This is a genomic window from Paraburkholderia bonniea (genome assembly GCF_009455625.1).
In the GTDB taxonomy this organism is placed as follows: Bacteria; Pseudomonadota; Gammaproteobacteria; order Burkholderiales; family Burkholderiaceae; genus Paraburkholderia; species Paraburkholderia bonniea.
Genome location: NZ_QPEQ01000001.1, coordinates 2,987,408 through 3,044,641, shown reverse-complemented (window position 1 = coordinate 3,044,641; position 57,234 = coordinate 2,987,408). Strand labels below are relative to the sequence as shown.

At 58.5% G+C, this 57,234-nt stretch carries 54 protein-coding genes (2 of these 54 only partly in view); 38 read left to right on the top strand and 16 right to left on the bottom strand.

Going from position 1 to position 57,234, the window contains the following annotated elements; translation table 11 throughout:
• A protein-coding gene (gene adhP, locus GH656_RS13425) for an alcohol dehydrogenase AdhP (RefSeq protein WP_153076396.1) crosses the window boundary here: on the top strand, positions 1-137 show its 3' end. The gene continues 892 nt to the left of window position 1, outside the view; 137 of the gene's 1,029 nt are visible here — the last part of the coding sequence; the start codon falls outside the window, past its left edge; the stop codon is at positions 135-137.
• A 428-nt stretch (positions 138-565) separates the two neighbouring features.
• Complete coding sequence (locus GH656_RS13420; RefSeq protein WP_217352254.1) at positions 566-2,065, top strand: DUF1996 domain-containing protein; 1,500 nt, start codon at positions 566-568, stop codon at positions 2,063-2,065.
• A gap of 93 nt (positions 2,066-2,158) precedes the next feature.
• Here GH656_RS13420 and GH656_RS13415 read toward each other — a convergent pair whose 3' ends face one another.
• The 3 genes from GH656_RS13415 to GH656_RS13405 all read right to left on the bottom strand — a co-directional run bounded on the left by GH656_RS13415 (position 2,159) and on the right by GH656_RS13405 (position 6,483).
• On the bottom strand, positions 2,159-3,574 hold the full coding sequence (locus tag GH656_RS13415; RefSeq protein ID WP_153076395.1) for a PepSY-associated TM helix domain-containing protein: 1,416 nt from the start codon (positions 3,572-3,574) through the stop codon (positions 2,159-2,161).
• A gap of 60 nt (positions 3,575-3,634) precedes the next feature.
• Entirely contained in the window at positions 3,635-5,995 is a 2,361-nt protein-coding gene (locus GH656_RS13410) for a TonB-dependent receptor (RefSeq protein ID WP_153076394.1), read from the bottom strand.
• Positions 5,996-6,078: 83 nt separating this feature from the next.
• A complete protein-coding gene (locus GH656_RS13405) occupies positions 6,079-6,483 on the bottom strand; it encodes a DUF2946 domain-containing protein (RefSeq protein ID WP_153076393.1) in 405 nt (134 codons plus the stop codon).
• 429 nt (positions 6,484-6,912) lie between these two features.
• Between GH656_RS13405 and GH656_RS13400 the strand changes: the two genes are divergently transcribed.
• Complete coding sequence (locus GH656_RS13400; protein WP_153076392.1) at positions 6,913-8,580, top strand: Na/Pi cotransporter family protein; 1,668 nt, start codon at positions 6,913-6,915, stop codon at positions 8,578-8,580.
• Positions 8,581-8,747: 167 nt separating this feature from the next.
• On the opposite strand, the gene GH656_RS13395 is transcribed toward GH656_RS13400, so the two are convergent.
• The gene (locus GH656_RS13395; RefSeq protein ID WP_174769754.1) at positions 8,748-9,335 is read right to left on the bottom strand and encodes a calcium-binding protein; all 588 of its coding nucleotides are present in this window, start codon (positions 9,333-9,335) and stop codon (positions 8,748-8,750) included.
• 149 nt (positions 9,336-9,484) lie between these two features.
• Positions 9,485-10,207, bottom strand: a complete 723-nt coding sequence (locus GH656_RS13390; protein WP_153076390.1) for a hypothetical protein — start codon at positions 10,205-10,207, stop codon at positions 9,485-9,487.
• A 3-nt stretch (positions 10,208-10,210) separates the two neighbouring features.
• Between GH656_RS13390 and GH656_RS13385 the strand changes: the two genes are divergently transcribed.
• Positions 10,211-10,372, top strand: coding sequence for a hypothetical protein (locus tag GH656_RS13385; RefSeq protein WP_153076389.1), 162 nt, complete (start codon positions 10,211-10,213; stop codon positions 10,370-10,372).
• 78 nt (positions 10,373-10,450) lie between these two features.
• Here GH656_RS13385 and GH656_RS13380 read toward each other — a convergent pair whose 3' ends face one another.
• Complete coding sequence (locus GH656_RS13380) at positions 10,451-11,014, bottom strand: hypothetical protein (RefSeq protein WP_153076388.1); 564 nt, start codon at positions 11,012-11,014, stop codon at positions 10,451-10,453.
• 758 nt (positions 11,015-11,772) lie between these two features.
• On the opposite strand from GH656_RS13380, the gene GH656_RS13375 reads away from it, so the two are divergent.
• From GH656_RS13375 to GH656_RS13360, 4 genes are all read left to right on the top strand, one after another.
• Positions 11,773-12,672 (top strand): glycerophosphoryl diester phosphodiesterase, encoded by a 900-nt coding sequence (locus tag GH656_RS13375; protein WP_153076387.1) that lies wholly within the window; start codon positions 11,773-11,775, stop codon positions 12,670-12,672.
• Positions 12,673-13,022: 350 nt separating this feature from the next.
• The gene (locus GH656_RS13370) at positions 13,023-14,306 is read left to right on the top strand and encodes a dicarboxylate/amino acid:cation symporter (protein WP_153076386.1); all 1,284 of its coding nucleotides are present in this window, start codon (positions 13,023-13,025) and stop codon (positions 14,304-14,306) included.
• Between the two features lie 151 nt (positions 14,307-14,457).
• On the top strand, positions 14,458-16,374 hold the full coding sequence (locus tag GH656_RS13365; protein WP_153076385.1) for a sensor histidine kinase: 1,917 nt from the start codon (positions 14,458-14,460) through the stop codon (positions 16,372-16,374).
• A 7-nt stretch (positions 16,375-16,381) separates the two neighbouring features.
• Positions 16,382-17,743 carry a sigma-54-dependent transcriptional regulator gene (locus GH656_RS13360; RefSeq protein WP_153076384.1) on the top strand — a complete coding sequence of 454 codons (1,362 nt, stop codon included), beginning with the start codon at positions 16,382-16,384 and terminating at the stop codon, positions 17,741-17,743.
• Positions 17,744-17,797: 54 nt separating this feature from the next.
• Here the strand turns inward: GH656_RS13360 and GH656_RS13355 are convergent, their stop codons facing one another.
• A complete protein-coding gene (locus GH656_RS13355) occupies positions 17,798-18,271 on the bottom strand; it encodes a peroxiredoxin family protein (protein ID WP_425495883.1) in 474 nt (157 codons plus the stop codon).
• Between the two features lie 385 nt (positions 18,272-18,656).
• Between GH656_RS13355 and GH656_RS13350 the strand changes: the two genes are divergently transcribed.
• Entirely contained in the window at positions 18,657-19,259 is a 603-nt protein-coding gene (locus GH656_RS13350; protein ID WP_246184269.1) for a hypothetical protein, read from the top strand.
• Between the two features lie 552 nt (positions 19,260-19,811).
• Here the strand turns inward: GH656_RS13350 and GH656_RS13345 are convergent.
• Positions 19,812-21,410 (bottom strand): YifB family Mg chelatase-like AAA ATPase, encoded by a 1,599-nt coding sequence (locus GH656_RS13345; RefSeq protein WP_153076382.1) that lies wholly within the window; start codon positions 21,408-21,410, stop codon positions 19,812-19,814.
• 95 nt (positions 21,411-21,505) lie between these two features.
• A complete protein-coding gene (locus GH656_RS13340) occupies positions 21,506-21,760 on the bottom strand; it encodes an accessory factor UbiK family protein (RefSeq protein WP_153076381.1) in 255 nt (84 codons plus the stop codon).
• A gap of 387 nt (positions 21,761-22,147) precedes the next feature.
• Here GH656_RS13340 and GH656_RS13335 point away from each other — a divergent pair, with 387 nt between their 5' ends.
• The 7 genes from GH656_RS13335 (at position 22,148) to ptsP (GH656_RS13305) (ending at position 29,572) form a co-directional block, all read left to right on the top strand.
• The gene (locus GH656_RS13335; RefSeq protein WP_153076380.1) at positions 22,148-22,486 is read left to right on the top strand and encodes a P-II family nitrogen regulator; all 339 of its coding nucleotides are present in this window, start codon (positions 22,148-22,150) and stop codon (positions 22,484-22,486) included.
• A 49-nt stretch (positions 22,487-22,535) separates the two neighbouring features.
• Entirely contained in the window at positions 22,536-23,945 is a 1,410-nt protein-coding gene (locus tag GH656_RS13330) for an ammonium transporter (protein ID WP_153076379.1), read from the top strand.
• 255 nt (positions 23,946-24,200) lie between these two features.
• The gene (gshA, locus tag GH656_RS13325) at positions 24,201-25,490 is read left to right on the top strand and encodes a glutamate--cysteine ligase (protein ID WP_153076378.1); all 1,290 of its coding nucleotides are present in this window, start codon (positions 24,201-24,203) and stop codon (positions 25,488-25,490) included.
• A 73-nt stretch (positions 25,491-25,563) separates the two neighbouring features.
• Positions 25,564-26,520: a glutathione synthase gene (gshB, locus tag GH656_RS13320; protein WP_153076377.1), complete on the top strand. Its 957-nt coding sequence runs from the start codon at positions 25,564-25,566 to the stop codon at positions 26,518-26,520.
• Positions 26,521-26,755: 235 nt separating this feature from the next.
• Positions 26,756-27,226 carry a PTS sugar transporter subunit IIA gene (locus GH656_RS13315; protein WP_153076376.1) on the top strand — a complete coding sequence of 157 codons (471 nt, stop codon included), beginning with the start codon at positions 26,756-26,758 and terminating at the stop codon, positions 27,224-27,226.
• A 70-nt stretch (positions 27,227-27,296) separates the two neighbouring features.
• Complete coding sequence (locus tag GH656_RS13310; protein WP_153076375.1) at positions 27,297-27,566, top strand: HPr family phosphocarrier protein; 270 nt, start codon at positions 27,297-27,299, stop codon at positions 27,564-27,566.
• Between the two features lie 257 nt (positions 27,567-27,823).
• On the top strand, positions 27,824-29,572 hold the full coding sequence (ptsP, locus tag GH656_RS13305) for a phosphoenolpyruvate--protein phosphotransferase (protein ID WP_153076374.1): 1,749 nt from the start codon (positions 27,824-27,826) through the stop codon (positions 29,570-29,572).
• Positions 29,573-29,665: 93 nt separating this feature from the next.
• On the opposite strand, the gene GH656_RS13300 is transcribed toward ptsP (GH656_RS13305), so the two are convergent.
• The 3 genes from GH656_RS13300 to gpmA all read right to left on the bottom strand — a co-directional run bounded on the left by GH656_RS13300 (position 29,666) and on the right by gpmA (position 33,313).
• Positions 29,666-30,457, bottom strand: a complete 792-nt coding sequence (locus GH656_RS13300; RefSeq protein WP_153076373.1) for a HesA/MoeB/ThiF family protein — start codon at positions 30,455-30,457, stop codon at positions 29,666-29,668.
• Between the two features lie 147 nt (positions 30,458-30,604).
• Positions 30,605-32,266, bottom strand: a complete 1,662-nt coding sequence (locus tag GH656_RS13295; RefSeq protein WP_246184268.1) for a S41 family peptidase — start codon at positions 32,264-32,266, stop codon at positions 30,605-30,607.
• A 300-nt stretch (positions 32,267-32,566) separates the two neighbouring features.
• Positions 32,567-33,313, bottom strand: coding sequence for a 2,3-diphosphoglycerate-dependent phosphoglycerate mutase (gene gpmA / locus GH656_RS13290; protein WP_153076372.1), 747 nt, complete (start codon positions 33,311-33,313; stop codon positions 32,567-32,569).
• A gap of 137 nt (positions 33,314-33,450) precedes the next feature.
• On the opposite strand from gpmA, the gene GH656_RS13285 reads away from it, so the two are divergent.
• The 4 genes from GH656_RS13285 (at position 33,451) to GH656_RS13270 (ending at position 35,750) form a co-directional block, all read left to right on the top strand.
• Positions 33,451-33,870: a rhodanese-like domain-containing protein gene (locus GH656_RS13285; protein WP_153076371.1), complete on the top strand. Its 420-nt coding sequence runs from the start codon at positions 33,451-33,453 to the stop codon at positions 33,868-33,870.
• On the top strand, positions 33,867-34,127 hold the full coding sequence (gene grxC / locus GH656_RS13280; RefSeq protein WP_153076370.1) for a glutaredoxin 3: 261 nt from the start codon (positions 33,867-33,869) through the stop codon (positions 34,125-34,127). The genes GH656_RS13285 and grxC overlap by 4 nt, the downstream gene beginning before the upstream one ends.
• A gap of 141 nt (positions 34,128-34,268) precedes the next feature.
• Positions 34,269-34,742 (top strand): protein-export chaperone SecB, encoded by a 474-nt coding sequence (gene secB, locus GH656_RS13275; protein ID WP_153076369.1) that lies wholly within the window; start codon positions 34,269-34,271, stop codon positions 34,740-34,742.
• Between the two features lie 9 nt (positions 34,743-34,751).
• A complete protein-coding gene (locus tag GH656_RS13270; RefSeq protein ID WP_153076368.1) occupies positions 34,752-35,750 on the top strand; it encodes an NAD(P)H-dependent glycerol-3-phosphate dehydrogenase in 999 nt (332 codons plus the stop codon).
• 126 nt (positions 35,751-35,876) lie between these two features.
• Here GH656_RS13270 and trmL read toward each other — a convergent pair whose 3' ends face one another.
• Positions 35,877-36,347: a tRNA (uridine(34)/cytosine(34)/5-carboxymethylaminomethyluridine(34)-2'-O)-methyltransferase TrmL gene (gene trmL / locus GH656_RS13265; protein ID WP_153076367.1), complete on the bottom strand. Its 471-nt coding sequence runs from the start codon at positions 36,345-36,347 to the stop codon at positions 35,877-35,879.
• 25 nt (positions 36,348-36,372) lie between these two features.
• Positions 36,373-37,191 carry a ComF family protein gene (locus tag GH656_RS13260; RefSeq protein ID WP_246184267.1) on the bottom strand — a complete coding sequence of 273 codons (819 nt, stop codon included), beginning with the start codon at positions 37,189-37,191 and terminating at the stop codon, positions 36,373-36,375.
• A gap of 83 nt (positions 37,192-37,274) precedes the next feature.
• Here GH656_RS13260 and GH656_RS13255 point away from each other — a divergent pair, with 83 nt between their 5' ends.
• The 8 genes from GH656_RS13255 (at position 37,275) to GH656_RS13220 (ending at position 44,403) form a co-directional block, all read left to right on the top strand.
• On the top strand, positions 37,275-38,240 hold the full coding sequence (locus GH656_RS13255; protein WP_425495865.1) for a methyltransferase domain-containing protein: 966 nt from the start codon (positions 37,275-37,277) through the stop codon (positions 38,238-38,240).
• A 321-nt stretch (positions 38,241-38,561) separates the two neighbouring features.
• Positions 38,562-38,990, top strand: a complete 429-nt coding sequence (locus tag GH656_RS13250; RefSeq protein WP_425495864.1) for a DUF2244 domain-containing protein — start codon at positions 38,562-38,564, stop codon at positions 38,988-38,990.
• A 53-nt stretch (positions 38,991-39,043) separates the two neighbouring features.
• Positions 39,044-40,621 (top strand): cytochrome c oxidase subunit II, encoded by a 1,578-nt coding sequence (gene coxB / locus GH656_RS13245; RefSeq protein ID WP_153076365.1) that lies wholly within the window; start codon positions 39,044-39,046, stop codon positions 40,619-40,621.
• A 40-nt stretch (positions 40,622-40,661) separates the two neighbouring features.
• A complete protein-coding gene (ctaD, locus tag GH656_RS13240; RefSeq protein ID WP_153076364.1) occupies positions 40,662-42,272 on the top strand; it encodes a cytochrome c oxidase subunit I in 1,611 nt (536 codons plus the stop codon).
• A 121-nt stretch (positions 42,273-42,393) separates the two neighbouring features.
• Positions 42,394-42,534 carry a cytochrome oxidase small assembly protein gene (locus tag GH656_RS17910; protein WP_153076363.1) on the top strand — a complete coding sequence of 47 codons (141 nt, stop codon included), beginning with the start codon at positions 42,394-42,396 and terminating at the stop codon, positions 42,532-42,534.
• A 53-nt stretch (positions 42,535-42,587) separates the two neighbouring features.
• On the top strand, positions 42,588-43,199 hold the full coding sequence (locus tag GH656_RS13230; RefSeq protein WP_425495882.1) for a cytochrome c oxidase assembly protein: 612 nt from the start codon (positions 42,588-42,590) through the stop codon (positions 43,197-43,199).
• 26 nt (positions 43,200-43,225) lie between these two features.
• Complete coding sequence (locus GH656_RS13225; RefSeq protein ID WP_153076361.1) at positions 43,226-43,435, top strand: DUF2970 domain-containing protein; 210 nt, start codon at positions 43,226-43,228, stop codon at positions 43,433-43,435.
• 110 nt (positions 43,436-43,545) lie between these two features.
• Positions 43,546-44,403, top strand: a complete 858-nt coding sequence (locus tag GH656_RS13220; RefSeq protein WP_153076360.1) for a cytochrome c oxidase subunit 3 — start codon at positions 43,546-43,548, stop codon at positions 44,401-44,403.
• Between the two features lie 145 nt (positions 44,404-44,548).
• Here GH656_RS13220 and GH656_RS13215 read toward each other — a convergent pair whose 3' ends face one another.
• Positions 44,549-44,758: a twin transmembrane helix small protein gene (locus GH656_RS13215; RefSeq protein WP_153076359.1), complete on the bottom strand. Its 210-nt coding sequence runs from the start codon at positions 44,756-44,758 to the stop codon at positions 44,549-44,551.
• Positions 44,759-44,845: 87 nt separating this feature from the next.
• Here GH656_RS13215 and GH656_RS13210 point away from each other — a divergent pair, with 87 nt between their 5' ends.
• The 6 genes from GH656_RS13210 to GH656_RS13185 all read left to right on the top strand — a co-directional run bounded on the left by GH656_RS13210 (position 44,846) and on the right by GH656_RS13185 (position 50,066).
• Complete coding sequence (locus tag GH656_RS13210) at positions 44,846-45,562, top strand: SURF1 family protein (protein ID WP_153076358.1); 717 nt, start codon at positions 44,846-44,848, stop codon at positions 45,560-45,562.
• A 98-nt stretch (positions 45,563-45,660) separates the two neighbouring features.
• Entirely contained in the window at positions 45,661-46,287 is a 627-nt protein-coding gene (locus GH656_RS13205; RefSeq protein WP_217352273.1) for an SCO family protein, read from the top strand.
• A 29-nt stretch (positions 46,288-46,316) separates the two neighbouring features.
• Complete coding sequence (locus GH656_RS13200; RefSeq protein WP_153076356.1) at positions 46,317-47,408, top strand: COX15/CtaA family protein; 1,092 nt, start codon at positions 46,317-46,319, stop codon at positions 47,406-47,408.
• Between the two features lie 28 nt (positions 47,409-47,436).
• Positions 47,437-48,342: a heme o synthase gene (gene cyoE, locus GH656_RS13195; protein ID WP_153076355.1), complete on the top strand. Its 906-nt coding sequence runs from the start codon at positions 47,437-47,439 to the stop codon at positions 48,340-48,342.
• A gap of 4 nt (positions 48,343-48,346) precedes the next feature.
• Positions 48,347-48,964 carry an SCO family protein gene (locus tag GH656_RS13190; RefSeq protein ID WP_153076354.1) on the top strand — a complete coding sequence of 206 codons (618 nt, stop codon included), beginning with the start codon at positions 48,347-48,349 and terminating at the stop codon, positions 48,962-48,964.
• Positions 48,965-49,253: 289 nt separating this feature from the next.
• Positions 49,254-50,066 (top strand): MetQ/NlpA family ABC transporter substrate-binding protein, encoded by an 813-nt coding sequence (locus tag GH656_RS13185; RefSeq protein WP_153076353.1) that lies wholly within the window; start codon positions 49,254-49,256, stop codon positions 50,064-50,066.
• Positions 50,067-50,177: 111 nt separating this feature from the next.
• Here the strand turns inward: GH656_RS13185 and GH656_RS13180 are convergent, their stop codons facing one another.
• Positions 50,178-51,122: a bifunctional helix-turn-helix transcriptional regulator/GNAT family N-acetyltransferase gene (locus GH656_RS13180; protein ID WP_153076352.1), complete on the bottom strand. Its 945-nt coding sequence runs from the start codon at positions 51,120-51,122 to the stop codon at positions 50,178-50,180.
• A gap of 620 nt (positions 51,123-51,742) precedes the next feature.
• Between GH656_RS13180 and nagA the strand changes: the two genes are divergently transcribed.
• The 4 genes from nagA to nagE form a co-directional block, all read left to right on the top strand.
• Positions 51,743-52,849 (top strand): N-acetylglucosamine-6-phosphate deacetylase, encoded by a 1,107-nt coding sequence (gene nagA / locus GH656_RS13175; protein WP_153076351.1) that lies wholly within the window; start codon positions 51,743-51,745, stop codon positions 52,847-52,849.
• Positions 52,839-53,846, top strand: a complete 1,008-nt coding sequence (locus GH656_RS13170; RefSeq protein ID WP_153076678.1) for an SIS domain-containing protein — start codon at positions 52,839-52,841, stop codon at positions 53,844-53,846. Before nagA ends, GH656_RS13170 begins: the two co-directional genes overlap by 11 nt.
• Before the next feature lie 39 nt (positions 53,847-53,885).
• Positions 53,886-56,462, top strand: a complete 2,577-nt coding sequence (ptsP, locus tag GH656_RS13165; protein ID WP_174769753.1) for a phosphoenolpyruvate--protein phosphotransferase — start codon at positions 53,886-53,888, stop codon at positions 56,460-56,462.
• 90 nt (positions 56,463-56,552) lie between these two features.
• On the top strand, positions 56,553-57,234 hold the 5' end (the start) of the coding sequence (gene nagE / locus GH656_RS13160) for an N-acetylglucosamine-specific PTS transporter subunit IIBC (protein ID WP_153076349.1). It continues 1,094 nt past the right edge of the window; the window shows 682 of its 1,776 coding nt (coding positions 1-682); it begins with the start codon at positions 56,553-56,555; its stop codon lies beyond the right edge, outside the window.

Below are 57,234 nucleotides of genomic sequence, written 5' to 3'. Positions count from 1 at the left end.
AATCCATGGAGTTTGCCGAGCAAGGCAAGGTGGCCGCGACGGTTTCGACCGATCGTCTGGAAAACATCAATGAGGTGTTCAAGCGGATGCATGCCGGGCAGATCGAAGGCCGCGTGGTGCTCGATTTCGCCGCGTGAGTCGTTAGCTGGTGGGCCGCATGGCCAGTGGGTTGCTGGCGGAGTGGCTGTGTCATTGAAGGTGCAAGCGCTGGCGTGCCGTGGTCTGGCACGTTTCAGCGCTTTTTTTATGGCGGACTCGTCTTGGATAGCCGGAATTGCTTCTGTTTCACGCTATTTATTGCGTAATCAAGAAAGTAAATGCAAGGGGCATCTAATTTTTATGCTGAATGCTTAAGAGTATCTAAGAATATTCTTAAAAATAAAAATTCTAATAGGTTGGTGTAGGAATTTTCTTACTCCGCAACTAGAATCTCGCCGTTCAGCAATGCTGATGAAATTCATTCGATAAATACAACTGATGATTGCGGTTAATTAATTGGTTGCTTGATTGTTGGAATGGCGATGCTTGCTGAATAAAAATCTTTATGTGTATTACGGGGCTAATCATGAATTTATTGAATCAACATAAAAGGCTGGCGTTGATGTTGCTGGCCAGCGGGACGGTGTTTGCATTAAGCGCATGTGGTGATGGTGGAGTCGACAGTGCCGGAACGGCTGCGCCGGTGTCGCATGCCAGTGCGATGCGAGTGGCGGGGGATGACGTCCCTGAAGGTCTTGAGGGCCCTGACGGCGAGTTCAACATTGAATGCACGCTGTCGCATACCTTGCCGGACGATCCGGTCATGATGTTTGGCCAGCCAGGCAAGGCGATGGTGCATGACTTCTTCGGCAATATCCATGCCGATGCATTTACTACGGCCGACAAGCTTCTCGCCAATCCGCAAACGACTTGCACCTCCAGGGCAGACGGCTCGGCGTACTGGGCACCACAAATGCGCCGCAAGAGCACGGGCGAAATCATCAAGCCGTTCACGATGAAAACCTACTATCGCAATCAGGATTCCAGGCATCCGGTCACGCCCTTTCCAAAGGGGCTGCAGTTGCTGGCGGGAGATCACCACAGCACCAAGTCGAAGCCAGAAATCATGTACTACTGCAAATTCTCTGCAAATAGCGGCAAGTACTATTACAACCCCCCGGCTTCATGTCCGATTTTCGATGGAGAAAAGGCGCAATTCAATCTGGCCATCGAATTCCCGAATTGCTGGGATGGAAAGAATCTGGCGCCATCGCATCACGGCCCGCGTAATGCCGCGTATTCCGTAGATGGCGTTTGCCCGGCTAATTACCCAGTCAAGATTCCGCAGTTGCAGATGAATCTCGGCTATTTCCTGGAAGGCGGCGATAACAACGTCTCTGATCTGGAACTATCAATGAATCCGCAAATGGCGGGCGATGTTGCGGTGCCGGTATGGGGCAACCTTTACACCTCGCATGCTGATTTCTTTAACGGCTGGCGTGCTGACACGATGGACTACATGGTCAAGTACTGCTTCAACCGTGGTGCGGATTGCAACAAGGCGATCCCTGTGCTGAATGCGCCAGCAAGCGACGATGCCTATGTGAGGGGCGGCACTTACGCGAATAACAACTTCGGTGCTGAAAAGCAGATGCTGTCACAACGTGGCACGCCTGGCGTGCTGGATGAAACCAAAGTCGCGTATATGAAATTCGTGCTGCCGGACGAAGATGCGTTGAAGAGCGCGCCGTATAAGGACGTTACCGTGCACTACCGCGCGGTCGATAACGCGCCGGATGAGGACTTCGCGGTGTTCTTCTACGAAACCTCGGCGGACTGGAGCGAACAAACCTTGACGCAAAAAAATGCGCCGCAGTGTGGCGTTGGCCCAGCGGTGCGGGCGTGGATAGGGAAGTCAGGTGAGTTCAAGTACCGTGATTCGGATGAGCTGAACAAGATCGTCGAGGAAGCGCGCAAGCGTAGCGACAGAACCGTTTCGCTATGCATGATGACGAAGATTGGCAACAAGGAAATCAAGTTGGGCACCAAAGAATCGGGCTCGCCTGCAACACTGTTCTTCAAGTAACAAGTGGTGCCTCCCGTCACTGGGAGGCTCGGTGTGTAAGCCGCTTCTGTCATATCGGCAGAAGCGGTTTTTTTTTGGTGTGTCGGGTTTAAGTCAGGTGGCGGCAGCCTTGGTGCTGCGAAACAGGGTTCGGTCCACCAGCCACACCGCCAGCAGCGTGACGCCCATTAGCGGAAAGACAAGGCCAAGCAAGACCAGGCCTGTTTTCCAGCCGCGCAGCGGCGGTGCATCGCGTTCACGCGAAGGTGCGCCAAGGCTGATGCCGGAGGGTTTGCGCTTCCACCACATCACGGCCCCGGTGAGTGTCATGCCAGCGAGTCCTAATGAAATCACTGCGCACAGAATCTGGTTGGCCAGCCCGAAATACCGTCCCAGATGCAGCGATGTGCCGTAAGAGATGGCTTGTGCGATGACGCCATAGTCGCCGTAGCGGATGTCTTTCAGCACGGCCCCGCTGTACTGGTCCAGATAGATCGTGCGTTCGGTTTTCGGATCTGCGGGGAAATACGAGGCGGCGTAGACGCCGTCGGAGGTGGTCGGCAGCGCGATGCTGTAGCCACTGGTCACGCCGAGCGCGGCGATCAGTTTGATCGCGCGGGCCAGCGGCATCGGGTGCTGGGCCTGGCTGGCAGCGGAGTGGGGCACGGGTGCATTGCCTGCGGCCCACGGTGTGCTGGGCAACGGTAAGTCGTCTAGCACCATGGCGTTGGCGTGGCCAGCATGCTCAGCGTGTTCGTCGTGTTCAGCGTGCCCCTGAGGTTGCTTTGAGCGTAATCCCGGGTTACCTCGTGCACCGGCGGGTGCACCAAGGTTGGCACTAGTCGCCAGCGCCTTGAACTGTTTGCCCCACGACCCTGACCACGGCAGCCCGGTCAGCACGAACGCGAGCGCACCAAGCACGAGCCAGATGCCCATGACCGCATGCAGGTTCTTCCATAGCGGCCGGCCTTTGAGCGCAAAGCGTGGCCGCAGTGCCGCGCGCACGGAAGTGCCCGCACGTGGCCACCACAGCGCGATGCCGGTGCCGAGCATGACCAGCGTCCAGCAGGCAGCAAGCTCCATCAGCAACTCGCCGGGTTTGCCGAGCAACAGCTTGCGGTGCAGCATCCGGACGAGCTGCATCAGGCGTTGTTCGACGCTCAAGGTGCCTAGCACTGCGCCGCTATATGGATTCACGTACACGCTTTGACGGGTGCCATCGGCAACCCGAAAGATAAATTCAGTGCTGCGGTTGGGTGCGGTGTTGATTGCGGCGCTCACGGGTACGGCATCTGACGGGAGCGCTGTGCGAGCGCTGGCCAGCAGCGTGTCGGCGCTCAGCGGGGGTGTGTTTTGCGCTGTGACCAGCAATTGCTGCGGATACAGCAGCGGTTCGATTTGCGGCTGGAAGCAATACAGCGAGCCGGTGAGCGCCAGAATCAGCAAAAACGGCATCACGAAAAGCCCGGCATAAAAGTGCCAGCGCCACAGCGTGCGATAACCCGCAGCAGGGACGGTCGGGGTAGGCATGCAATTCTCCTGATAAAAATAATGAGGCATGGCGCACCGCCTGGTGCGCCATGCGGGCGCTTACATGTGCAGCTTCGCTTCGAGGTAGAACGTGCGCCCGGGATACGGGTGATAGACGAAGTAACGTGCGTCAAACAGGTTGTCGACACCGATGCCTATCTCGCTGTGCTTCGTCGGCTTGAACGTGAACTTCGCATCAGCGACGAAGTACGAACTGGTGCCGCCATACACGTTCGGATTGGTATCGATGTTGTCCAGCGTGTTGTATTGACGGCCGGAATAGCGTGCGGCGAGCGTGGCGGCAGCCCGTTCATCGAAGTGATACGTCGCGGCGAGATTCGCCCGCCATAGCGGGATGCGATAGAAGTACTTGCCTACGCTGGCTGGGTTTTGCGGATTAGCGATGATTTTTGACTGCGTATAGGCGACGCTCGCTAGCAGATCGAGCCCTGGCAGCCAGACGTTTTGCCCCTGATAGCTGCTTTCGAAGCCACGTGAACGAACTCGGCCGATGTTCTGGAAGTTCGTCACGTTTGGAATCACGCTGGTATCGGTCTGGCTGAAGATCGTGTTTTTGACGTCATCCTGGAACAGCGAGAAGCGAAACAGTCCGTTCCAGTGCGCCCATTCGGCAGTCAGCTCTTTAGACAGCGCATCTTCAGGCTTCAGGTTCGGGTTGTTATTGACGATGGCTGAACCATTGATTTGCCCCTGGAAAAGCTCACTCACCGTCGGAAAGCGCCAGGCCTGGCCCACCGAGGCACGCAAGGTCAGATCGTTGGTGACATCAAACGACAGCGATGCTTTCGGCGAAAAATGCTGCTCACTCGCTCCAGCGAAGCGCAGCGTGGTGCCAGGCATTGCCTGCAAGCCGTCATACGCTTGCCAGCTTTCATAGCGGCCACCGTAGACCATCTTCCAGCGCGGCAAAAAGCGCCACGCATCCTGGGCGTAGAGCGCCTGGGTTTGCGTCTTGCCCTGGAACGCATTGGCAAAGCTCGTGGCGGGGCCATCACGCCAATTCGACGTGGCGTAGCTCTGGTTGTTGAGAAAGTAGTTGTCGTAGTGATAGCCGACGCTTAACCAGTGACTTGTTAGTCCCGCTTGCGCTGAGTGCGGTGTGTACGTGCCGCGGAGGTCGAGGGTTTTCCAGCCCGTGCCATCGCCGAAGATCACCGAGCCCGGGCCATTGCCTGGGATACCAGAATTTGCTGTGCGCGCGACGCTATTGCTGATGTTGTAGTAAGACGCGACGGCCTCGCCGTTCCAGCCAGTCGCATTGCGGGTTTTCAGCGAGGCCCCGTAGAGCCAGTTCTCGTTTTGCCCAAGGCTTGGCGCAAACGTGGCAGCGGGAATCGCGTACGAATTGCCATCGAGATTCACCCGGCCACTGTAGACCGGATTGCCGTTAGCGTCGCGTAAGTACGTCGAGGTCTGGCTGTTGTAGGTCTGATGCCAGTACCCGAGCGTGAAGCCACCTTGCAGGGCTGGCGTGAAGTCGTACTGCAGTTTCAGCTTGAACTGGTCCTGAACGGTGTGCTGGATACCCTCGCCACGGATGCCCGTCACGATCGTCGGCTTGCCAGTCTGGTCGTTGTACCGGAACGTACCGGTGACGGGAATCTCGCCAGGTTTGGCCGGTGTGGCCGATTGCGCGAGCGTTGCATAACTCATCGGCTGGCCCGTGTTGTCTAGATGATTCACGCCTAGCCGGTACGAGAACTTGCCGATCCGGTCCCCGATTGATGCGCTCGTTTCCGTTCCGTTGAAGTTTTGATTCACGCCAAACAGGTCGAAATGCTGCGTGAATGTTTTGACGTCTGCTTCGGCTTCGAAGGCCTTCGGCATACGTGTGCGGATCAGCACGGTTGCGCCCAGTGAGTTGCCGGGATAGAGCGCGGAGAACGGGCCATAAATCACATCAACCTGTTCGATTTCGCTGGGTGACACCATCGACCAGCGCGGACCAAACGAGAAGCGGTTGCCAAGCAGATTGCTCAGTAGCAAGCCGTCGGCATAAACCAGCCCGCGTGCACTTTGCGCATTGCTGGTGCCGCGCACCGCGATGATTGCGTTCAGATCGCCGGTAAAGCGTTTGCGCACGGCGAGGTTAGGCAGGTACTTCAGCACGTCATCGGTGGTGGTGATGTTCCAGTTGTCGAATTGTTCGCGTGTGACGGTTTCGACTGAGCCAGGCTGATTCGCATCAATTACCGGGAGAGCGTCCGTCACGCTTTGATTCGACGTGGCGTTGACGGTGACAGTGGGGAGCGTCTTTTCGACGGGGAGAGCGTCCGCGTGGGCGAGCGAGGCGCTCAGCGAGAGTGGCACCAGGCTGAGTGCGAGATGACGAGTACGCGCGCGCTTACGCACGCTGGCGAGGCTGGCTGCGACGAGCCAGCGCCATGCAAAGTTGAACATGAGCGTTTCCTTGAAGCATTAGACGAACGGACGCACACACCCTGAACAGACGTGTTCAGCGTGATGGCCGGAAGCAGTTGCGATCAGGAAACGGCGGGCGGGTCGCGTGGGCGTCCAGACGGAAACGCGCCAAGCGGGGTGAAGTGGGTGGAGAGTACGGGGGGCGTGACGCTGGCAAGCACGAGCGCCGAAATGGGCGTGAACGGAGGGACGCCGGTGATGGCGACGTGATGCTTGAGCAGATGACAGTAACCGCAGGCGCCGAAGGCATCGTCATGACTCAGCGAAACCGGCGGATGCTCAGGCTGGCTGAACAGCGTAAGGCTTTGCGGCCGCGACACGGAACACAGCGCGGCAATAGGCTCACGCGCATGGGCCGAGACGATCAACTGGCTGACGACAGGCGCGAGCAAGGCGAGCCACATGGCGATCAGGCCAAGCCATGCGGTTATCCGGTTGCGTTGTCGAGGGGCCTGTCGTGGGACCATAAGGCGTCAGAAATCACGGGCAGAAAAAAGACGGGCGAGAGTCTAACACCACACACGCAGCGCTTCCAACCAACCCAGACAAGGCTAACCCGATGGGCAAGCTTGCTGTCATTGGCTCAATGACGAGATTTGAGCAATCAAAAGCGAGGCAATGGACGACGCGATGGATGCTGTCATTTAGCCTCTAATAAGCCGTCAATCAGCCTTGTGTAATGTGAAAAACTGAAAAGAAATAGAAAAGAATCCGTCGGATAAACGCATTCAGGCCGTCATATTGTTTTATCTCATGGCCCGCAGAGGCGTCTATATCAATCTGGAGACAAAAGCTGTGCAACACTACCGGCCAGTCGCGCCCAGGCCGGCATCAACCACGTTGATGTGATTTGGGTGAATCAGTTAGTTAATTACGGCATTTATACGTAGCGTTCCATGTTGATCCTGTTGAATCTTTTATCTGGTGTAGCGCTCCTTGTCTGGGGCTCACACATTGTTCGCACGGGCATCTTGCGCGTGCTCGGCGCAGATTTGCGCCGCACTCTCGGACGCAGTACCGATAGCCGTTTCAAGGCGTTTGGTGCGGGCATTATCGTGACCAGTCTGGTGCAAAGCAGTAATGCGACCGCCGTGATCGTCACGTCATTTGCCGCCCAGGGGTTGCTGCCGCTCGCTGCCGGGCTGGCGATCATGCTTGGCGCGGACGTCGGGACCGCGCTGATGGCACGCGTGCTGACACTCGATTTGTCGTGGCTCTCACCCATGCTGCTGCTGGTTGGCGTGCCGTTATTCCTGTCGCGCAAACAGACCCGTCTCGGCCAGATTGGCCGCACCGCGATCGGACTTGGTTTGATTCTGCTGGCGCTGAGCCTGATTGTCGAAGCCGTGCAGCCGATGGTGCAAGGCAATGGCGTGCGTGTGATGTTTGGCGCGCTGACAGGCGACACCATGCTCGATGCACTGGTTGGAGCCGGATTTGCGATGCTTTCGTATTCCAGCCTGGCCGCCGTGCTGCTGGCCGCCACGCTCGCATCATCCGGCGTGGTGTCGCTGAAGGTGGCGCTGTGCCTCGTGATTGGCGCGAACCTTGGCAGTGGTTTGCTCGCACTGTTTGGCACGCTGACGCAGAATGCGGCGGCGCGGCGTCTCGCACTCGGCAGCCTGAGTTTCAAGCTGGCAGGCGCATTGCTGATCTTGCCTTTCACCTCATGGCTGGCACGTGGCCTGCCACTATTAATTAGTAATCCGCGCGAAGCCGTCGTCGGATTCCATCTGCTGTACAACACACTGCGCTGCTGCGCCTGCCTGCCACTGATTGATCCGGTGGCGCGCATCTGTAACCGGCTGCTGCCAGATCGTGCAGAACCCAATGGCGAACTGCGGCCCCTGCATCTGGATGCCGCCGCATTGCCGACCCCCGCGCTGGCGCTAGCGAATGCGGCGCGCGAAGTGCTGCGGATTGGCGATATCGTGGGCGCGATGCTGGCGAACGTCGCGTATCTGATTCATCACAACGATCTGCAAAAAGCCCGCGACACCATTCGCATGGACGACGATATCGACCAGCTGTACGCCGCCGTGAAAACCTATCTGGCGCGGATTTCACGCGAGCAACTGGACGAAGCCGACAGCCGCCGCTGGACCGACATCATTGCGTTGACGATTAACCTGGAACATTCGGGCGACATCCTGGAGCGGATTGTCGGGAATATCGAAGAGAAGAAGATTGCGCACCAGCTCGCTTTTTCGGAAGAAGGGCTGGGCGAACTGGATGATTTGCAGGCGCGGCTTGTTAGCAATCTGCAGCTTGGGCTATCGGTATTTCTGAATAACGATTTGCGTAGCGCCGAACGGCTGCTGGCAGAGAAAGAACGTTTTCGTGATCTTGAGCGGGCTTATTCGTATGCGCACTTTGACCGGCTGGTGGGGCAAACGGTGCGCAGCATCGAAACCAGCGCACTGCATCTCGATGTGATTAGCGATATGAAGCGGTTGAATTCATTGTTCTGTTCGACCGCATATCCCGTGCTTGAAGCCGTGGGCGCGCTGCACGATACGCGCTTGCGCAAACGCACGCTGGAGACTTTGCACGCGAAGGACTGATTTGCGGTTGGCAGGGGGTGGGGTAATTGGGTTTGATTGAGAGGGCGGTGCCGGATTTTCTGTGGTCCGGCACCGCTTTTTGTTTTTTGTTTTTGGTTTTTGGTTTTTTCTTCTGCTTCTGTTTTTTGTTGCGCTGGTGGTGTCTGGCTATCTGGATGCTTTACCCGTTAAACATTCACCGCAATCAACGGCTGCGCGAAAAGCCCTGAATCACGGTTGGATTGTGATTGGGTGGTAGTGGCCGATGATTTCGCGTAACCACTAATCATCGCCTGATAAAAAGCCTCGTCCTGACGTTCAATCTCGGTCATGGCAGGCGAAATTACCGCTGGGTTTGCCAGCCTGTTGCCCGCAATCCCCGGCGACTTGCGCGAACTCCACGGCAGCGGTGCAGTGCCGTCGGCATAAAACGATTCTTCGCCTGCGCGCTTCCCGCCTGCCGCGTAGTACTTCTTCCACATGTGGCCAATCGGATCGTGCAGGTGCGCGTTCTCTCCTGCGGCCCAACCCATCAGGCTTCTGATTTGCGGCGTGCGTGCGGATTTCTCGGCGATTGTCTGTTTGTCCCAGATCGTGCCGTCCGCGAAGACGAACTGTTCGATGCCTTTGACGTACTCGTCGTTGTGCTGGACCAGTTGATCGATGATTCTGAGTTCGGTATGCGAGCCGTCAATCTTGATCACGATGTTGCTGGTGTATAGCTCGCGGCTGACGGTGAGGTCCTGCGGACGGATGTCGGCGTCGAAGCGCACCACGTCGATGTAGCGCTTGTCGAGGTCGTAGCCTTCTTCAATCGTGTTATGGCCTGAACGGCGGCCGTGGAGGTAGGTGTCGTTGCCTGCGCCGCCTGCGAGGGTGTTGGTGCCGGAGCCACCGTCGAGGATGTCGTCGCCGTTGAAGCCGATTAAGAGGTCGTCGCCTGGAGTGTGCCGTTGGCAAGTTTGGTGAAGTTGCTGAAGAGTTCGTGGCCGGTGTCGATGGCGCCGTTGCTGTCCCGGTCAAGCACGAGAAAGCCGTCGCCGGTGGTGATCCAGCCGGTGTGGGTGCGGTGGCCTTCGCCAGTGAAATCGAAGTGGGCGGTGGACTGGTCGACGCCGGTGGTGTGGATGCCGTCGCCGTTTAGGTCGAGGATTAGGGGGGCGATAGCGCCGAGGGCGAGGCTTAGGTCTTTGAAGAAGGCTTCGATATCGGGGAGAGGATTTTCCCAGGCTAATGCGTTGGCAATGATAATTCCGAGTAATTCACCCGTTTTTCCGCCTAGGTATGCAAGACCTCCGGCTAAAAGAACAACGATTGCGCTAGTTGCTACGGTACCTGCCGCAACACCAAAAACTGCAACAAGAGCACCAGATAGCACTGGAGCCACAGCAAGCCCCACGCCACCCGCCGCAGCACTACCAATAATTGAACCAATTGCTCCACCAACAGGAACCCAGTTGCCCGTTCTCTGCGCATTAATGACTGCGTTCCCTAGTGTTAAACCATCAACTAACGCCCCGACTGCCACTACGCCTTTCGCATATTTAGAGAATCGTGCGGCATTGGCTATCGCCTTCCCATAATTCCTATAACCCTCGATACTGCCTTGCTTTAGTTTTTCTAAATTATTGGAAATAGATTGACTCACTGCATGAAAATTCTTTTGCTGCGCAATCGTCCCCCCCGCCATCACCCAAATTCATTAAATGATAAGAAAGCCGGCTTGCCTGATTTGCCATTTTCCGGCCAAGCTGCTCGTATTTATCTGCCAGGTCTGTACTTTTTTGGGATGATCATTGCAGCGATGTCGTAATTTCACTGGAGATTACTGTCCAGATATCAGATGCGCTGGTTGCCAGCTTCTCTTGCATTTCGACAAAATCGGATTTTGTTAGCGCTTCCATTTTTCACCTCTGAGTTGCAGTTTGATCATTAAAAACAAGGTTGTCCAAAGCATGATGTGAGCGCCGTAAAAGAGAGGCGCGCTAATGGCAATCATTACCCGGTTGGAGGTAAATATTCCCATTATTCCTTTGGTTGGCGGCGGCGACCCAAATAGCCACGTTCCACCCAAAAATAAAGCTATGACAAAAATCACAGCCGCCTTTTTTTTACGGCTGGCATACAGTAAATCTTGATAATTAATTGGATCTTTCGTCTTCGAAAAGCATACAATCAAACTCATATAAAAGCCCAAAAATACCGCAAGCCCGTAACTAGCTGATAATGTACAGGGATAACGATTGCCGAAAATTAATGATCGAACCATTGGAATGCGGTGTCCGACTGAGCACAGATTGCTAACCAAGCCAAAATTATTTGGATTCGTGGCTGGAGTTAGAATTGCCACCAGCGCCAACCCAAAAAACACCAGACAAAGTAAAAATCTACACATGTTATTGGAAATAACAGGCATAAATATAGAATACATTTTTTTATCTTGTTTATTTTTCATAAGCAGCTTCCCAGAGTGACTAGCGATTTTTAAAAAATCACCGGCGAGGTTGAATTTTTATCTTTTCCATATAAAATTGACGGATTTCTCAATCTGCCATTAGCGATAGCAGATTAATTTACGCCTCATCAATTTCTTTCAGGTTCGGGGCGCAAGTATCACACAGCCAATTTATTTTTCAATACCCAAAACCAGAATTGACATATTATTACAAATCACTCGCGCGCCAGTTAATTTCTATTTTTTTTGCTACGCCGATGATTTTATTGGATATATTCATCTCATTATTTGGTGGCATATAAATCACCAGATAAAAACCATATCGCTTTCAATATATTTAGCAGTGGATTTACATACGCACTCAAAATCTTTGTCTGATCCAGCGCTTGCCCTGCGCTATAAGCGATTCGGTGGTCGGGGTGGTCGCCATTTGCCGCGAAACGTCACGCAGTGCCGCGCCTTCGGCATGTATCTATGCTCACCACTCACCACAGACCACGCACATTGCTTGCGCTCCGCACGAACGGCAACGCGGCGATGTCATCGCACAGCGAGATGGGAGTGATGAATTTCTAGTGCAACGTTTTCTGGCCGAAAGAATTCGCGGCCAGTACCAATGACGTACCAATGACACCGTTTCCGCCCCGATCCACCACGAGACAAAACAAAAAATCCCAGAAAAACCGCATCTCCTCACACGCGATACGATCGCCCCCGGAGCCTCTTGCTACTGAAACAAAAATTGAAAGGTGAGTGCGATGCGCAATCAGGACGGCAAAAACCGCAACAAAAACCGCAGCAAAAACCACCCCCACCCCACAACAGCTCAATGGCCTTACCCACCCCTCGTCGCTCACCGTTGCGGTGGCACGCTGGCACCAGAAAACACGCTCGCTGGTTTCGCCATGTGCGAGCGCTTTGGCTACCGGATGGTTGAATTCGACGCCAAGCTGTCAGCCGACGATGAGGTTTTCCTGCTGCATGACGACACTCTCGAACGCACGACCAACGGTCATGGGGCGGCGGCACGACATAACTGGAACGAGTTGGCCACGCTCGATGCCGGTTCGTGGTACAGCGCGAGTTTTGCCGGCGAGCGTTTGCCAACACTGGCCGCGGTGGCGCAGCGCTGCATCAGCTTGGGCATCGCTGCCAATGTCGAGATCAAACCGTGCGCGGGGCGTGAGGTGCGCACGGGCCAGCTTGTTGCGCAAGCCGCGCTATTGCACTGGCCTGCCGCAACCGCAACCGCAACCGCAACCGCAACCGCAACCGCAACCGCAACCGCAACCGCAACCGCAACCGCAACCGCAACCGCAACCGCCTCAGCACTTAATCAGCCGCTGCTCTCATCGTTTTCGCTCGATGCGCTGGCGGCTGCCCGCGACGCAGCACCGGCGCTGCCGCGCGGCGTGTTATTCGATGTGCTGCCGCATAACTGGAAGCAGATCGCGCGTGAATTGGGCTGCGTGTCGTTGCATACCAATCACCGTTCTCTCAGCGCAGATCAGGTGAGACAAATCCGCGCTGAAGGCCTGCGGGTGCTGGCTTACACCGTCAATGACCCGGCCCGGGCGAGTGAGTTGTCGCAATGGGGCGTGGATCTGATCTGCACCGACCGGCTCGACCTGATTTCACTCGATAACCTGAATATCTGAATGCCTAAATGGATAAACGCCTAAATGCCTGAGCATTTAAGCGCCGCTTAGCAAATCCAGGCCGTGCGGCATTCCGGTTTTGCCGACGGGCGGCACGAGAATTCCGGAAATCCAGACAGCGGATACGCCGCGCGATAAAAAATCATCAACAAATCAATAGTTTGTAAATCTTGTTGAGCTGGCATCGACCTTGCATGGTTAGCCAGAGGTCAGCAAGACCCTCGACAAAAACAAGGAGACAACGCGATGTCCGAAATCCGTATCCGGTCAGGTTGAACCCATCGTCTTGTCGTGGCCCAGCAGGGCTCTGGCGTTTCTTCTAATCCGCAGGATTGCAGCAGGAATTCATCGTGAAAAAACCGTTCTACAAAGTGCTGTATGTCCAGGTGATCGCCGCGATCATCATTGGCATCGTGCTGGGGCACTACTCCCCGGCGTTCGCAGTGGACATGAAGCCGCTTGGCGATGGCTTCATCAAGCTCATCAAGATGGTGATCGGGCCGATCATTTTTTGTACGGTCGTGACGGGCATTGCTGGCATGCAGGACATGAAAAAGGTGGGGCGGGTGGGCGGCAAGGCGCTGCTTTACTTCGAGATCGTCTCAAGTTTCGCGCTGGTGCTGGGCTTGATTGCCACTCATGTGCTTAAGCCTGGCGTTGGCTTCAATGTCGATCCGTCGACGCTGGATGCCAAAGCGGTTGCCTCTTATGCGGCGAAGGCACATGGCCAGAGCACGGTTGAATTCCTGATGCACATCATCCCGGACACGATTTCGTCGGCGTTCGCACAGGGCGAGATCTTGCAGATCCTGCTGATCGCGTTGCTGTTTGGCAGTGTGCTGGCGACAGTCGGTGAGCGTGGCCGGGTCGTCACCGATTTCATCGAAGGTATTTCGCACGTGTTGTTTGGCATGGTGCGGATCATTACCAAACTCGCGCCGATTGGCGCATTTGGTGCGATGGCTTTCACGATTGGCAAGTACGGCGTGGGTTCGCTGGTGCCGCTGCTCAAACTGATTGGCACGTTCTATCTGACGGCGATTGTGTTCGTGGTGGTCGTGCTGGGCGTGATCGCGCGGGCGGTGGGCTTCAACATCCTGCGCTTCATTGCGTATATCAAGGAAGAGATGCTGATCGTGCTGGGCACCAGCTCATCGGAAGCCGCGCTGCCGCAACTGATGCTCAAGCTGGAGAAGCTCGGTTGCTCGCGCTCGGTGGTGGGGCTGGTGGTGCCGACGGGATATTCCTTTAATCTGGATGGCACCAACATCTATATGACGATGGCGGTGCTGTTCATCGCTCAGGCCACCAATACCGATCTCACCTGGACTCAGCAACTGACTTTGCTTGCGGTCACCATGCTGACTTCGAAGGGGGCGAGCGGTGTGACCGGGGCGGGGTTTATCACGCTGGCGGCGACACTCGCGGTGGTGCCAACGATTCCCCTCTCGGGCATGGTGCTGATTCTCGGTATCGACCGTTTTATGAGCGAGTGCCGGGCGTTGACCAACATCGTGGGCAATGGCGTGGCGACGGTAGTGGTGTCGGCGTGGGAGAACGAACTCGACCGGGACAAGCTGAGGGCCGCGTTGCGTGGCGAAAGCGTGCCGGTGAGAGAAGCCGCTGGGGCATAAGCAACGCTCGCTTTACTAGCTGCACGAGCCGTGACCAGACGCCGCTGGCTAGCGGCGTTTTCTGCGGCTCTTTCCGCTGTGCTTTCCACAGATCTTGCGTCACAGCGCTATGCCACAATAGCCCGCCTCCATTCGCCGGGACTGTTCTGCTGTGACGCGCCGCCTTCTGATTTTTTTCGCGCTGGCGACCGGCCTGGTCGCCGCTTGCGGCCTGACGTGGCATTTCGCCTGGCAGAGCGGCATTGATAGCCTCAGGCGCAATGCTTCAGTGCGGGCCGACCGCACCACGGGCGCGCTCAAAAACACGCTCGAACGCTACGAATCCCTCCCTTACCTGCTCGCCAGACATCCGTTCGTGCAGGATCTTCTGGCCTCACCCAACCCCGCCAACGTCGCCCGTGCCAATCGCTATCTGGAAGACCTGAACCAGCACGCTCGCGCCACCGTTGCCTACGTCATCAAGGCCGATGGCCTATGCGTTGCCGCTAGCAACTGGCGCAGCGCGGACAGTTTCGTTGGCGTGCAGTACCAGTTCAGGCCGTATTTCGTTGATGCGCTGCATGGTGGCGTGGGGCGTTTCTTCGGGATTGGAACGGTCTCGCACGACCCCGGTTATTTCATTTCGCAACCTGTGTGGCAGGACGGCAAGATTGCTGGCGTGGCCGTGGTGAAGCTCAATCTCGAATGGTTCCAGGGGGCGGATGCTTCGGAGCCACTGATTGTCACGGACGATCACGGCGTGATTTTTCTGTCATCCGTGCCCGCCTGGAAGTACCACACGATGCGGCCATTGCCTGGTGCGCTCGCTGATTCGATCTTCAGGACTCGCCAGTATGCGCAGCAGAACATCACGCCGTTGCCGGTGAGTGTCGAGCGGCGCTTTTCGGATGACGCGGAGATCGTGCGCCTGGGCACCGGCGGCATGGCACCGCGCTACCTGGTGTCACGCCGCGCGATTGGCGAGCCGAGCTGGCATCTGATGACCCTTGCTAGCGTCGCACCAGTCGATGCCGATGCGCGCAATGCGGTGATTGTCACGGGCCTGGGTTATGTCTCGCTCTGCTTGCTGGCGTTCTACTGGCGCATGCGGCGCGCGCGCTTGGGCGAGATGATCCGCAGCCGGGCTTTGCTGCAAGAGGCGTATGCCGAACTGAATCAGCGCGTCGCGGCACGGACGGTTGATTTATCTGAGGCCAATGCGCAATTGCATAACGAGGTGCTGGAGCGCACGCGTGCTGAGCAGGAATTACGCGCGGCTCACGACGAACTGATCCAGGCCAGCAAGCTTGCCGCGCTCGGGCAGATGGCGGCGGGCATCACGCATGAGCTGAACCAGCCGCTGGCCGCGTTGCGTGGTTTCTCGGATAACACCCGTGTGCTGCTGGCACGCGGCGAACACGCGGCGGCGCAAGAAAATCTGGAGGCGATTGCGGCGTTGACCGAGCGCATGGGCAAGATCACCAACCAGCTCAAACTGTTTGTTGGCCGGGCCCAGCCGCGCAATGCGACGGTTTCCGTGGTGCGCGCGTTGCGCAACGCGCTGGCGTTGTTGCGGCAACGGTTGGAGCGGATCACGGTGACGCTGGCGTTAAACGATGCAAGCGCCACCGGTAATCCACCACTGACGCAAACGCTCAATCTTCACGACGACTATCCGCATCTGATTGCTCACTGCGATGAACTGCGTCTGGAGCAGGCGCTGATTAACCTGCTGGGCAATGCGCTGGACGCCATGGCTGAGGTAGCCAGGCCGCATCTTTTGCTCACGCTGGAAGCTACGGCCACGACCCTGGCGGTTCGCGTGGACGACAACGGTCCAGGCATCGCGGCCGAAGTGATGCCACGGCTATTCGAACCATTCTTCACCACCCGCGAGATGGGCCAGGGGCTAGGCCTTGGCTTGGCTATTGCGGCGTCCATTGCCCGCGACTGCGACGGCACGCTGGACGCGCGCAACGGTGCTCATGGCGGCGCATGCTTCACGCTGACGCTACGCCGGGCGGATTGCGCGGGCTATGTCAGCCGCGTATCAGCGTGGCCAGTGTCTCCTCATGTTTCGGGTTCCTGAGATAAAAATGACCATCACGCTTGAGCGCGGTTTGCCCGTGCTGTATTTCGAAGATGACGAACTAGTGCGCCGCGCCAGCGTGCAGAGCTTGCAGCTGGCGGGCTTTGAGGTGGCAGGTTATGCCTCAGTCGAAGCCGCTGCCGGGTTGATTAACCGTGAGTTCGCCGGGGTCATCGTCAGCGATATTCGCCTGCCTGGCGCGAGCGGCCTGGATCTGCTGGTGCAATGCCGCGAACAGGCACCGGACGTGCCGGTGATTCTGGTGACCGGGCACGGCGATATTTCGATGGCGGTGCAGGCGATGCGCGACGGCGCTTACGATTTCATCGAAAAGCCGTTCGCCTCCGAGCGCCTGATCGAAACCGTGCGGCGTGCGGTAGAGCGGCGCAAGCTGGTTTGGGAAAACCTCGCGCTGCGCCGCGAACTGGCGGGGCAGCACACCGCCGTGCCCCGCATCATTGGCCGTAGCGCGGCGCTGGAGCAGGTGCGGCGGCTGATTGCGAATGTCGCGCCCACGGATGCGCCGGTGTTGATCAATGGTGATACCGGCGCGGGCAAAGAACTGATCGCGCGCAGCCTGCATGAGCTATCGCCACGACGTGACAAAGCCTTCATTGCGATTAACTGCGGTGCGTTGCCTGAATCCATGTTTGAGTCCGAGATGTTCGGCTACGAGCCCGGTGCTTTTACCGGCGCGGCGAAACGCAGAATTGGCAAGCTCGAACACGCATCGGGCGGCACGCTGTTTCTTGACGAGATTGAGAGCATGCCGCTTGCGCTGCAGGTCAAGCTGCTGCGCGTACTGCAGGAGGGCGTGCTGGAGCGGCTTGGTTCGAACCAGCCGGTGCGGGTGAATTGCCGCGTCATCGCAGCGGCGAAAGGGGATATGTCAGGGCATGTCGCGTCTGGCGCGTTTCGCCAGGATTTGCTGTATCGCCTGAATGTGGTGACGATCGCGCTGCCGCCGCTGGCTGAGCGGCGCGAAGATATCGTGCCGTTGTTCGAGCATTTCGTGCTGGATGCTGCGGTGCGCTACCAGCGGCCCGCGCCGTTTGTTTCCGGGCCTCAGCAATTGCGGCTGATGCAGCACGACTGGCCTGGCAATGTGCGCGAGCTGCGCAATGCGGCTGACCGGTTCGTGCTGGGTGTGGCGGAAGATGCGCTGGCGGCCGCGACCCCGGCAGGGCAGCCGCTATCGCTGAAGGAACGGGTCGAGCAGTTTGAACGGGCGCTGATTGCGCAGGCGCTGGAGCAGGCGGGCGGTGCAGTTGCGCTCGCAGCGGACCAACTGCACCTGGGCAAAGCGACGCTCTACGAAAAGCTCAAACGCTATGGCCTGAGTGCGCGAGGCGAGGGAGAGCCGCGCTGAGGCGCGTGCCGGGTTGAAGTGAATGAGATGACTGAAATGACTGAAGTGGCCAGATCAGGCCGCTTTTAACGCGTTGTCGAGCAACTGGTTCAGTTCGCTGAACTGGGGCGCACCGACATAACGTTTCAGAATCTTGCCGTTTTTATCAACCACGAACGTTGTAGGCGTGAGCTGCACATTGCCGAACTGGCGTGCCGCTGAGCCATCATCAAGCGCCACCTTGAACGGCAACTGGCGCGTGACGGTGTAGTTGTTGACATAGGCGGGCGTGTCATAACTCATGGCAACCGCGACGAACTCCAGCCCCTGGCCCTTGAAGCGATTGTAGGTATCGACCATCTGCGGCATTTCCTGAATGCAGGTGCTGCAGCTCGTGGCCCAGAAGTTGACCATATACACCTTGCCTTTGAGATCTGCCGTGGACACTTTCTGGCCCGAGAGCAAGGTGAACGTCGCCTCAGGGGCGTGCTGCTGTCCGCCAAAGGCGAAATAGCCCGCCAGCGCCACAGCGCCCGCGATCAGCAACATAGCGACATAGCGGACGGGCGAGGCACGCTTGGTAGAGGAGGAAGTCATAAAGGGGCTCGCAGGGAAAACGCGTGAGGCACGGCAGCCGCGTGACATCACATGTGAATTGAAAAGAACCGAAGCGTCGAAGAGCCGAGTCGTCGAAGAGTTAATTGAAGCGGAAGCGGAACTGGGTGGGCGAACGGCGCGGCTATTGTAGCGTCAATTAATTCGCGTAATTGACCTGCCCCCTGGGCTCAGCCCGTGCTTGTTTCGCTGCATTAGTGTGGCATTGGCGTGGCTATAGCACGGCATTAGCACGGCATTAGCACGACCACGGCGCAGGCTTACCGCAAGAAGCGGATAATGCCGGTTTTCCGCTTAATTCAGGCTTTACCTCGTTCATATGTCCCGTTTTCTCTCATTTTTCCGCTTTGCGTTGAGGCCTCGTCGCGCCTCCGCTCAAGCGTTTCATCCCCGCGTTCGCGCAGCGGTGTTGCTGCTGGTGGCAACGGGTGTCCTGGCCGCCTGCACGCCGACTTACGACTGGCGCACGGTCATGAACAACGACAACGGCTACACCGTTGATCTACCAGCCAAACCCAGCGCGGACGAGCGGCAGGTCGAAATTGGCGGTGTGTCGATGAAAATGCTGATGCAGACCGCAGAAGCCGCCGATGCGGTCTTTGTGGTGGGCACGGTGGTGTTACCCGATGACCAGGTGCAAACCCAGCGTGCCGCGCTCGAATTTTTGCGCACCGGGCTGGCGCGCAACCTGGGCGTCGCTCCTGATTCCCACGCGACCCAGATCCCGCTTGCTGCAGGTGGGCAGGTACTGGGCCTTGAAATGACGCTGACCGGCAAGGCCGGGCCGCAACACGAGAAACGGGTGTTGTATGCCCGCCTCGTCGCCAAGGGACGCCACGTCTACCAAGCGGCAATCATCGCCAGTCAAGCTCCCCCCGAAGAACAAATCGACCAGTTTTTTCAGTCGTTCAAGCTGTACTAGGCGCGAAGCCACCGCACGGCCAGCGAGTGTGGCCGCGCAGCTCGAAGTGAATGCTCCACCGCAGGTTATGGCGCTAATAGCCGGATTTTATGGAGGTTTTCACTGTTACCCACAGGAGCTGTGGATAACTTTGTGGACAACCTTGATTCGCATCTCGCTAAAGCCCGTCTGGTGGGGCTTGAGTTAGTTTGCCCGCGATCTTGGCAAACGACAATATTCAATAAAATCAATGACTTGCTTGGTCTGCTAAGAATCTGCAGGGCAGGTGTCTTAAAGTTTTTCGGAATTTCGAAGTTGTGCATAAGTCAAGACTTGAGTGCATTTTTTTGCTTCTGACGCAGTGGATGATGGGTTATGCGCAATAGGTTTAATCCGCCTGCGCGTTGTAGACAGCCGGGAATGTTGAGCGCAGGGAAGAGGCGGGCGTGATCCTTTTTTGCGCAATTCATGAGCGAGAAACCCGCAGGCACCAGGCTGAAATTCGGGCTGCGAGCCGGGCTTTCCTCGCGTTTTCCTCACGCTGTCCGCTCAGAGCCCTCTACTGCTCTTCCATCAGCCGCCAGAAAACCCTCGCCGATACTGCACCGCCTCTGCAATCTGCGCGGCATCAGGCATGGCCACTTGCGCCATATCCGCGATTGTCCGGGCCACTTTCAGCACCCGGTAATACGCCCGCGCTGACCAGCCAAAACGCTCGCTCGCCTCGCGCAGCAACGCTTCACCGGCCGGGTCAGGGCGGCACACTTCATCTACCTCGCGTCCGCTTAGCTCCCGATTCGTTTTGCCTTGCCGCCTGCGCTGGACTTCGCGCGCCGCACTCACCCGCGCCGCGATCACGTGGCTTGCCTCTCCTGGCGTGCTGGCGCGTACCGATAGCTCTGCAGGCGTGAGCGCCGGAAGCTCAATCTGAATATCGATCCGGTCTAGCAGCGGCCCCGACAGCTTGCGCAGATAACGTGCGGCGATCTCTGGTGTGCAGCGGCAGCGGCCGCCCGGGTCGCCGCGCCAGCCGCAGGGGCACGGATTCATCGCAGCAATCAACTGGCATGCCGCGGGGAAATCAGCCTGCAAGGCGGCCCGTGAGATCGTGATACGCCCCGCCTCAAGTGGCTCGCGTAAGGTTTCCAGAACATGGCGGTCAAATTCCGGTAATTCGTCAAGAAACAGCACGCCTAGATGGGCCAGGGTGATTTCACCCGGCTGCGGCGGATTGCGCCCGCCGACCAGCGCAGCCGCGCTAGAGGAATGATGCGGCGCGCGAAATGGCCGCTGGCGCCATTGCGCGGCCGAGAACCCGAGCATGCTGGCTGACAGCAGGGCCGCTGAGGCCAACGCTTCGTCGTCCGTCATCGGCGGCAAAATGCCCGGCAAGCGCGCGGCAAGCATGGATTTGCCCGCCCCTGGCGGGCCCACCATCAGCATGTGATGGCCCCCGGCCGCCGCGATTTCGAGCGCCCGTCGCGCGCCTTGCTGGCCGATTACGTCGGCCATGTCCAGTTGCGTTGCCCGTGCGGCGCTGGCGTCGGGCAACACGGCGTGCACTGGCGAGAGGCGTGCGTCAGGCACGCGCGCCAGATGGGCGCACAGCGTTGGGAGATCGGTCGCGCCATACACATCGACGCCCGGCACTAGCGCGGCTTCGGCGGCGCTGGCAGCTGGCAGGTAAAGCTCTGGCGTGCGCGGTTCAGGTGTACGAGGCTCAGACGTGCGGGCGATGGCTGGATCGCCGGGCGGAGCGTGAAGCAGTGTGCTGTGACTGCGAGCCGTGCCGCAGGCCATCGCAAAGGCCCCGCGCATAGGCCGCAGCGCCCCTGTGAGCGAGAGCTCGCCAGCGAATTCCCGATACAGCATGGCTTCAGCCGGGATTTGCCCGCTCGCCGCGAGGATGCCAAGCGCAATGGGCAAATCAAAGCGGCCTGACTCTTTAGGCAGATCGGCGGGTGCCAGATTGACGGTGATACGGCGGACCGGGAAATCGAAGCCACAGTTTTGCAGCGCGGCGCGCACGCGCTCGCGGCTTTCACGGACTTCGAGATCGGGCAGGCCAACGATGGAAAAAGACGGCAGCCCATTGGCCAGATGAACTTCGACTGTAACTTCGGGCGCGCGGCCAGAGGCCGGCGCGCGACTGCGCACCACGGCAAGCGACATAACTTCTCCCGTCGGGCCGCGCGGGTTGCGCGCCGCCCCATTAAAACGCTGATGACGTCACGGCTCGCTCGCCAGTGATACGCCGCCTGATTAGCCTATGAAGCAGGCGTGAGCGGCATTTTTTGCTCTAGTTCGGCGACACGCCGCTCGAGTTCTTCCAGCCGTGTACGGGTGCGCACCAGAACCTGGGTTTGGGTATCGAATTCTTCACGCGTGACCAGATCGAGTTTAGAAAAGCCTTGCGACAGCACGGCCTTCACGTTGCGTTCGACATCTTTCACGGGTGAGTTCTTGAGCAGGTCGCTGACCTTGGCTTGCAGGTCGTTGAAAACATCATTGGGTTGCTTCATGGGGATTCTCCTGAACGCACAAAAGAAGTGCGTGTGTTGTGACATGGGGGCTGGGATGTGGCGCATGCGCGAAGCTGGTGCATGGCTGCTGCTATTGCAGTGACTGCCTGAGGTGAAAAGCCTGCGAGCACTCTAGCAACGATCCGCGTGGCACGCCACTGTGTCCCGCCAGCGTTAGCCACAAGGCCAGGAGCAGCTTGGGTTCTGGCCTGGTTCGAGCTGGTCTGTGACGCGCAGCGCGCAAGTCTGCCATAGACATGGCACGGGAGTTGCTGTTGTATGCGATGCAGGCACCCGCCGCCAGAGTTGGCGGCGACGGGTGAGCGTCACGGCGAGCGGTATGAGGCACTCAGCCGGACCCGTATTAGTCACCACAGCGAGGAATTCATGAAGCTCATTACCGCAATCATCAAGCCGTTCAAGCTCGACGAGGCGCGCGAAGCCTTGTCGGCCATCGGCGTCTCCGGCATCACGGTGACCGAGGTCAAGGGCTTTGGCCGGCAAAAAGGCCATACCGAGTTGTATCGCGGCGCGGAATATGTCGTCGATTTTCTGCCGAAGGTCAAGATCGAAGCCGCCGTGTCGGATGAGATCGTTGAACAGGCCATCGAAGCCCTTGAGCAGGCGGCGCGTACCGGCAAGATTGGGGACGGCAAGATTTTCGTCACCCCGATTGAGCACGTGATCCGCATCCGTACCGGCGAGACTGGTGCCGACGCGCTGTAAAACGATTCGCCACTAAGCCACTAATACAGCAACGCAAGAGGAAATGAAGATGCGCAACTTACTGATGTCCTTGCTGATGGCGGGATCGCTGCTTGCTGGTGGTATGGGGGTAGCGCTCGCGGATGACGCTCCCGCAAGTGCTGCTGTCACGGCAAACACTGGCGTCAGCGCCACCCTTCCCGTCGCCGCCACTCCAGCCCTGGCTCCCGCGCCTGCTGCCCCGTCACTGGTTGACGCCACGAAAATCAGCTCGGGAGACACCGCCTGGATGCTGACCTCGACGGCGCTGGTGCTATTCATGACGATTCCTGGTCTTGCGCTGTTTTACGGCGGCATGGTGCGCAAGAAGAACGTGCTGTCGATGCTGATGCAGAGCTTTGCTATCACCTGCGTCATCACGGTGCTCTGGACCGTGGTGGGCTACAGCCTGGCCTTTACGCCAGGTGGCGCGTTTCTCGGCGGGCTATCGCGCGTGTTTCTGAGCGGCATGAGCTACATCAAGGGCGACAAGGCCACGCTGCTGAGCGTCAGCCATCTTGCCCCCACCATTCCCGAAACGGTCTATTTCGTCTACCAGATGACGTTTGCGATCATCACGCCAGCGCTGATTACCGGCGCGTTTGCTGACCGGATGAAATTTTCATCGATGCTGGTGTTCATGACCCTGTGGTCGATCATCGTCTACTCACCGATTGCGCACATGGTGTGGGAGCCGACTGGCTGGCTGGCGAGCCAGGGCATTCTTGATTTCGCTGGCGGCACGGTGGTGCACATCAACGCAGGGATTGCCGCGCTGGTCTGCTGTCTGGTGCTGGGCAAGCGCGTGGGCTATGGCCGTGAAGCGATGGCACCGCACAACCTGGTTCTGACGCTGATCGGCGGCGCGATGCTGTGGGTGGGCTGGTTCGGTTTCAATGCGGGCTCGGCGCTGGCGGCTGACGGCCGCGCCGGCTTTGCGATGCTGACGACGCAAATCGCTACCGCGATGGCCGCGCTCGGCTGGATGTTCACCGAGTGGCTGACGCGAGGCCGTCCGTCCGTGCTGGGGATTGTTTCGGGTGCGGTCGCGGGGCTGGTGGCGATTACCCCCGCGTCGGGTTTTGTTGGCGTGACGGGCGCGTTGGTGATTGGCCTGGTGGCTGGCGTGGTGTGCTTCTGGACTGCCACCTGGCTGAAACACAAGCTTGGCTATGACGATTCACTCGACGCGTTCGGCGTGCATTGCGTGGGCGGCATCGTTGGCGCGTTGCTGACGGGCGTGTTCGCGGTGAAGGAGATTGGCGGGATGGATGGCAGCGTGCTGCTGCAAGCCAAGGGCGTGCTGGTGACGCTGGTCTACAGCGGCGTGGTGAGCTTTGTGCTGTTGAAGCTGATCGACTGGACCATGGGCTTGCGTGTCACCGAAGAGCAGGAGCGCGAAGGACTCGATGTGGCGCTACATGGCGAGCATGTTGAATGATTCGGGCGCACGATGTATCGCGCATGGCTTGAACTGAACTGGGTTGAGCGGATTTGACATGGATTAAGCCCAACGCCTGCTTTGCTGCGGGCGTTGGGCTTTTGTCGCGGCCTCTGGGCATTTCCTGCAGACGCTGCTGGCTATCGCAGCGATAGCCAGCAGCGATGCTTTCCGCATGCTTGCGAATGTGCAAAGCAGCCCCAAATGAAAGGGGCATTGCACTACAATCGTCCCTCTTCAGTTTGCGAGTGATCCATGGTTCCGCACCTAGTTACGGCCCTGAATGGCCCGCTGCTCGATCTTGAGCGCAAGATCCTCGACGCCACGCCCGCCATCGAACGCTGGTTTCGTCTCGAATGGCAGGAGCACACGCCGCCGTTTTACTGCTCAGTCGATCTGCGTAACGCCGGTTTCAAACTTGCGCCCGTCGATACCAATCTGTTTCCTGGCGCATTCAATCAGTTACCCGCAGAAGTTTTGCCGCTGGCGGTGCAGGCGGCCATGGCTTCCATCGAAAAAATCTGCCCTGACGCGAAGAACCTGCTGGTCATTCCAGAGCGGGATACGCGCAATACCACCTATCTGCAGAACATCGCCCGGCTCGCGCTCATCATGCGTCACGCGGGTTTGAACGTGCGTTTTGGCACGCTTGATGAAACCGTGACTCATCCGGTCAGCATCGCGTTGCCTGATGGACAGAAGCTGCTGCTTGAGCCGCTTGAGCGCTCGGCACGGCGGCTTGGCCTGAAAAATTTCGATCCGTGTTCAATCCTGCTGAATAACGATTTGTCTGGCGGCATCCCGCCCGTGCTTGAAAACCTGCACGAGCAGTATTTGCTGCCGCCGCTGCATGCGGGCTGGGCCGTGCGGCGCAAATCGACGCATTTTTCCTGCTACGACGATGTGGCCAGGAAGTTCGCCAAGATGGTCGAAATCGATCCCTGGATGATTAATCCGTACTTCGCGCGAGTGGAAGGCGTTGATTTCGAAGCCCGCACCGGCGAAGCCGCGCTGGCTGACGCGATTGACGGCGTGCTGAAAAAGATTGCAAAAAAGTACCGTGAATACGGCATTACTGAAAAACCTTATGTCGTCGTCAAGTCCGATGCGGGCACCTATGGCAAGGGCGTGATGACGCTGCACGATGCTTCGGAGCTTGCCGCGCTCAAGCGCCGCGAGCGCACCAAAATGGCCGCATCAAAAGATGGCCTCGAAGTGCATGACGTGATGGTGCAAGAAGGCGTGCACACCTTCGAGCGCGTGGGCGAAGAGGTCGCAGAACCCGTGGTGTACATGATCGACCGCTATGTCGTCGGTGGCTTTTACCGGGTGCATGGCAGCCGCGAACGCGATGAGAATCTGAACGCACCTGGGATGCATTTTGTGCCGCTGGGCTTCGAACATACGGCGCTGCCCGATGCGCATGCCAAACCTGGCGTGGCACCGCCTAACCGTTTTTACATGTATGGCGTAGTGGCGCGTCTTGGGCTGCTGGCCGCATCGATTGAGCTTGAAAAAACCGACCCGGAAGCGATTCAGGTTTGACCATGCCCACCTCGCCCATCCGGGTCATGAGTGAACAGGCAACGCGAGGCTGTCCAGGCACATCAGGATTTTTATGAACATTCTTTTTATCGCTGACCCGCTGGATCGCTTTCAGATCTACAAGGATTCGACCTACGCGATGATGGCTGAGGCCGCCGCGCGTGGCCACACGCTCTACGCCTGCGAGCCGGGGCACCTGGCATGGAGCGGCGGTGAGGTCGAAGCCAACGTGCGGCGCTTCACGATTACGGGTGATCTGGCCGACAAGCGCCGTTCGCCATGGTTTGCCGCAGAGGCGGCCAGCCCTCGTTTGCTGAAAGACTTCGGTGCGGTGCTCATGCGCAAGGACCCGCCGTTCGACATGGAATATGTCACCGCGACCTGGCTGCTCGAACTCGCCGAACGCAGCGGCGCGCGTATTTTCAACAAACCGCAGGCGATCCGCGACCATTCCGAAAAACTGGCGATTGGCGAATTCCCGCAGTTTGTCGCGCCGACGCTGGTTACGCGCGACGCGGCGCGCTTGCGGGCGTTTCATGCCGAGCACGGCGACATCATTCTGAAGCCGCTGGATGGCATGGGCGGCATGGGCGTGTTCCGTGTGACAGCGGATGGCATGAATCTCGGTTCCATTATCGAAATGCTGAGTCACGATGGCTCGCGCTCAGTCATGGCGCAGAAGTTTCTTCCCGAAATCAAGAATGGTGACAAGCGCATCTTGTTGATTGGCGGCCAGCCTGTGCCGTATGTGCTGGCGCGCATCCCCCAGGGCAGCGAGGTGCGCGGCAATCTGGCGGCGGGCGGGCTCGGGCGGGCGCAGCCGCTAACCGACCGCGACCGCGAGATCGCTGTCACGCTTGCGCCGGTGCTGTTCGAGCGAGGTTTGCTGCTGGTCGGGCTCGATGCGATTGGCGACTGGCTGACTGAGGTCAATGTGACGAGCCCAACGTGCTTCCGCGAAATCATGGATCAGACCGGGTTTGATGTGGCGGCGATGTTTATCGACGCGCTAGAGCGTGCAGCAGGCTGATGTATCGCGCATGGTTGGCGGCTGGTGTGACGGGCTTTTTGCTGGCTATGGCTGCCCGAAAAATAGGCAAATGGGCCTGTTACAATGCCCCGCTTCCGGGTTGATGGCTATATCTGGGCGCGGCTCACACGATGTAACGGAGAGCGTAGCGGCCAGTGCCAGCGTCAGTTTTTCAGGCGTTTGAAGTACGGCAGGTCCGCCAGGATACAGAACCGTTTTTTGCAGCAAGGCTGATATGGCAGGCATTCTGATTATTGCGCACGCTCCCTTCGCCACGGCGCTTCGGGAGTGCATTGCCCACATCTATGGTGGTTTGCCCGCCCGCATTGGGGTCATTGATGTATTGCCTGATAGCGATCCGGTAAAAATACTGGCGTTTGCGCACACCGAGATCGAGCGGCTCAAGGAAGATAACGGCGCGTTGGTGCTGACCGACATGTTTGGTGCGACGCCATCGAATATCGCCGGCCGCCTGGCCACGTTGCCGCAGGTGCGAGTACTGGCTGGCGTGAATCTGCCGATGTTGCTGCGGGCAGTCTGTTATCGCACCACGCCGCTGGATACGCTGATCGACAAGGCACTGGCGGGCGCGACCAAAGGCATCCACGCGATTACGCCAGGAACACCCCAGCCCACCACTGCGCCAGGCTGCTCTGACCCATGTGCGGCTACGCCGCCAGTGCCTAAGACGGACTCATCTGACTAGCCGGGCCTGCGGTGGCATCGCTTCCCGTTTTACTTTCATTCTCTTTATCACCTGCGTTTCGGACTCTTACATGCTGCAACAGGAAACAACTATCGTGAACAAGCTGGGGCTGCACGCTCGTGCCTCGGCCAAGCTAACGCAACTCGCGGGCAATTTTCAGGCGGAAATCTGGATGAGCCGCAATGGCCGCCGGATTAACGCAAAAAGCATCATGGGTGTGATGATGCTGGCCGCTGGGATCGGCAGCACCGTGCTGATCGAAACCGATGGCGCTGACGAAGAGCAGGCGATGGCCGCCTTGCTCAAGCTGATTGCCGACAAATTTGGCGAAGGTCAGTAACGCGAGTTCAGAATTTATCTGCACCAGGACGCCGCGCTCGACTCGCGGCGTTTTTTTTAGCGGGTCACAATACGCGACGCGCATCATCATGCAGACCGACACATCAGCATCACAGTTGTCTGGCAAGCTCGGCGAAAGCGCAAAGCAGTCACCATAAATCAATCCAGGCGCGGCGGAATTTATCGCGGCAAATAGAGTCTGAAGCCATTCTTGCGGGTTGCCGCAACATTGCGCAACGCATAACGAGAGGAGGGCGTGTGTCGTTCACGCTGCATGGAATTCCCGTGTCACGCGGTATCGCTATTGGGCGGGCATATCTGATTGCCCCAGCGGCACTCGACGTCGACCATTATTTGCTTGAGCAGTCCCAGATCGAAGACGAGGTGGAGCGTTTTCGTGTGGCACAGCGCCTGGTGCATCAGGAACTCGACACGTTGCGCGCCGATCTCGCCGCCGACGCTCCGAGCGAAATGGGCGCATTCATCAACGTCCACAGCATGATCCTGAATGACGCGATGCTGGTGCAGGAGACGATAGATCTGATCCGCACCCGCCGCTATAACGTCGAATGGGCGCTGACGGAGCAGCTCGAACGTTTGTCGCGCCATTTCGACGATATCGAAGACGAATATCTGCGTGAGCGCAAAGCTGACATTCAGCAGGTCGTGGAGCGGGTGCTCAAGGCGCTTGCCGGTGCTTCCGTCACGACTCTGGCAGACAGCGAGCACGGCACCTGTAACGAGATGATCGTGGTCGCGCATGACATCGCGCCGGCCGACATGATGCAGTTCAAGACGCAGACGTTTCAGGGCTTTGTGACGGATCTGGGTGGGCGCACGTCGCACACGGCGATTGTCGCGCGCAGCCTCGGTATTCCGGCGGCGGTTGGGGTGCAGCAGGCCAGCGCGCTGATTCGTCAGGACGACCTGATTATTGTGGACGGCGATCACGGCATCGTGATTGTTGATCCCGCGCCCATCGTGCTCGAAGAGTATTCCTACCGTCAAAGTGAGAAAGTGCTTGAACAGCGCAAGCTGCAGCGCCTGAAGTTCTCGCCCACGCAAACGCTGTGCGGCACGCGCATCGAACTGTCCGCGAATATCGAATTGCCCGATGATGCCCGCGCGGCAGTCGAAGCCGGGGCAACGGGCATTGGTCTCTTCCGCACTGAATTCCTCTTTATGAATCACGAGCATCATTTGCCGGAGGAAGAGGAGCAGTTCGACGCCTATCGCCGTGCCGTTGAGTTGATGAACGGCTTGCCGGTGACCATTCGCACGATTGATGTGGGCGCGGACAAGCCGCTTGAGTCCATGGGCAACGATGGTTACGAAACAGCGATGAATCCCGCGCTTGGGTTGCGGGCGATTCGCTGGAGCTTGTCTGAGCCACAGATGTTTCTGACCCAGTTGCGGGCGATCTTGCGGGCTTCCGTGTTTGGGCCGGTGAAGATTCTGATTCCGATGCTCGCGCACGCGCGTGAAATCGACCAGACCCTGGATCTGATTCATGAAGCCAGGCACCAGCTTGACGCAGCGGGCCTGGCCTACGATCCGAATGTGCGTGTGGGCGCGATGATCGAGATTCCCGCTGCGGCGCTTGCACTGCCGTTATTTCTCAAGCGGCTCGATTTTCTGTCGATCGGGACCAACGACTTGATTCAATACACGCTGGCGATTGATCGCGCAGATAACGCCGTGGCGCATCTGTATGACCCGTTGCATCCCGCCGTGCTGCACCTGATTGGCTACACCCTGCGCGAAGCCAAACGCGCGGGCGTTCCGGTGTCCGTCTGCGGTGAAATGGCGGGCGATCCAGCGCTGACTCGCTTGCTGCTCGGGATGGGGCTAACGGAGTTTTCGATGCACCCTAGCCAGTTGCTGGTGGTGAAGCAGGAAGTATTGCGCTCGCATCTGAAAACGCTGGAGAAACCTGTTGCCGACGTGCTGGCGTCATTCGAGCCAGAAGAGGTACAAGCGGCGCTGAAACGGGTGGCGCAGGCTTGAGTCAGGTTTGCCAGGGTTTGACGGCTGGTATGAAAACGCCCTGGTTGCTGGTGATGCAACCAGGGCGTTTATGTTTCGGCGATGGTGCCTAGTCTAAGTCTCATGCTCTGGCGGCAGCGCATCAGTTGGCGAGGGGCGCGGGTGCCCGCAAACCGGGCAACCTGGCTGGCGGGCGATACGCATGGTGGTCCATTCCATCTGCAGCGAGTTGAGCATCATCAGGCGGCCAACCAGTGGCGTGCCGATTCCGGCAATTACGCGCAGCGCCTCAGCCGCCTGCATAGCCCCGATGATGCCAACGGTTGGAGCAAACACGCCCATCGTTGAGCAGGCCACTTCTTCAAATGGCTGATCTTCTGGAAAGATGCACGCATAACACGGTGACGCGGCATCGCGGAAATCGAACGTGCTGATCTGGCCATCGAAGCGTAACGCCGCCCCTGATATCAAAGGCACCCGATGGGAGAAGCAGACCCGGTTGATGGCGTGACGGGTGGCGAAGTTGTCGCTGCAATCGAGCACCACGGTGGCTTGCGGCACTGCATTGGCGAGCCACGTGCCGTCTACCCGCTCGGCGACGGCATGCACCTGCACCTCGGGGTTTAACGCCGCAAGCATGGCGCGGCCTGAATCGACTTTCTTGTGCCCCACCGAGGCTGTGACATGAAGGATCTGGCGCTGCAAATTGGTCAGATCAACCGTATCGGCATCGACTAGTGTCAGGCTGCCAACGCCCGCCGCCGCGAGATACATCGCAGCGGGCGAGCCAAGCCCGCCTGCTCCAATGATGAGCGCATGTGCATCGAGAAAGCATTGCTGCGCTTCGATACCTAGTTCATCGACAAGAATATGGCGGGAATAGCGCAGGAGCTGATCGTCGTTCATCGCGTGGCGCGAAGCGGAGTGTGTGGGGGGATGGCTGGCGTAAGACGCCGTTGCGCGAAGCTGGGGGAATGCTCGGACTCGCGCGGGAGGGGAGTAGGTGAAGGTCTTTGCGGAGGACGCCGCAAAGACCTTCAGGCCAGGCAAATGTTACTTGCCTTGTGTGGCTGGTGCCGGTGTTGAGGCCGGCGTTGCTGCGGATGCGGCCGCTGGTACAGCATGCGAAGCCGCCGCAGGTGCTGAAGCAGGCGTTGCATGTGAAGCCGCCGCAGGTGCTGAGGCAGGCGTTGCTGCGGACGCGGCCGCTGGAGCAGAAGCCGGCACGGCAACAGGCGCGGAAGCCGATTGCGCAGGCTTGCTATGTGCGAGACGGCGTTCCGTAGTCGACTTCGACTCTTGCACTGGTTTGCCTTCGAGCTTGTTCAACGCTTGCTGAAGCATGAAATCATCTGCCGAACCGAATTCGACCGGCTTGCGCTCACGATCTTTTTGCCGCTGTTCTGGCGTTTTCTTGTCGTTTTGCTCTTCCAGGATACGCAATTGATCCATGCGTTCCTGCTCGCGCTGCTCCTGTTCTTTCTTTTCGTTCGGATCCTGGGTATTGGCCAGGTGGTTCGAGTAATCGACTTCGCGCGTCACCAGCGCGTCATCCGGATCACCTTCTGCGAACTGGTCGATAGCGATATCCGGACGGATACCCTTGTTCTGGATCGAGCGGCCGCTTGGCGTGTAGTAATAGGCGGTGGTGAGGCGCAATGCCGTGTTGGCGGTCATCGGACGCACGGTTTGCACCGACCCCTTGCCGAAGGTGGTTTTGCCGAGAATCAGCGCACGATGCTGATCTTGCAATGCACCCGCGACAATTTCCGACGCCGATGCCGAATACGCATTGGTCAACACAACTATCGGCACGGTTTTGAAGATCGGAGGCAGGTTCTTGAGCGGATCGCCATCGAATGAAGGCAGGCGGTAGTTCTCGTAAGTGTCACGATAAATCTGCTTGGAATCCGGTATCTGGCCGTTAGTCGACACGACGACCGAATCTGGCGGCAGGAACGCACCAGCCACACCCACGGCGCTTTGCAGCAGCCCGCCGCCGTTATTGCGCAGATCGAGCACGAGGCCCTTCAGGTCGGGTTGCTGGCGCGCGATGTCTTTGAGCTTGGCTGCCAGATCAGGCGTGGTGCGTTCCTGGAAGCTGGTGATGCGGACATAGGCATAACCGGGCGCAGGTATTTTGGTCTTGACGCTTTGTACCTTGATGATCGCGCGCGTGACGGTGAGCGGGAACGTGCGGTCGTCGGTTTTGCGGAAGATGGTCAGCGTGACCTTGGTGCCCGGCTCGCCGCGCATTTGCTTGACGGATTTGTCGAGCGTCATGCCGCGTACCGGTTTGTCGTTGATGCGGGTAATCAGGTCGCCGGAGCGAATGCCCGCGCGAAACGCCGGAGTGTCTTCAATCGGCGAAATGACCTTGATGAGGCCATCTTCCTGGGAGATCTCGATACCTAGCCCGGCGAAGCGGCCTTTGGTCTGCTCCTGGAGTTCCTGGTAGTCGGTTTTGTCGAGATAGGACGAGTGCGGATCGAGGCTGGAAACCATGCCCTTGATCGCCGACGTCAGCAGTTTCTTATCGTCAACTGGTTCGACGTACTCATGCTTGATCTGCCCGAAAACTTCGGCAAAAAGCCGCAACTGTTCAAGTGGCAGGGGCGCGGGTTGCTGAGCTGAGGCGGAAATTTGCAACGTGGCAAATACGCCAGTAGCAAGGCCCGCAGCGATCAGGCCGATATTTTTCAGGTTCTTTCGCATAGAGTCTGGTGCGGTCGGAGGCGCGTGGCAGCGTCGATAGAGAGGAGGCGGACAAGTATAACTGCACACCCGGTATGCCTGTGAAGTGAACCGGGCTGCAATCCGACTTCGACCGGGCCAGAAGGGGCGGGTTCTTGAGATAGATCTGATTGCTGCAAAGAAATATCCGGTAATCGCTTTCACCGGATAGTGCTGCATGCCGTCTGGGGGAGGTTTGAGTTTGAATCAGGGGGCCGCGCCAGAAAGCATGCTGCTTTCTTTTCTTTGACCCAGCCCCGCCAAGACCTGATGCAGATGCGCTCAGCCCGCCTTGCCCTGGCTGGCAACGGCCGCTTGCGCTTGCGCGATCGCGTCCTGGTCGCCCAGGTAGTAATGCCGCACGGGCTTCAGGTTTTCATCGAGTTCATAGACCAGCGGCACGCCGTTTGGAATATTCAGCCCGACGATATCGGTATCGGAAATGTTATCCAGATACTTGATGAGCGCCCGGAGCGAATTGCCATGCGCCGCGATTAGCACCTTGCGGCCGGACTTGATTGCTGGTGCGATAGATTCGTTCCAGATTGGCAGCACGCGTGCGACGGTGTCTTTCAGACATTCGGTCAGGGGCAAATCGGCGCGCGGCACCTTGGCGTAACGCGCGTCACCAAAGGGCGCGCGCTTATCCGAAGGATCAAGTGCGGGCGGTGGGGTGTCATAGCTGCGACGCCATGTCAGCACTTGCGCATCGCCATACTGGGCCGCTGTTTCCGCCTTGTTCAGGCCTGACAGTGCGCCGTAATGGCGTTCGTTGAGACGCCACGAATGCACCACGGGCAAATACATTTGGTCCATCTGGTCCTGCACATGCCAGAGCGTGCGGATGGCACGCTTGAGCACCGAGGTGTAAGCGATATCAAAGGTGTAGCCCGAGGCTTTCAGCAGCACACCTGCTTGCTGCGCTTCGCGGTTACCCTGTTCGGTCAGGTCGACATCGACCCAGCCGGTGAAGCGGTTTTCCTTGTTCCACGTCGATTCGCCGTGGCGGATGAGAACGAGTTTGTACATAAGAGGCCGGTCGGTAGTAAGGAAGCGGTAAAGCGACGTTGCGAGGCTGGTTTGCCGAACCAGGGCCATCGCAGCAGGCGGTTATTTTATAATGGCGGGATTGCCTTTCCGATCTCTCTTTTTTCGGCGGATTTTCCGTGAAGTTTTTCACTGATTACACAAACCTTGCACTCATTGCAATTGTCCTCATCTCCGGTGGGCTGCTGCTGTGGCCGAGTCTTCGGCGCCGCGGGGGCCTTTCGGCGACTGACGCCACCCAGTTGATTAACCGGCGCAACGCGGTGGTGCTTGATCTGCGGCCTGCGGCAGATTTTGCCGCAGGTCATCTGCCCGCGGCACGGCATCTTGAATTGGCCGACCTGAAAGCGAAAATCTTGCAACTTGTGAAAAACAAGAGCAACCCGGTTTTGCTGGTGTGCCAGACTGGTCAGCAGTCTAGCCGGGCGGCTAACACCGTGCGTGAAGCGGGTTACGCCGAGGTCCATGTGCTTGAAGGCGGAATGAGTGCCTGGCAGCGAGCCGGTATGCCGGTAGTGAAACAAGGAGTTGCAAAGTGAACAAGGTCGTGATGTACAGCACCCAGGTGTGCCCTTATTGCCAGATGGCCGAACGTCTCTTAAAGTCGCGCGGCGTTGAGCAGCTTGAAAAGGTGCTCATCGACAAAGACCCGGCGCGGCGGGAAGAAATGATGACTCGTACCGGTCGCCGTACTGTGCCGCAGATATTTATCGGCGAAACCCATGTGGGCGGCTACGACGATCTTTCCGCACTCGACCGTTCAGGTGGCTTGATACCGCTCCTTGAAGCGGTTTGAGCGCTTAGATCCAGGTGCATTGAGTAATGCGCGCTGCCATTCTTGCTGAATGGCAGCGCGCATCGTATATATTTGGCGGGCATCTGACGGCCCTATAAGGCCGCGGCCCGTTGTAACGAAAACATTCAGGGAGTTTTAGCCATGTCCGACGAGAACAATCAGCCGTTTTTCAACATTCAGCGTATCTATCTAAAAGATATGTCGCTTGAGCAACCCAATTCACCTGCGATCTTCCTCGAACAGGAAATGCCTTCGGTTGAAGTTGAGGTTGACGTCAAAGCTGAACGCCTTGCTGACAACGTATTTGAAGTTCTCGTCACCGGCACGGTGACTGCCAAGGTGCTGGACAAGGTGGCTTTTCTGATCGAAGCCAAGCAGGCCGGCATCTTCGATATCCGCAATATTCCTGAAGACCAGATTGATCCGCTGATCGGCATCGCTTGCCCGACGATCCTGTTCCCGTATCTGCGCTCGAATGTCGCTGACGCGATTAGCCGCGCAGGTTTTCCACCGATCCATCTCGCTGAAATCAACTTCCAGGCGCTGTATGAACAGCGTCTCGCGCAAATTGGCAGCCAGAGTGAAGCAGCAAGCCCGAATGGCATGACGCATTAGGCGTTGCGCATGAAGATTGCCGTTCTCGGTGCTGGAGCCTGGGGTACTGCGCTCGCCGCTCACCTGGCCAGGCATCACGATACTGTGCTGTGGGCGCGCGATAGCGCCCTGGTGGCCGAGCTGCAGCGCTGTCACGAAAACGCCCGCTACCTTGCGGGCGTTGCGCTACCCGCCAGCCTGCGCTATGAAACCGATCTGAGCGCTGCATTGGCGCATGCGCAAGGCGCAGAGGCGTTGTGCGTCATCGGCACGCCAGTGGCTGGCTTGCGTGGGTTGTGCCAGACCCTGCGCGATGAGGCGCAGATCCCACACCATCTCATCTGGCTGTGCAAAGGCTTCGAGGCGGGCACTTCATTGTTGCCGCATCAGGTGGTCGCAGCCGAACTTCCCCAGCATCACAGCAACGGCGTATTGTCCGGGCCCAGCTTTGCACGCGAAGTGGCGCTTGGATTGCCTGTCGCACTAACCGTGGCAAGCCCGTCGCGGGCATGCCAGGAGCGAACTGTCGCGGCCTTTCACCATGACGCGATGCGCATTTATACCGGCGATGATGTCGTCGGCGTCGAAGTGGGGGGGGCCGTCAAGAACGTGCTGGCTATTGCCACCGGGATTGGCGACGGCCTGGGGCTTGGGCTCAACGCCCGGGCAGCGCTTGTAACGCGTGGCCTGGCGGAAATGTCGCGGCTTGGCGTGACCCTCGGAGGCCGCGCGGAAACCTTTACCGGGCTCACGGGCCTAGGCGACCTGATTCTTACCGCGACGGGCGATCTGTCGCGTAACCGGACGGTGGGTATGCAACTGGCCACCGGACGCTCGCTGGCCGACATCCTTGCTGCACTGGGGCACGTCGCGGAAGGCGTGCGTTGCGCACAGGCCGTGCTGGCGCTGGCCCACGCGCATGCGATTGAGATGCCGGTGACACAGGCGGTATGCGCCGTTTTGTTTGATGGCGTAGCGCCGCGCGATGCCGTGAGCGCCTTGCTGCGCCGTGATGCCCGAGCTGAATAGCGGGGTTCTGTTGCGCTCAGTTTTGGCTCGGGTTTGTCAGGACGGGCGTCGCTGCATTCGTCGCTCCTCGCCTTGCTACTGCCTGCATAGTCTCGCTTTATCTTTCGTTCCTGCCGGGGGAATCGCTCAGATTCCCCCGGCAAAACCCATTTGACGCCATGCTTCGAACACCACGATTGCCACCGTGTTCGACAGGTTCAGACTCCGGTTGTCGGGCCGCATTGGCAGCCGGACCCGCTGCTCTGCACTGAAATGCCCGAGCACCTCCTCAGGCAGGCCGCGCGTCTCCGCACCGAAAATAAACCAGTCACCAGCCACGAACGTGCTGGCGTGAAAGCGCCCTGCGCCGCGCGTGGTAAAGGCGAACATGCGTGCGGCATCAGGCGTTTCTGTGCGGACGAACGCATCCCAACTGGCATGAACCTTCATTTGCGCGTACTCGTGATAATCGAGCCCGGCGCGTCGCAGTTTGGTGTCATCGAGCGGAAAGCCGAGAGGTTCAATCAGGTGAAGGTGCACGCCAGTATTGGCGCACAGCCGGATCACGTTACCCGTGTTCGGGGGAATTTCGGGCTCGACAAGAACAACGTTGAACATGATGTGGACCTGAATGGGTGAGGGGCTAGTTTTTTGTTGTGCGCAAGGCGACGAGGTTGGTGACGCGCTTCGCCCCCGCTGTTTTTAGTGCGTGGGCGATTGCTTCGAGCGTGGCACCGGTGGTCATGACATCGTCAACCAGCACAACGTGCAGGCCCTGCACGGGTTTGACGACTTCAAAGGCCCCTCCGACATTGAGCCGCCTTGCTGCCGGATCAAGCCGGGCTTGCGGCGCGGTATGAATGACACGTTTGAGCAGCGTTGCATCGCTGCGTGTGTGCAGCATGCGTGCGAGTGGCCGGGCAATTTCCCATGCCTGGTTGTAGCCTCTTTCGACTAGCCGCCTGGCTGAGAGTGGAACGGGGGCGATCACGTCGAATTGCCGTTGTGCCTCCGGCAGGTTGAGCGTGAGATGCGCAAATTGCCTGGCGAATTCAGATGCCAGCCTGATACGTGCGCGAAATTTCAGCCCGAGTGCCAGCGCATCGAGGGGCGCGCGATAGTCGCCGAGCGTGAATGTGGCATCGAAGGGGAGTGGTGTACTGGTGCGCTCAGCGCAGCCGGTGCAACGGTTAAGCTGGGCTGGCCGGGTTGGTTGTATGTGGCCCGCGAGCGTGTGCCGTACGGCGAGTGGCAGCGCGCAGACGAGGCAACGTAACCGGGCTTCATTCCAGTGGGTTTCAGCGCAGCTCGGGCACAGCGTGCTACGCGACAGATTGCCGCATAGCGCGCATAAGTTTGGCAGGACGAGTTGCGCTAGCTGTGGCCCGTGTCGCTTCAGCCAGGGGGTGAGCCAGCGGACCCGCCAGGCCAGAAATGGAGCAAACATCGGGAAGACAGGCATGGCTTCGATACGGGAGCCGCTCTGCGGCGCTGAAGAGGGCAAGTGAGCGAGTATACTTCGCGGTCCTCGCCAGCACGATGCCCATGTCCCCAGTTCCTCTCAACCTTGCCCGTCCGGCCAATGATGCCCGGTATTTACGGCGGATTTTCGAGCGCCGCGCCGCGCATTTCGGTGACGTTGCGTTCTTGCCGCGTGAAATTTCACAACGCATGCGTGAGCGTCTTGAATACATTCGGCTCAATCCGGCGCGGGTTCTTGATGCGGGCTGTGGCTATGGCGATGATCTGCCGCAACTGCGTGAGCGGTTTCCGGAGGCACTGGTATACGGCGCTGACTTGTCGCAGGCGATGCTGGCGCGAGCACGTCGCCAGGATGCGCCGGAGGCTCGCTGGCAAAAGCTGCTGCCAGGCCGGTTGGGCGACTGGCTTGCTGCGCGTGGGCCACGGCTGGCTCAGGCTGATTTTTCGGCACTGCCGTTTGCTGCGGGCGCGTTTGACATGATCTGGTCCAATCTCGCGCTGCAATGGCATTCGCGTCCCGATCTGATTTTTCCGGAGTGGCAGCGTGCGCTGAAAGTGAACGGCCTGCTGATGTTCAGCACGTTTGGCCCTGACACGCTCAAGGAGCTGCGTCACGTCTATGCGCAGATCGACACTCAGCGCGGCAACGAAATGCGCGCTCACGTGATTGATTTTGTTGATATGCATGATCTGGGCGACATGCTGGTGGAAAGCGGCTTTGAAATCCCGGTGATGGATCAGGAAACCTTGAAGATTACTTATCAGTCGCCGCAATCGTTGCTGGCGGATGTGCGCCGCTGGGGGGCTTACCCTGCGGTGCGTGAGGGAGCCGCGGGTCTTGGCGGTCGCCGTCTGCACGAAGCCTTGCTGGCTGGGCTGGAAGCCCGTCGCAGCGCGGATGGCAGCATCGCACTGACCTTTGAGGTGATCTATGGACATGCATGGAAAGCGGTGCCGCGCACCACACCGGAAGGGCATGGCATTGTGCGTCTCGAAGAGATTGGGCGAAGGCAGTTGAAGAATCTGTGACGCCGTAAAGTACCGATCTGTTATGCCTGGAATTACGAGAGGAAATCCCTGCCAAATAGTGCGTCAAAACGGCGCAGAGGCTTGTCCCGCATGGCTTGCGGGACGGCGGGGCGTTGCTTGTGGCGGATATCGAACCCGCCTATAATGCGTCAGTTTGTCGCCCGGGGTCCCCAATCTGGGGCGGCAGAATCCGGTGTTGCGAGGTGTTTGCTGCAACCGCATCAGGCGCGTTACAGCGTGCTGGGCGGCGGTTCGCAGGAGATCGTGTTGGACACAACTGGTCTGTCATCAGGTTCGGAGCCGGTGTTAAAAGACTGGCTCATGAAGCGGAACTGTTCGGTTTCACCACGGCAGTTTGTGTGCTTTTACGTATCGCTTGCGTTGTTCTCGCTGGTAATTGCTTCCCTGCTGGTTTTATGCGGCGCGTGGCTGGTGTTGCCGTTTACCGGGGTTGAATTGCTGGCAGTAGGTGTCGCTTTTGTCGCGTATGCGCGCCATGCGGTCGATTACGAACGTATCCGGTTGTTTGAGAACCGGCTGGTGATTGAGCAGGTTAGCGCTGAGCAGCGCACACAGTTCGAATTTAATCCGCGCTGGGTGCGGGTCGAGCCGGGTGCTTCGCCGTATGCGCCTGTCCGGCTGGTTTCGCGTGGCGAGTCAATCGTGATTGGACAACATCTCGCGCTGTACCGGCGTGCGCAGTTTGCTCACGAGTTGCGCATGTGGCTTCGGCGTTGTGGTTCGTGCTAGCGCGGGTCCATGGCTGGAGCGAGGCGCACCCTTCAGAGGGGTCGAGGGTTTGAATGGAATTTATGGGTAAGGAAGCTATGAAAACAATCAAGCGAGCCCTCACGGGCGTGCTGGCCTGCAGCGGGCTGCTTTTCGCCGGCGTCGCCCTGGCCGTTGGCGATAGTCCTGGCGGCCCGGCTGTCAACGAGATCAATCTCCAGCCGCCTGTGACAAAAATCGCTGAGGAGCTCTACGATCTCCACACATTCATGCTGATTCTCTGCACGGTGATTTTTATCGCCGTGTTTGGCGTGATGTTCTATTCGATCATTGCTCACCGCAAATCGAAGGGCCACAAGCCAGCTAATTTCCACGAAAGCACCACCGTCGAAATTATCTGGACGATTGTCCCGTTCATCATCGTTGTCCTGATGGCATTGCCTGCCACCAAGACCGTCGTGGCGATGAAAGACACAACCAATGCTGATCTCACCGTGAAAGTCACCGGTTATCAGTGGAAGTGGGGTTACGACTACGTGAAGGGTCCGGGCGAAGGCATCAGCTTTCTGTCCACGCTGACCACGCCACGTAGCGAAGTGAATGGCCAGACGCCAATCACCGATACCTACCTGCAAGAGGTAGATAACCCGCTTGTGGTGCCGGTCGACAAAAAAATCCGCATCATCACTACCGCCAACGACGTCGTTCACTCCTGGTACGTACCGGCCTTCGGCGTCAAACAAGACGCGATTCCTGGTTTTGTACGCGATACGTGGTTCAAGGCGGAGAAGGTCGGGACTTATCGCGGCTTTTGCACTGAACTGTGCGGCAAGGAACATGCGTACATGCCGGTGGTCGTGACTGTGCTGTCAGCCGACGACTACGCCAAATGGGTCGAGAGCCAGAAGCAAAAAATGGCTTCCAGCACAGATGATCCGAATAAAACCTACACGCTGGCAGAGCTTTCCGGGCGTGGCGAGAAGGTTTATGCGGCCCACTGCGCGGTATGCCATCAGCCGAACGGCAAGGGCATGGGCGTATTCCCGGCGATTGATGGCAGCAAGGTGGCCAATGGCCCGATTGCCGAACACGTCAGTCTGGTGCTCAAAGGCAAGGGCGCGATGCCACCTTGGGCTTCATCCCTGAACGATGTCGAAATTGCTTCGGTGGTGACATATCAACGTAATGCCTGGGGCAATCACACTGGCGATGTTCTGCAACCGAAGCAGGTTGCGGATGCGCGTAACGGCAAGATGCCTGAAGGCGGTGCGCATCAGGAAGCTGCTGCGCCTGCGGCAGAGGCATCCAGCAGCAGCGATGCACAAGCGCCGCAAGCTGCGTTGCCCGCTAGCGTCTATTTTGAAACCGGCAAGAGCACGCTGCCGGCGGACGCAGGCGCAGCCATTGATGCTGCGGCGGCCTATGCCAAGGCGCATCCAGATGCCCGGTTTGACCTGTCCGGTTTTACCGACAAGACAGGTTCGGCAGATATCAATGCAAAGCTGGCCAAGAGCCGGGCAGAAGCGGTGCGGGATGCCCTGAAGGCAGCTGGTATCGCTGAAGACCACATTAATCTGAAAAAACCGGAAACGATCACGGGCGGCGCTGACGCGAAAGAAGCGCGGCGCGTTGAGATCAGCCCGGCAGCCTGACGTGTCACGGTCAGAAAAGCATTCGTTTTAGGAGATTGTCATGTCTATCGGACACGATGTAGTCGCGGGCCATGCTCATGAGCACGACGACCACGCCCATGATATGCCGCATGGCTGGCGTCGCTGGCTGTTCGCCACCAACCACAAGGACATCGGTACGTTGTACCTATTGTTCTCTTTCATCATGTTCCTCTCAGGGGGCGTGATGGCATTGATGATTCGCGTTGAGTTGTTTGAGCCTGGGTTGCAGATCATGCGGCCAGAGTTTTTTAACCAGCTCACCACCATGCACGGCCTGATCATGGTGTTTGGCGCGATCATGCCGGCCTTCGTTGGTTTCGCTAACTGGATGATTCCACTCCAGATCGGCGCTTCTGACATGGCGTTTGCGCGGATGAACAATTTCAGCTTCTGGCTTCTGCCCGTTGCCGCGACATTGTTGATGGTCTCGTTTTTTGTCCCTGGTGGTGCGACTGCCGCAGGCTGGACGCTGTATGCGCCGCTTTCGACGCAAATGGGTCCAGGCATGGATTTCGCCATTTTTGCCATCCACTTGATGGGTGCGTCTTCGATCATGGGCGGTATCAATATCGTCGTGACGATTCTGAACATGCGCGCACCTGGCATGACGCTGATGAAAATGCCGATGTTTGCATGGACCTGGCTGATTACCGCGTATCTGCTGATTGCGGTGATGCCTGTTCTGGCGGGCGCAATTACGATGGTGCTGTTTGATCGTCACTTCGGCACGTCGTTCTTTAATGCGGCCGGCGGTGGTGACCCAGTGATGTATCAGCATATTTTCTGGTTCTTTGGGCACCCCGAGGTTTACATCATGATCTTGCCGGCGTTCGGCATCGTCTCGCAGGTCATCCCGGCGTTCTCGCGCAAGCCACTGTTTGGCTACAGCTCGATGGTTTATGCCACGGCGTCAATTGCCATTCTGTCGTTCATGGTCTGGGCGCACCACATGTTTGCGACAGGGATGCCGGTCACGGGTCAGTTGTTCTTCATGTATGCCACGATGCTGATCGCAGTTCCAACTGGCGTGAAGGTATTTAACTGGGTTGCGACGATGTGGCGCGGTGCGCTGTCGTTTGAAACCCCTATGCTGTTTGCAATTGGCTTTTTGTTCGTATTCACGATGGGTGGGTTCACCGGGCTGATGCTGTCGATGGCACCGCTTGATATCCAGTACCACGGCACGTATTTCGTGGTCGCCCACTTCCACTATGTGTTGGTGGCCGGATCGCTCTTCGCATTGTTCTCCGGGTGGTATTACTGGGCACCGAAGTGGACCGGCTGGATGTACAACGAGACACGCGGCCAGATTCACTTCTGGACCTCGATGATCTTCTTCAACATCACGTTTTTCCCGATGCACTTCGTTGGTCTTGCCGGTATGCCGCGTCGTTATGCCGATTACCCAGCGCAGTTCACTGACTGGAATCAAGTGGCTTCGATTGGTGCATTTGGCTTTGGTCTGGCACAGGTTTACTTCCTGTTTGCAGTTGTATTGCCAGCCTATCGGGGTGGTGGTGAGCTGGAAAAAGCTGCGGACAAACCGTGGGATGGCGCAATTGGTCTTGAGTGGACCGTCCCGAGTCCCGCACCGTTCCATACGTTCGAGAAGCCGCCAACGGTTGAATAATCACGAATAGCAACGCCAAGAGTCTCTGGTCCTGCGGTTTCACGCCGGGCTAGGGTCTTGCTGGCGGTTGGGTTTCACCGTAGCTTTATCTACCGTCACGGCAATATTCAGATAATTCAGCATGACCCGAAATCCACAAGAAAGACGTAGTCCCACCGAGATTCGTGCGGGCAATGTGCGGCTCGGTTTAATTTTGCTCGTGGTTGTCGCCGTTTTTTTTACGGGTGCTGTTATCAGTCAGTGGATCGCCTCCTCTTCCTGATGGTGGTGCTGCCTGAGTCTGGTCTGACGGCCTGTTAAGGAAGTTTGATGTCGATGCAAAAGCCACCGGTCGAAAGCGATCGCTCATTTAACCGCTTGATGCTGGTTAAGCTCATCGTCGTTGCCTTTCTGATGTTTGGTTTTGGTTTTGCGCTGGTGCCGATGTACCAGGCGATCTGCCAGATCACTGGCATTAACAATCTGGTGCAGCGTGATGTGACAGCCAAGGCGGCGAAGAACACCCAGGTGGACACCAGCCGGACGATTTCAGTTGAGTTTGATGCGAATGCCCGCGGGCCGCTTGGCTTCAAGCCTGAGCAGTTCAGCATGAATGTGCATCCTGGCGAAATAGCGACGGTTGTCTACCAGGTCACCAACAAGCAAGGCCGCACAATCCAGGCGCAGGCTATTCCAAGCTATGCGCCGAAGCAGGCCACAGAATTTTTCAAAAAGATCGAGTGTTTCTGCTTTACCCAGCAAACGCTGGCACCGAATGAAACCAGGCATATGCCGGTGGTGTTCGTGGTTGATCCGAAGCTGCCGAAAGATGTCAAAACGATCACGTTGTCTTACACGTTTTTTGAGTTGAATACGCCTGCGCCTACGGTGCGGGCTGGTACACCGGTGGCACAAACCGGTGCCAGTGTTGTGGCTGATCCGGTCTGAAGACTGGGCGGCAAAAGGTGGACGCAATGAGCGATAAAGACAGTAACGCCCGGAAAAGCACATTCGGCCAGACGATGAAGGCGGTGATGTGGTCGTTTCTGGGGGTGCGCAAGCGGCGTGATCTGGAAGCAGATGCGATGCATTTGAATCCGCTGCACGTCGTGCTGGCGGCTTTTATCGGCATGGCGATCTTCATCGGTTTGCTGATACTGGTTGTGCATGCGGTCGTGGGATAGCGCACGAGTTTAGGTGCCACGCGGTGCGGCAGGCGCGCAGCGCAAGAGAATAGCAATAGAGATACAACCGGAGATTTCCGGAACAACTGGACTGAAGTGGAGAATCAAGAATGAGCGGTCAAAACGAGAGCCCGTATTATTTCGTCCCGCACCCGTCGCGGCATCCGGTCAGCGCAGCCGTGGGCTTGCTGGTTATGCTCGGATCGGTGGCGGCGTGGATTAACGGTGAGACTTGGGCACCTGTCACGACGTTTCTCGGGCTGCTGTGGGTGCTTTACACGTTATGGCACTGGTTTGGCGATGCGATCGCCGAGTCGGAAAGCGGCCTGTATGGCAAGCATGTCGACAAGTCTTATCGCTGGAGCATGAGCTGGTTCATCTTCTCCGAGGTGATGTTCTTTGCCGCATTTTTTGGCGCGCTGTTTTATGCCCGTGAAATCGCGCTGCATCAGCTTGGCAGCCTTGATTACAAACTGATCTGGCCAGATTTTTCGGCGGTTTGGCCGAATGATGGTCCTGCCGCTTTGGTCTCGCATTTCAAGACGATGGGGCCATGGCCTGTACCGACGATCAACACGGCGCTGCTTTTGTCGTCGGGTGCTACGTTGACCGTGTCGCATCACGCGTTGCGTGAAAACCATCGTAGCCGTGCGATTGCGTGGATGGCGGCAACACTTGTGCTCGGTGTGTGCTTTTTGTTCCTGCAAGGTTATGAGTATTTCCATGCCTACAACGAGCTGAACTTGACGCTTGCTTCGGGTGTATATGGTTCAACGTTCTTTTTGCTGACAGGCTTTCACGGGTTTCACGTGTTTCTTGGCGGCACCATGCTGGCGGTGGTGCTGGTGCGGATGATCCGGGGGCATTTCACTGCCGAGCAGCATTTTGCGTTCGAAGGGGCCGCCTGGTACTGGCACTTTGTCGACGTCGTATGGCTTGGGCTGTATGTCGTCGTGTACTGGTTATAAACGTGGTTTCAAGCAGTTTTGCGCACAAGTTTGATGGCTGTTGCGTGAAGCTGCTGCAAGAATTTTCTCGCGCCGCCCTTGACCCTGTCAGGGCGGCGTTTGTTCTCATACGCCCGGCTGAGCGGTGCGCGCGGCTTTGGCTAGATCAGCGCCCGTATGGGATGCCGGTGGACTGAATCCAGCCCATCCAGTGTGCGAACAGGATGAAGAGAAAGAGCGAGATCGACAGGCCAACACGGGTGGCTAGTGACCACACCATCCGCTTGGTATGGCCCCGGTCATGCATCATGAAATACAGTGCGGAAACCAGGCTGGCAATAATCAGAATGAAGGCGATTGGAACGAGAATGTGCATGGAATTGGTTGAAATCCGGAAGCTCAAAGGCGATCCAGCGATTATCGCACTGCCTGTTATCTGTGGTGCTGTCATGGGCGGCGTGCAATGAAGGTCCGCTGGCTTCCTGCGCTGCTGGTTTTGCTGATAGTTGCGGTGACGGTGCGCCTTGGTTTCTGGCAGCGCGACCGGGCCCATCAGAAAGAAGCGCTGCAGGCGCACATCACGCAGTTTGAGCAGGCACCAGTCCGGCACCTCGGTGCCCAGCCGTTCACGCTGCAAGAAATCGAATTTCATCGGGTGCGTGCGACGGGCCAGTTTATGCCGGATAAAGTGGTTTATCTGGATAACCGGCCGTATCGTGACCAGCCAGGTTTTTATGTCGTGATGCCGTTCAGGCTGACGCAAGGCGGCGATGTGCTGGTCAATCGCGGCTGGCTGCCGCGCAATGCGAGCGAGCGGACCACCATCGCGCCTTACCTCACGCCGTCTGGCGAGATCGAGATCGAAGGGATTGCCCGGGCCGATGCCAGCCGTGCGTTTGAGCTTGGACAGGGAGGTTCGGCGGCGCATCAACTGATTCGCCAGAATCTTGATGTGAGCGCCTACGCCAGTGAAACCGGCCTGCCGTTGCAGCCGTTTGTGATCCAGCAGTCTAGCGACACCCATGATGGTCTAGTGCGCGACTGGCCAGCCCCCAATACGGGTGTCGAGCGTAACTATGGCTATATGTTTCAGTGGTGGGGTATAGCGTTCGCAGCCATTGTGCTGGGCTTGTATGCGGCGCGCCGCAGTGCGAAAAAGCCACCTGCACCACACGTGTAATTGCACCGGATGGTGCCTGCCAGACGGCATGGCCCCGACTATTCATTCAATGAGGTTTTGTTGTGTCCAGCCCATCTTCCCGCCCGCCGCAGTCTGATATTTCACCGGCTTCTACAACGCCTCCTGGTCAACCGTCGGGTAAGGGGTCATGGAAGCGTGGCCGCTGGATCGTTCTGCTGCTGGCGCTGGTTTGCGCCGCACCGGTTATCGCGTCGTATCTGACTTACTACGTGTTCAAGCCAACTGGCGGCACTTCCAGCTATGGCACGCTGATCCAGCCGCAGCGGCCGATTCCGCCAGAACTGATGGTTACCGGTGACGATGGCAAACCGCTCAAGCTAGCCTCGATGCGTGGCCGCTGGCTGATGATTTCCGTCGATGGCAGTGCGTGCGACAAAGCGTGCGTAACCAAACTGTTTTTCATGCGGCAAGTCAGGGCTACCCAAGCGGGGCAACGTGAGCGGCTGGTTCCGGTGTGGCTGCGAACCGACTCGTCGAAGGTGGCCGAAGTGATTCGCCAGGCCTATCCCGAGACCGGCATGCTGGTTGTCGATCCAGTGGCTGTGGCGCAATGGTTGCCAACTGACGCAGGGACGGCGGTAACCGACCACATTTATGTGGTTGATCCGAGTGGCAATCTGATGATGCGTTTTCCGAAAGACCCGAACCCCAGCAAGATCAAGGGCGATGTGACGAAGTTGCTGAAATATTCGAGCAACGGTTGACTGGGCTTAAGGGCTGACGAGGGCGAAAGATGTTTGTCTTGCAACTGGGTCTGATCGGTATCTGCATTGCGTTGCTGCCGCTGTCGTATGTGTGGGTCAAGGCCGACGACAGCAAATTTCGCAAGCTGGTTTGGGTCACGACTTTTTTGACGCTGGATCTGGTGATGTTTGGCGGTTTTACCCGGCTGACCGACTCGGGCCTCGGTTGTCCCGATTGGCCAGGATGCTATGGCACCGCTTCGCCGTTCATCGCGCACGCGGCGATTACTGCGGCTCATCAGGCTTTGCCTACTGGCCCCGTCAGCATGACGAAGGCCTGGATCGAAATGATTCACCGTTACTTTGCGATGGCGATTGGGGTGCTGATCGTTGCGCAAACACTGATTGCGTGGGTCGCCCATTGGCGCAAACGCCCGTTGCACGTGTCGCCGTGGTGGCCTACGGGGCTGCTGTTGCTGATTTTGGTACAGGGTGGGTTCGGGGCGTGGACCGTGACGCTCAAGCTGCAACCGGCCATCGTGACATTGCATTTGCTGCTCGGGCTGGCATTGTTGGGCGCGCTGGGCTGGCTGGCGGCACGTCTGACGCCACCGTCCGTGCTGGAACCTGCTGCGGCGCGCTGGCGCACTGCGGCGTGGCTCGCGCTGTTGCTGCTGGTGGTGCAGATCGCGCTAGGTGGCTGGGTGAGCACGAACTACGCGGTGCTGGCCTGCACCGATTTTCCGTTGTGCAATGGCCAATGGATTCCGCCAATGAACTTCGAGCATGGTTTCCATTTATGGCGTGCGCTCGGAATGACTGGCGATGGCGAAGTGATTACCCAGGACGCATTGGTGGCGATTCACTGGACGCACCGCACTTTCGCGCTTGTGGTGGTGGCGTATCTGCTCTGGTTTGCGCTGAAACTGCGGCGTTTCACCTCGTTGCGGCGGTTGGCGAATGGTGTGTTGCTGGTGCTCGTGATTCAGTTTTTCACAGGCTTGTCGAATATCGTTTTGCAATGGCCGTTACCCGTTGCCGTCGCTCACAATGGCGGCGCAGCGCTGCTGCTGCTGTTACTCGTTATGCTAAACTTTCGGATCGCTTCTAGCCGCCGTTCCGGCCGCATAGCTTCTGCCTAATGCGATGCCGCGCCAGCGCTCCCCCCTCATGGAAAGCACAACTCTTCCTCACACTCCCGGCAACCGGATCTCCCAGTACTTTGCCCTGACCAAGCCGCGTGTTACGCAGCTGGCGGTGTTTTGTGCCGTGATCGGCATGTTCCTTTCCACGCCTGGCATGGTGCCGTGGACGGTTCTGATTGGCGGCACAGTCGGCATCTGGCTGCTGGCGGGTGCAGCGTTTGCGATCAACTGTCTCGTCGAACAAAAAATTGACGCGCTGATGCGTCGCACCGCATGGCGTCCGTCAGCGCGTGGCGAGATTACACAGGGGCAGATTCTGCTGTTTTCGGCGGTGCTCGGTGGCCTCGGCATGTGGGCGCTCTATACCTTCACCAATGCGCTGACCATGTGGCTGACCTTTGCCACTTTTGTCGGTTATGCGGTTATCTACACTCTGCTGCTGAAGCCCGCCACGCCGCAAAATATCGTGATTGGCGGTGCCGCTGGCGCGATGCCGCCTGCTCTGGGCTGGGCGGCAGTGACTGGCGCGGTGCCTGGCGATGCATGGATTCTCGTGCTCATTATTTTTGTCTGGACGCCGCCGCATTTCTGGGCGCTAGCGCTGTATCGCCGCAAGGACTATGAGAATGCGGGCTTGCCCATGCTGCCGAACACCCATGGCGAGCAATACACCCGGCTGCATATTCTTTTGTATTCGGTGATCTTGTTTGTGGTCACGATGATGCCGTTTATTTCCGGCATGAGTGGCTTTGTCTACCTGACGTCAGCAGTACTGCTCGGAGCGATTTTTCTCGGCTATGCATGGAAAATTTATCGCGCTTACTCCGACGAACTAGCCCGTAAAACCTTCCGTTATTCGATCGTGTATTTGTCGTTGTTGTTTACGGCGTTACTGGTCGACCACTATGCACGCGTTGTGATTGGCGCTTAACACTATGCTCATGTTCCGTTTTGCCCGTGCCGCACGGGTTGCGCTGATGGCCTGTGCGCTGGGCGGCGCGCTTCTTGTGGCCGGTTGCGATAAAGACGCTCCCGCGTTCAAGAACGTCGACATCACTGGCAACAAGCAATTCGGCACCGATTTTTCGCTGCCGGACAGCAATGGCAAGATGCGCACGCTGGCTGATTTCAAGGGGCAGGTGGTCGTGCTGTTTTTCGGCTATACGCACTGCCCTGATGTTTGCCCGACCACGCTGGCCGAGCTCTCGCAAGCGTTACAGGAGCTTGGGCCGGAAGCGGCGAAACGGGTTCAGGTGCTGTTCGTCACAGTAGACCCTGCGCGTGATACCCCAGCATTGATGGGGCAATACACCAGCGCATTTAATCCGTCGTTTATCGGCTTGCGTCCAGCGGATGAAGCGCAGCTTGCCAAAATCACCAAGGATTTTCGCGTGTATTACGCCAAAGTCCCAGGACAGACGCCCGACAACTACACGATGGACCACACTGCGGCTAGCTATGTGTTCGACCCAGAAGGCAGGCTGCGGTTGTTTGCCCGTGATGGCCAGGGGCCCGCGCTTTGGGTACACGATCTCAAATTGCTGCTCGGTTAATTCACCGGCTTACTCATCCGTTAATCATCCGTCGAGCCAGAATCAAAACCAGTAGCCGCGCATCGCGTCTGTAACTGCCCGGCCAGCTCAGTTCGCACCGTGCGCTGCCACTCGCCGTACAAATGCCTTCAACTGCAAGTCCTATGTCTGCTGTTGCGCATACCAATATGAGATAGCGGTATTTCACTTCCTGTGACGTGTATGAGAGCATTCGCGCTCTTGCTACGCGGCTTAAGCGATGCTGCGGGCTTCCATCTCAATCTGGTACTGAGCAAAAAGCGAGAATCACATGCAGCGTAGAACTATCCTGAAAGCCTTTTCCACAGCGCTGGCCGCTGCGGCATTCGTTACCAGCGCAGGTGCGCACGCGGACGATAAAGTCATCAAGGTCGGCACGATTGGTGGCCCGGATGCGCAGATCTGGGCGGTGGTGCAGAAAGTAGCGCAGCGTGAAGGCTTGAACGTCAAGGTCATCGAGTTCAACGACTATGTGCAGCCCAACGCAGCGCTTGAAGCGGGTGACCTGAATGCCAACAGCTTTCAGCATCAGCCCTACCTGGACAGCCAGGTGCGCCAGCGTGGTTATAAGCTCGTGACGGCTGGGTTGACCTATATCTCGCCGATTGGCGTCTATTCGAAAAAATTCAAATCAGTGAAAGACCTGCCGCAACACGCGAAGGTCGCGGTGCCAAACGATCCGTCGAATGAGAACCGTGCGTTGCTGCTGCTTCAGGCTCAGGGCGTGATCCAGCTAAAACCAGGTGCGGGCACGAACGGCAATAATGCGACTCCGCTGGATATTGCCGCCAACCCAAAGCAGATCAAGCTGATTGAGCTGGATGCGGCGCAATTGCCGCGCGCGTTGTCAGACGTCGATGCGGCGGTGGTGAATACCAATTTCGCGCTGGCCGGTGGGCTTGATCCAACGAAAGACGCCATCGCACTCGAAGATATCCGTAGTCCGTATGCCAACCTGATCGCGGTGCGTGCCCAGGACAAGGACAAGCCGTGGGTGAAGAAGCTGGTTGCGGCTTATCAGTCAGAAGAGGTGCGTCAGTTCATCAAGGCGGAGTTCAAAGGCTCAATGATCCCTTCGTTCTAGTCGCGGTTGCTGGCAGTTGATGTGCGCTTAAGCGCGTCAACGTGGAATGCAGAATGTGAAAACGCCTTGGGCTAACCCCCCAAGGCGTTTTTTTATGCCGAAGTCAAACGCTCACAACTGGCGTACCCATTCGACCTTGTTGGTGCAGCGGGCATCGCTGGCCGCATCTGTGTGTTCAGCGAAGGGTGAGGTTGCGGTAGCGACGAAGCCTGAGCGCGCGCAAAGCCGTTTCGCGTTGATCTGTGACGGCAGCGTGGTGAGCTGGAGCGACTGGTAGCCCGCATTCAGCGCAAAACTGGCGCAGGCCTCGAGCAACTGGGCACCAATGCCTGAGCGCTGCATGTCTGGTTCAACATAAAACAGCCGGATTGCCGCCGTGGAGGGTGAGTCTGCGACAACGGCTGCCGAGCCAACGATGGTATTGAGCTGCGTGGCGATCAGGCAGGTTTCACGTGATGGCTCGTGGCGTCGCGTGATGTCGGCGACGACTTGCGCCAGTTGGCTTTCGAAGTGTTGCGGACAGTCATGGCTAGCCGCGAACAGTTGCACCTGACGATGCACGATCCAGCCCAGATCGCCGGGCTGTGGCGTTCGTATGGTGACCTCGCTGCGTGACAACTGATTATCGAGCAGGCGTTCGATCATTTTCATCGAACCGAGCAACTGGCTGCGTGAGGTGGGGGCGAGACGCGCGAGCAGCGCGGATACTTCATTGATAGCCGCCGCCTCTAGTGGCTCGTAAGCGGCTCGTCCGTCGTCGGTGAGCGCTAGCAGTGACTGGCGGGCATCGGTGCTGGAAGGACGCCGCGTAATCAAGCCGCGATGTTCGAAGCTGGTAAGCAGGCGGCTCAGATAGCCACTGTCGAGTCCAAGATTGCGCGTGAGACCCGAGGCGGTTTCCGCCCGGCCGCAGGCCAGTTCACGTAAAACACGCACCTCGGTTAGCGAAAACGGGCTTTTTTGCAGGCGCTCATGCAGCACGCCGATGTGCTGCGTATAGAAGCGATTGAAATGACGAACTGCTTCTGCTTGCTCTAATGAAATAGGTGGGTTCAACGCGAAGTCTCCGTAAAATCTCTTATCGTTAAGGCGGGCTATGTTAGGTCGCGCTGCATATAAGAACCCATCTCAAAGTGGTATGCAACCACGTGGCATTTCAATAATATTCGTTCCGCATAGCCAATCCGCATCAAACATCGGTTAATTTCGCACTAAATAGCGTAAATGTCGTCGAGTTCGGGTAAATCCTGGGCGAAGAAATTTTCTGTAAAAATCATCAAAAATCGTGGAATCACATAGCAGTAAAGGCTAGTACGGCTATTTTGGCACTTGGTTGGTGAGCGTAAAATTGGTACTAATCTGGTTATATAATGGGCTCAATTTTGGCCGGAACGGTCTGATTTGATCGCTGTCTACACCCCGTGCCGAGCATGCGGGCTCTGCCACACGACGGATTGTCCTGCACCTTGATACCCCATCGCATCACCTGCAACATCACGGCACCATGGCGGCCTTCTTCGGGCGCACCAGGCTTTAACCCGTGATGCAGCCAGCACGGCTGGCTTCGTTGTGATTCAGCCTGGTGGCTGGCTGCATCAGGCGAGCTGCCTGAATGGAGCGGCTGCCGCGCGCCGTGCTCTAGTTCGATATCGCCTTGCGCATCACCAGAGAAACTCATGCTGACTGGAAACATACTGACTACCGATGGCTGGATTCACGGCACGCTCGAATACGAAAACGGCCGCATCACTTCATTGACTGGCGCACCTGTTGATCCCTCGAGTAATGACGCGCCGTATATCTTGCCTGGCTTCATTGATCTGCATGTGCATGGCGGTGGCGGCGCTGACGTGATGGATGCCGGCGATGCGATTCAAACCATCACCCGCACGCACGCGCGCCATGGCACGACAAGCCTGCTGGCCACCACCATGACCGCGCCGCGCGACGAACTGATGAGCGTCGTTGCCAGCCTGGGTGATGTCGCACGCATCCGGACACCGGGCGGCGCTCGTGTCCTTGGCGTGCATCTCGAAGGCCCGTACATCAATCCCGGCAAGCTGGGGGCGCAGCCCGATGCTGCGGTGACAGCGGTGCTCGATGAAGTACTGAAGTATTTGTCGATCGCGCCGATCCGCGTGGTGACGCTTGCGCCCGAGATCGCCGGTCATATGGACATCATCTCGGAGATGGCGGCGCGTGGCGTGCGTGTGCAACTCGGCCATTCGCTTGGCACCTATGACGACGCGGTTGCCGCGCTCAAGCACGGTGCCTGTGGCTTTACCCATCTGTTCAACGCGATGTCGCCGCTGCATCACCGGAATCCCGGGATGGTTGGCGCGGCACTGGCTCACGCTGAATTCGCGGAAATCATTCCTGACCTGCTGCACGTGCATCCAGGCGCGATTCGCGCGGCGTTGCGGGCGATTCCACGTCTATATGTGGTGACGGATAGCACCTCCGCTACTGGCATGCCTGATGGCGAATACCGTCTCGGCAGCCAGCGCGTGACCAAGTGCCTGGGCGGGGTGCGTCTTGCCGACGGCACGCTCGCTGGCAGCACGCTGACGATGGATCAGGCGTTACGCAACCTGGTTTCGTTGGGCCTGCCAATAGCCGATGTTTCCAACCGCCTCTCGCGCTATGCCGCTGACTATCTCGGGATCGAAGACCGGGGCCGCATTGCGCGGGGGGCATGGGCCGACTGCGCGGTGTTTGATCGTGAGCTGGCCTTGATTGCAACCTATGTCGAAGGAGAAGCAATTGTCAAAGATGCTGAATGAAGCGCTGGCGTGCCCTAGTGTCGTGGCGGCCCAACTGGCGGATATGTCGCGGGTCGTGGCGCTGGCTCGCAAGCTGTCGGAGCAGCCGCGCCATGTCGCGCTGACCGTTGCTCGTGGCAGCTCCGACCACGCCGCGAGTTATTTCGCCAGCCTGACCATGAGCCGCACGGGCGTGCCGGTCGCGTCGTTGCCGATGTCCGTCGCCACGTTGCAGCAAGCGCCATTGCGCGTATCAGGCCAGCTAGCGCTGGCCTTTTCGCAATCGGGCAAGAGCCCGGATCTGATTGGCACGATGAGCGCGTTGCGCGCCGCAGGTGCTTTGAGTGTCGCGGCTGTCAATGCGCCTGATTCGCCATTAGCCGATGCCTGCGAATGGCATTTGCCGCTACTGGCCGGGCCTGAGCTCAGCGTCGCCGCGACCAAGAGTTACATCGCCATGCTGTCGATTTCTGCGCAATTGGTGGCGCACTGGCAAAGCGATGAAGTTTTGCTGAGCGCCCTGCAAACGCTACCCGAGGCGTTGCACCGGGCGGGTGCGCTGGACTGGACCCGGGCTATCGACGCGCTGCGTGGCGTTGAGCGGATGATCGTGATTGGCCGGGGGTTGGGGCTCGCCATTGCCCAGGAAGCTGCGCTCAAGTTCAAGGAAACCTCGGGCATCCAGGCCGAAGCGTTTTCGAGCGCCGAAGTGCGGCATGGTCCGATGGAACTGATCGACCAGGATTACCCGCTGCTGGTGTTCGCGCCACGTGGCCCGGAACAGCCAGGCCTGATCCAGCTTGCGCGCGATATGCAGGCGCGCGGCGCTCGCGTGCTGCTGGCCGCGCCTGGCGATGTGCCGGAAGCCACGTTGCCGCTGGTTGAAACAGCCCATCCCGCGCTGGACCCGATCGCCGCGATTTTGCCTTTCTATGTGATGGCAGCTGGTTTGGCTGCCGCTCGCGGACGTAATCCTGATGCCCCCCGTCACTTGAATAAAGTCACCGAAACCCACTAAGCGAGATAGCAAATGCGCCGTGCTGAGGAGTCCAGCTTGATGAGTCAATCCCAGGAACAGATTGTGTTGCTCGCGCCGTTGAGCGGCGTGGCCGTGCCGCTTGCCAGCGTGCCGGACCCGGTGTTCGCCGGTGGCATGTTTGGTGATGGCATCGCTATTGATCCGCTTGAGGGCAAGCTGGTCGCGCCCTGTAACGGCACCGTGATGCATCTTGCGCGGACCGGGCACGCGCTGACGCTTTTGACTGACGGTGGTGCAGAAATCTTGCTGCACATCGGTATCGACACGGTGGAGTTGAAGGGCCAGGGTTTTACGCCGAAAGTTGAGCAGGGCGCGAAGGTGCGTGGCGGCGAGGTTCTAATCGAATTCGATCAGGATTACGTGGCGTGTCATGCGCCCAGTCTTGTGTCGGTGATTGCCGTGGCTAATTCGGATGCGTTCGAAGTGATTGAGCGGACCCGCCAGGGTGTGTTGCACGCGGGACAAACGCCATTGCTGGTACTGCGCGCGCGTGGCGCTGCATCAGCGCCGGGTGAAGCCGCGGCTGCTAGCGCTGAGACCATGTCGCAGGAGATGGCCGACGTGGTGCGCCAGTTGATTACGCTGACCCACGCCGGAGGGCTGCACGCTCGGCCCGCCGCACGGGCGCGTGAAGCGGTGCGAGGGTTTGACGCGCGCGTGCAGGTGCATTTTGACGGGCGTCATGCACCGATCGAAAGCGTCGTAGGCCTGCTGAGTCTGGGCGCTGGCGAGGGCGCGTCTATCGAGCTCGTCGGCAGCGGCCGGCAAGCGGCGGTAGCGGTGGCGGCTATTGCCCATGAGCTGCAACGTGAAGCGCACGGCGAAACCGAAGAAAAGCCAGCACGGCAAGCGATGCCAGCGGCACCTTCCGCGCCAGCGACGGGCGAGCCTCTGCCACCGAACACGCTGGCTGGCGTATGCGCTGCGCCTGGCGTCGCGGTTGGCACGCTGGTGCGCTGGGACGATGCTGATCTGGATCCTCCCGAACAAGCCACTGGCACCTCTGCAGCCGAAAGCCGTTTGCTCGACAAGGCATTGGCGACAGTCGATGCTGAGCTGAATACAACGGTGCGCGATGCGTCGCAGCGTGGTGCGGTCGGTGAGGCGGGGATTTTCGCGGTGCACCGGGTGTTGCTTGAAGATCCAACTTTGCTGGATGCCGCGCGCGATCTGATTAGTCTCGGCAAAAGCGCGGGCTTTGCGTGGCGTGATGCGATCCGCGCGCAGATCGCCGTGCTGGCGAAAATCGAAGATACGTTGCTGGCCGAACGCGCCGCTGATCTGCGCGATATCGAAAAGCGGGTGTTGCGCGCACTGGGTTATTCGAATGCCGCCGCTCGCGTGTTGCCCGACGAAGCGGTGCTGGCCGCCGACGAATTTACGCCGTCCGATTTGTCCTCACTGGATCGTTCACGCGTGACAGCGTTGCTGATGGCGCGTGGCGGGGCGACCTCGCACGCGGCGATCATCGCGCGTCAGGCGGGTATTCCGGCGCTGGTGGCGATGGGTGACGCGTTGCATGCGATCCCGGAGGGCACCCAGGTGGTGGTTGATGCGACCAGCGGACGCCTTGAGCATGCGCCAACCGCGCCTGATATCGAACGCGCGCGGCTTGAGCGCAAGCGCTTGGCGAATGTGCGCGAGCTCAACCGGCGCACCTCGCAACAGGCGGCCACCACGGCCGATGGCCGGGCCATCGAGGTCGCCGCGAATATCGCTACGCTCGAAGATGCGCAAATCGCGCTCGATAACGGCGCAGATTCCGTGGGCCTTTTGCGGACCGAATTGCTGTTTATTCATCGCCAGTCGGCACCTAGCGCTTCTGAACATCATCAGAGTTATCAGGCGATTGTCGACGCGCTGCAGGGGCGCACCGCCATCATCCGCACGCTGGATGTCGGTGCGGACAAGGAAGTCGATTATCTGACGTTGCCGCCTGAACCTAATCCGGCGCTTGGCCTGCGCGGCATTCGCCTCGCGCAGGTGTGTCCTGATCTGCTGGATGACCAGTTGCGTGGCCTGCTGGCCGTGCAACCGGTGGGCCGGGTGCGTATTTTGCTGCCGATGGTGACGGATGCTGGTGAGTTGAAGCGTTTGCGGCAGCGGATCAATGAGCTGGCGCGTGAAGCCGGCCGAACCGAGTCGATTGAAATCGGCGTGATGATCGAAGTGCCGTCGGCTGCATTGCTGGCGGATCAACTGGCGCAGTACGCCGATTTCCTTTCGATTGGCACCAACGATCTGACGCAGTACACGCTGGCGATGGACCGTTGCCAGCCCGATCTGGCCGCGCAGGCCGACGGCTTGCATCCGGCAGTGCTGCGGCTGGTCGACGCGACCGTCAAGGGCGCGCAAAAGCATGGCAAATGGGTTGGTGTGTGCGGTGCGCTGGCGGGAGATCCGCTGGCCGCGCCCTTGCTGATCGGGCTCGGCGTGACCGAGTTGTCGGTGGACCCTGTCTCGGTGCCAGGCATCAAGGCGCGGGTCCGCAAGCTGGATTACCCACTGTGCCGCCAGCGTGCCCAGGATGTGCTGGCGCTCGAATCGGCACAGGCAGTAAGAGCCGTGAGCCGCGAGACCTGGCCGCTCGACTGAGCGCATTCAGGTCATATAACAGTGGCCACATCAGGACGTCAGGCAGTGCTATCGCTTGAATGATTTAACCGACGACAAGGAGTGGAGACTATGGATGGGAACCCGTTTCTGAAGATACAGCGCCTCGGCCGCGCGCTCATGCTGCCGATTGCGGTGCTGCCGGTTGCCGGGCTGTTGCTGCGGCTCGGCCAGCCCGATGTATTCAACATCAAGATGATTGCCGATGCGGGCGGGGCGATCTTCGACAATCTGCCGTTGCTATTTGCCATTGGCGTGGCCGTGGGTTTTGCGAAAGACAACAACGGCGTCGCGGCGCTGGCGGGGGCGATTGGTTACCTGATCGAAGTCGCGGTGATGAAAGACATCAACGACAAGCTCAATATGGGCGTGCTGTCGGGGATCATCGCCGGGGTGGTGGCGGGCCTGCTTTATAACCGCTTCAAGGACATCAAACTTCCGGACTACCTGGCGTTTTTCGGCGGCAAACGGTTTGTGCCGATTATTACCGGGCTAGTTTGCGTCGGGCTGGGGATTATCTTCGGCTATGCCTGGCAGCCAGTGCAGGCCGCGATCGACATCGCCGGGCACTGGCTGACCACAGCAGGTGCGATCGGCACCTTCGTGTTTGGCTTGCTCAACCGCTTGCTGCTGGTGACGGGCTTGCACCACATTCTTAATTCGCTTGCGTGGTTCGTATTCGGCAGCTTCACGCCGCCGGGTGGCGCAACCGTGACGGGCGACCTGCACCGCTTCTTCGCGGGCGATCCGAGTG

Excerpts from the sequence above, each read along its gene's own strand:
- GH656_RS13420 (WP_217352254.1), top strand. The coding sequence starts at position 566 with ATGAATTTATTGAATCAACATAAAAGGCTGGCGTTGATGTTGCTGGCC.
- GH656_RS13415 (WP_153076395.1), bottom strand. The coding sequence starts at position 3,574 with ATGCCTACCCCGACCGTCCCTGCTGCGGGTTATCGCACGCTGTGGCGC.
- GH656_RS13410 (WP_153076394.1), bottom strand. The coding sequence starts at position 5,995 with ATGTTCAACTTTGCATGGCGCTGGCTCGTCGCAGCCAGCCTCGCCAGC.
- GH656_RS13405 (WP_153076393.1), bottom strand. The coding sequence starts at position 6,483 with ATGGTCCCACGACAGGCCCCTCGACAACGCAACCGGATAACCGCATGG.
- GH656_RS13400 (WP_153076392.1), top strand. The coding sequence starts at position 6,913 with ATGTTGATCCTGTTGAATCTTTTATCTGGTGTAGCGCTCCTTGTCTGG.
- GH656_RS13385 (WP_153076389.1), top strand. The coding sequence starts at position 10,211 with ATGAAAATTCTTTTGCTGCGCAATCGTCCCCCCCGCCATCACCCAAAT.
- GH656_RS13380 (WP_153076388.1), bottom strand. The coding sequence starts at position 11,014 with ATGAAAAATAAACAAGATAAAAAAATGTATTCTATATTTATGCCTGTT.
- GH656_RS13375 (WP_153076387.1), top strand. The coding sequence starts at position 11,773 with ATGCGCAATCAGGACGGCAAAAACCGCAACAAAAACCGCAGCAAAAAC.
- GH656_RS13360 (WP_153076384.1), top strand. The coding sequence starts at position 16,382 with ATGACCATCACGCTTGAGCGCGGTTTGCCCGTGCTGTATTTCGAAGAT.
- GH656_RS13355 (WP_425495883.1), bottom strand. The coding sequence starts at position 18,271 with ATGTTGCTGATCGCGGGCGCTGTGGCGCTGGCGGGCTATTTCGCCTTT.
- GH656_RS13350 (WP_246184269.1), top strand. The coding sequence starts at position 18,657 with ATGTCCCGTTTTCTCTCATTTTTCCGCTTTGCGTTGAGGCCTCGTCGC.
- GH656_RS13345 (WP_153076382.1), bottom strand. The coding sequence starts at position 21,410 with ATGTCGCTTGCCGTGGTGCGCAGTCGCGCGCCGGCCTCTGGCCGCGCG.
- GH656_RS13340 (WP_153076381.1), bottom strand. The coding sequence starts at position 21,760 with ATGAAGCAACCCAATGATGTTTTCAACGACCTGCAAGCCAAGGTCAGC.
- GH656_RS13335 (WP_153076380.1), top strand. The coding sequence starts at position 22,148 with ATGAAGCTCATTACCGCAATCATCAAGCCGTTCAAGCTCGACGAGGCG.
- GH656_RS13330 (WP_153076379.1), top strand. The coding sequence starts at position 22,536 with ATGCGCAACTTACTGATGTCCTTGCTGATGGCGGGATCGCTGCTTGCT.
- gshA (WP_153076378.1), top strand. The coding sequence starts at position 24,201 with ATGGTTCCGCACCTAGTTACGGCCCTGAATGGCCCGCTGCTCGATCTT.
- gshB (WP_153076377.1), top strand. The coding sequence starts at position 25,564 with ATGAACATTCTTTTTATCGCTGACCCGCTGGATCGCTTTCAGATCTAC.
- GH656_RS13315 (WP_153076376.1), top strand. The coding sequence starts at position 26,756 with ATGGCAGGCATTCTGATTATTGCGCACGCTCCCTTCGCCACGGCGCTT.
- GH656_RS13310 (WP_153076375.1), top strand. The coding sequence starts at position 27,297 with ATGCTGCAACAGGAAACAACTATCGTGAACAAGCTGGGGCTGCACGCT.
- GH656_RS13300 (WP_153076373.1), bottom strand. The coding sequence starts at position 30,457 with ATGAACGACGATCAGCTCCTGCGCTATTCCCGCCATATTCTTGTCGAT.
- GH656_RS13295 (WP_246184268.1), bottom strand. The coding sequence starts at position 32,266 with ATGCGAAAGAACCTGAAAAATATCGGCCTGATCGCTGCGGGCCTTGCT.
- gpmA (WP_153076372.1), bottom strand. The coding sequence starts at position 33,313 with ATGTACAAACTCGTTCTCATCCGCCACGGCGAATCGACGTGGAACAAG.
- secB (WP_153076369.1), top strand. The coding sequence starts at position 34,269 with ATGTCCGACGAGAACAATCAGCCGTTTTTCAACATTCAGCGTATCTAT.
- GH656_RS13270 (WP_153076368.1), top strand. The coding sequence starts at position 34,752 with ATGAAGATTGCCGTTCTCGGTGCTGGAGCCTGGGGTACTGCGCTCGCC.
- trmL (WP_153076367.1), bottom strand. The coding sequence starts at position 36,347 with ATGTTCAACGTTGTTCTTGTCGAGCCCGAAATTCCCCCGAACACGGGT.
- GH656_RS13260 (WP_246184267.1), bottom strand. The coding sequence starts at position 37,191 with ATGCCTGTCTTCCCGATGTTTGCTCCATTTCTGGCCTGGCGGGTCCGC.
- GH656_RS13255 (WP_425495865.1), top strand. The coding sequence starts at position 37,275 with ATGTCCCCAGTTCCTCTCAACCTTGCCCGTCCGGCCAATGATGCCCGG.
- GH656_RS13250 (WP_425495864.1), top strand. The coding sequence starts at position 38,562 with ATGAAGCGGAACTGTTCGGTTTCACCACGGCAGTTTGTGTGCTTTTAC.
- coxB (WP_153076365.1), top strand. The coding sequence starts at position 39,044 with ATGGAATTTATGGGTAAGGAAGCTATGAAAACAATCAAGCGAGCCCTC.
- ctaD (WP_153076364.1), top strand. The coding sequence starts at position 40,662 with ATGTCTATCGGACACGATGTAGTCGCGGGCCATGCTCATGAGCACGAC.
- GH656_RS17910 (WP_153076363.1), top strand. The coding sequence starts at position 42,394 with ATGACCCGAAATCCACAAGAAAGACGTAGTCCCACCGAGATTCGTGCG.
- GH656_RS13230 (WP_425495882.1), top strand. The coding sequence starts at position 42,588 with ATGCAAAAGCCACCGGTCGAAAGCGATCGCTCATTTAACCGCTTGATG.
- GH656_RS13225 (WP_153076361.1), top strand. The coding sequence starts at position 43,226 with ATGAGCGATAAAGACAGTAACGCCCGGAAAAGCACATTCGGCCAGACG.
- GH656_RS13220 (WP_153076360.1), top strand. The coding sequence starts at position 43,546 with ATGAGCGGTCAAAACGAGAGCCCGTATTATTTCGTCCCGCACCCGTCG.
- GH656_RS13215 (WP_153076359.1), bottom strand. The coding sequence starts at position 44,758 with ATGCACATTCTCGTTCCAATCGCCTTCATTCTGATTATTGCCAGCCTG.
- GH656_RS13210 (WP_153076358.1), top strand. The coding sequence starts at position 44,846 with ATGAAGGTCCGCTGGCTTCCTGCGCTGCTGGTTTTGCTGATAGTTGCG.
- GH656_RS13200 (WP_153076356.1), top strand. The coding sequence starts at position 46,317 with ATGTTTGTCTTGCAACTGGGTCTGATCGGTATCTGCATTGCGTTGCTG.
- cyoE (WP_153076355.1), top strand. The coding sequence starts at position 47,437 with ATGGAAAGCACAACTCTTCCTCACACTCCCGGCAACCGGATCTCCCAG.
- GH656_RS13190 (WP_153076354.1), top strand. The coding sequence starts at position 48,347 with ATGCTCATGTTCCGTTTTGCCCGTGCCGCACGGGTTGCGCTGATGGCC.
- GH656_RS13185 (WP_153076353.1), top strand. The coding sequence starts at position 49,254 with ATGCAGCGTAGAACTATCCTGAAAGCCTTTTCCACAGCGCTGGCCGCT.
- nagA (WP_153076351.1), top strand. The coding sequence starts at position 51,743 with ATGCTGACTGGAAACATACTGACTACCGATGGCTGGATTCACGGCACG.
- GH656_RS13170 (WP_153076678.1), top strand. The coding sequence starts at position 52,839 with ATGCTGAATGAAGCGCTGGCGTGCCCTAGTGTCGTGGCGGCCCAACTG.
- ptsP (WP_174769753.1), top strand. The coding sequence starts at position 53,886 with ATGAGTCAATCCCAGGAACAGATTGTGTTGCTCGCGCCGTTGAGCGGC.